Source organism: Halodesulfovibrio sp. MK-HDV, from assembly GCF_009914765.1.
GTDB lineage: Bacteria > Desulfobacterota > Desulfovibrionia > Desulfovibrionales > Desulfovibrionaceae > Halodesulfovibrio.
The window spans coordinates 114,148-171,818 of the sequence record NZ_WYDS01000007.1; the positions used below are offsets into that span (position 1 = coordinate 114,148).

A 57,671-nucleotide genomic window follows, 5' to 3' on the forward strand; every position below is an offset into this window, starting at 1 on the left:
AAAAGGACTCCGCACGCGTAGTATTAACCTACCGAACACATATCCGGCGCGCCCAATCAAAGGGATGCTTATTTCAGGCTTTGTCGCGGATGAACTGTCACAAGCGGTTTACCCAAAATTTTTGCTCAACATGCTCGGCTCAGATTTTTTGCTCGAAGCAGACACAACAACAGGTGCTACTGACCCAGCGTTCCTGCTTGATCAACTACGCAAAACACTCACAGCAAGAAAACACGCCTTTTCTCTACTATGGAAAGACGGCGCATGGGATCTTTTCATATTTGTGCTCACAGAAACAGACCGCCTCTTCCATTTTCTCTACGATGCAGTGGAAGAAGCAGATCACCCGTGGCACAAAGAGTGCCTAGGCTTACTGGAAGAATGGGATGCTCTGATTGGTGAATTTCTCGATGCCTACGACACACTGCCAGAGCCAAAACGGCTCATGTCACTAGCAGACCACGGCTTTACGCGGCTCATCACAGAAGTTGACGTTAACGCCTTACTGCGACAAATGGAGCTATTCAAAACGCATTTGCCACCAGAGGCATGCAGCGAGCTTGATCCTCAACAGATATCTGCGCACTGCAAAGCTTTTGCACTTGACCCGGGGCGTATTTACATCCACGCTGCCAGTCGATTTGCGAACGGCAGTGTTGCGGATTCAGACGTTTTTGCGCTAGAACAACACATCACAGAACGTCTCATGTCCGTGACCTACAACGGTCAGCCTGTGTTCAAGAAAATTCACAAAGGGCGCGAGCTCTATACCGGTAAAATGGCACAGTTTGCGCCTAACCTCGTATGTGAGTCCGTCGCTGGATTTGATCTCAAAGCCAAATTCAACAGACGCGAACCATTTGGATTTTTTGGACGTACCGGAACGCACACAGTGCAAGACACCTTCTTTTATGATAGCCAAAACGCACAGCCTCAACGCGTGCGAGATGTTGGCACTGAAATTTTACGACATTTTCAGCTTACTGAAAGGTAACAACTTTGATGCTTCTTTTGTTTTTGTGAGATGCTGAGCAGCTAGATGCCTTCGGCGAACCTACGGTGTTTGCCTCCGGCGGCTTAAGAACCCTGTTACACTGTCGCTATCTGTAATCTCTTATTCTTCGAGAACAGCTACCGCTTTGAAAAAGGGCTTCTTAAGAATCTCCTAAAACTTTTATCTGCGAGATTCGCCCGTTTTTTATGCAGCCTCGCGGCTTTTGCACCACCACCTTTTAGTTAACAAAAACATATTGTTATCAAACCTTCAGCCTCTCTAGTCTACAAGTTAGATTTTTAAGAAGGGGGCTGAAGGAGCTTCCCGTTACAACACTTCTGCCGTTCTTGAACAATACAAGTAGCGTGCAAAGGCGATTGAACAACGGAGTCTCATAATCGGCAAAGCCAAAAAAATTTTCATACGCTCTCGGCGCCCTTACCTTTTTCAGGAGGGGGAGTGCAGAGGGGGAACCTCGTTTTTTTGAAAAACGGGGTTCCCCCTCTGCCCGCCGGAGGCATAAAAAAAAGACCATCATGATCGATTACAAAAATGAATTGAACCCTGCCCAGTACGATGCGGCAACCACACTTGAAGGCCCTATGCTTGTTATTGCGGGCGCCGGTTCCGGCAAAACCCGTACGCTTGTGTACCGTCTTGCAAACATGATCGAGCAAGGCGTATCGCCTCACGAGATCTTACTGCTCACCTTTACCCGCAAAGCCTCGCAAGAGATGCTGCATCGCGCCACAGAATTGCTTGGACACTCTGTCGGCAACATTACCGGCGGCACTTTCCATGCTTTCGCGTACTCTGTTCTGCGTCAGAATCCTCCGGCAGAATATCAGGGATCGCTTTCCATTATGGATTCTGCGGACGCTAGTGGTGCGCTTAAATACTGCAAAGATATGCTTGCAGTAGGCAAAGGCGACAAGTCATTCCCTAAGATCAAGACTGTTATGGGAATGCTCTCCAAGAGCCGTAACAAGGAAATTGAACTACACGACATCCTGCGCCGTGAAGCATTTCACCTTGCTGCATACCGTGACGACATTGCCAGCATTGGCTCAGAGTACGAACAGTACAAGTCACAGCATGGTCTACTCGATTATGATGATCTGCTTTTCAAACTTGAACAGCTTCTTACCGTGAATAAAGATGTCCGCGAATACTACCAGAAGCGCTTCAAGTACATAATGGTAGACGAATATCAGGATACCAACCTCGTTCAGGCACGCATTGTTCGCCTCCTCGCAGGCGGTCACGGTAACATTATGGCTGTTGGCGATGATGCGCAGTCTATTTATGCATTCCGTGGCGCAAACGTGCAGAACATCCTTGATTTTCCAAAGCTGTTCAAAGGCTGCAACATGGTTAAGCTGGAAGAAAACTACCGTTCCATCCAGCCTATTCTCGATTTAACCAACGCCATTCTTGCAGATGCACCGCAGGCATTCCAAAAAAATCTGTTCTCAAACAAAAAAGATGGAAGAAAGCCGGAAGTGCTTATTCCTCTTTCTGACCTGACACAGGCTAAAATGGTTGTGGATAAAATCGGCAAGCTTCGCAAGAAGTACCAGAACAAGGAAATTGCAGTCTTGTTCCGCGCTGGCTACCAGTCCTACCATGTGGAAGTTCAGCTCAATAAACTAGGCTTGAAATTCCGTAAATTCGGTGGACTAAAATACTCCGATGCTGCGCACGTTAAGGACATCATGAGCTACGTACGTCTGCTCATGAACCCTCTCGACTTACCAGCATTCCAGCGCCTTACTGCCAACATCAAGGGCGTAGGCCCAAAGACTTCTATTCGAATTTATGAAGCTACACAGGCTGAAGATCCGAGCAAACTGAAAAAAGCGCTCGTACGCTACCCCGATCTACGCGAAGACCTCGACCTGATCGATTCCTTACGCCGTCAACGCCTTGAGCCTGTTGAGCTACTTGAAGAAGTGCTTGAACATTACAAGCCGAAGCTCAAGCTTATCTATCCAGATGACTATCCACGTCGTGAACATGGTCTTGAACAGCTTGTGCAGATTGCGTCCGGCTATTCAGACATCGACCTCTTCTTATCCGATATGTCTCTGGAAGATCCGACACAGAAGAAGGAAGACGAGGATCAAGATATCATCACCCTGTCCACAATCCATTCAGCAAAAGGTTTGGAATGGGACGCAGTACTCATTATCGATTTGGTAGAAGATCGCTTCCCATCTCGTCATGCGGTACAAAAAGCCGACGAGTTCGAAGAAGAACGTCGCCTCATGTACGTTGCATGTACCCGCGCACGTAAATATCTCGGGCTGTTTGTTCCTTCTTCACTCTACGCACGTGGAACAGGTGGTAACGAGCCTGCAATCCCAAGTCCGTTTGTACGTGACATCCCAGCGTCCCTCTACGAAGAATGGCGCGAAAACTACGCAGGTACCGTAACGCAAACAGCACGCCCAACAAGTGCTGCGCCTCACCGTTCCCCACAAAAAAGTGGCTCAAGTGCACCAAAGCCATCGGCTGGCACTGCATCAAGCAGCGGACTCGGCGGCATTAAATTAGGGTACTGCGCACACAAAATATTCGGTCGTGGCAAAATTATTCAGCATGTGCCACCGGACAAGTTCCGTGTAAACTTCCCCGGCTTCGGACTTAAGGTCATTATGGAAGCTTATTTAGTTATGGAAGACTAATCCAATATCCATGACGAAATCTGACAAACACGCTATCTTTACGGTCTGCGAGACTTTGTCAGGCGCCAACACTCAGGAGCTTTTCCATGACGCATAAAAAACTATCTTCCGAAGTTGCTTTTCTAGATTGCATTGACCGACATTTTCCAAACAGCCATGCGCACCTCATCATAGGACGCGGTGACGACTGCGCTGTTCTTTCATGCCCTGAACGCATTTGTTTATCTTCAGACCTGTTTCTTGAAGATATCCATTTCCGTGAGCAATATTTTTCCCCCGCCGACATCGGCTATAAAGCGCTCGCGGTCAGCCTTAGTGATATTGCTGCATCCGGCGCAACACCGCTTGGGTTCTCTCTCGATCTTATGATTCCCGAAGGTCGGAACCAGATTTACTGGGATGAATTCTTCGGCGGTATGGCAAGTCTTGCCAAACAGCACAATGTGCCCCTCGCGGGTGGCGACCTGTCAAAATCGCCTATTTTAGGAACATCCGTAACCATCTGGGGCGCACCAACTCGCACCGCAGGCGGAACTCCGGTATTCCTCAACCGCACAGGCTGTTCAGAAGGAGACATCATTTTCCTCATCGGACCACTCGGACTTGCTCGAACAGGGTTATCCGCGCTTGAGGCCATCGGTCGTAATGCCGTGGATGAATACCCCACAGCTACCAACGCACATCTGCGACCAATACCGCAAATTGAAACCGGACAAATTCTGTCTGCCTACAGCGGTGTAACGCTCATGGATTTATCCGACGGGCTCGCACGCGATATTCCGCGGCTCCTCGGAGAAAAGACCAAAGCATCAGCAGACAAACCGTCAGCGAAAGGTGCCAGCATCAATATTACAACCGACATGCTGCACGCAGAACAAATATCCTACGCGCTGGAAAAAGATATCAATCCAATCTTCGAAGCATTTAAAGGTGGCGAAGATTATGCGCTGCTTGGAACATGCCCTGCTTCCATATTTGCAAAACTAGGTGTAAAACTTCCTCAAATACAAAAACTTGGTGCCGTAACCAACAATGGAAAAATTGTTCTGAATGGACAAGAGGTCACTGAGCATGGGTTTGATCATTTCGCGTAGCGATTTTCTTTTGACGGTTTGTGCCTTTGGCAGGTCTGCGACGCTTTTTTATTGAGTGTTTATGCCTCAGGGATAGCCCCTCCACCCCACAAGAGGTACGACCTCTTGACTGCGTATATGTGCAGGAGAGACGTTGTCCGTAGACGATGCTCACTCTATTTAGCGCGAAATCTGGAACCGGATGCCTAATTATTTCGTTTGATAGGAAAGTACCATGACAGCTGAAGTTCAATTTATCGGTAGAGTTCGTACTCAATTTGATGACCTGAAAGAGTGTCCGAAACAGGGCAATGAAGGCGGTAAAGAAGCGTGGGTTGAAGTATCGCCGGAATTTGCTGAAGGCTTAGCCAATCTATGTGTTGGGCAAAGCATTGATCTGCTCACATGGTTTCATAAGGCGAAAAGAGACACTATGGCGGTTCATCCTCGTGGGGACAGATCCCGTCCTAAACGTGGTGTCTTTGCGACGCGTTCACCTTCCCGTCCGAATCCTATCGGCGTTCACACCGTAACAATTCTTGAAATTGCAGAGAATAAATTACGAGTTGAGCCGCTTGAAGCGTTGGACAAAACTCCGCTTATCGACATCAAAAAGACACCTACGCCCGATAATTTAATTACACCCGTCGGTATTCGATACGCAGACATCACCGAAATCACAAAAGTTTGCCACAGAGCATGGACTCGTCGACTTTTTTCAGGATTCAACGGTAATGCGTCAATTCGCCTTGGTGATGCTTGTCTAATGACAGCAACAGGCTCCGCCAAAGGATGCCTTGAACCAAAAGATTTTGTTCTTGTAGAAATTTCCAGCGGTAAAATTCTGGCAGGCAGCAAACCTTCATCCGAAGGCGAAATGCATCTTGAGATTTATCGCAATCAGCCTAAGGCGCGTGCAATTTTACATACACATCCACCAAAAATTCTTGGACTGGGTGTGCTTGTTGAACCCGCTAACATGCTGAAGCTTCCGATTTTTGAAACAGACTTGATTGGCTCCCGTATGACAACGGCACCTGCGTTTGAACCGGGTACCGTAGAGCTTGCAAAAGCAACGGGAAAAGCCGCCATGACACACGATGCTGTGTACATGGAAAAACACGGACTTGTTTGCTGGGCAGACACACTAGGCCATGCTCTTTCCCTCAGCGAAGAGCTGGAACACCTTGCCTCTATCCACGTGGACGTAGTCCGCTAACTACATATAAATTTTACCTGATTATCTTGTCCGTTTGCAGAGATATTCACATACTGCATGCTTCAAAAAAGCTTAGTTATCACCCAAAATAAACATAACGCCTAAAAATTATATTTATCCGCCCCAAAAAATACCCCACTAAAAGGGTCAAGGGGGCGACCCCCTTGCGGGTGCAGGGCAGAGCCCTTGCCCGTCGGAGGCCCGCCGGAGGCAAAAACTTAGAAAAAGCGTCGCAGACTCGCCAAAGGCACCCCACTGATAAGTGCCGCCGGAGGCTCATCGAAGCGTAACGCTGGCTCAAAACATAAAAAAAAGCGGCGCAGCCCGCATGTTTTGTACCCTCTGGGTGTTGCCACCCGTTAAATTATTAGTTAGGCATACAATTTACAAATTTGGAAATCTTTCTCGAAACATTATAACTAAGACTACCAAAGGGATTTAAATGACAGACTTTACCCCTGACTTTGCGAAAACAGGTGGTCTTGTTCCCGCTATCGCTCAAGACACAGCGACTGGCGAAGTGCTCATGATGGCCTATATGAATGAAGAAGCTTGGAACAAGACTCTTGAGACGGGCGAAGCCCATTACTTTAGCCGAAGCCGCAGTGCGCTTTGGCATAAAGGCAAAACGTCAGGACATACCCAGCATATCAAGGCCGTGCGCCTTGACTGCGACAGCGATACAATTCTGCTGATCGTAGAGCAAAAAGGCGGCGCGGCCTGCCATAAAGGGTATAAAAGCTGTTTTTATCGTGAACGTAACAAAGAAGGCGACATTACAATCTGCTCGCCGTTAGTTTTCGACCCTAAGGAGGTCTACTCATAATGTCTTCTACCAATCCGATTATCAAACTTGGTCTGCCTAAAGGCTCTCTTGAAAAACCAACCCTCAGCCTCTTCGAGCGTTCCGGTTGGAAAATTCACCAGCACAACAGAAACTACTTTCCAGAGATCAATGATCCGGAAATCACCGCGCGTCTTTGCCGTGTACAGGAAATCCCTTCATACATTGAAGACGGCATCCTTGATGTCGGCCTTACAGGTAAAGATTGGCTGCTGGAAACTGGTGCTGAAGTAAAAGTTGTATCAGACCTTATCTACTCCAAAGTTTCCAACCGTCCTGCCCGCTGGGTTCTGGCTGTTGCTGGTGACTCTCCGTACAAACGCCCGGAAGATCTTGCTGGCAAACGCATTGCAACCGAGCTGCTTGGCGTGACTAAGAAATATTTTGAAGATGCTAACATCGACGTTGATGTTCAGTACTCATGGGGTGCAACAGAAGCTAAAGTTGTTGAAGGACTTGCTGATGCGATTGTGGAAGTAACCGAAACAGGTACTACCATTCGCGCTCACGGCCTGCGTATTATCGCAGAAGTTCTCGTAACTAACACCCAGCTTGTTACAAGCGAAGCTGCATGGGCTGATCCTGAAAAACGCCGCAAAATCGAACAGATTGATCTGCTGCTTCAGGGCGCACTTCGTGCAGAGTCCCTCGTTGGTCTTAAAATGAACGTACCAAGCGATAGACTTCCTGAAATCCTCAACGAAATTCCATCGTTGAACTCTCCTACTATTGCAGAGCTCACAGATACTACATGGCACTCCGTTGAGATTGTTGTAAACCAGAGCATTGTTCGTGACCTTATTCCGCGTCTGAAAGCAGAAGGCGCAGAAGGTATTATCGAATACGCACTGAACAAAGTTATCTAGTTTTTGTTGAGCTGGCTGGCCTCAGGCTGAAGTCTTTAGTTTCTGGCTGACAATTTGGTTTCTGATCCAATTGTCCAGTACTACGAACTAATTTCTTTGAATCCTGACCGTCGCTACCTCAATCTGAAGAATTAGAAGAGCACGCAAAAAGGGTGAGTTGATTACAATCAACTCACCCTTTTTTATTTGCATCCTATTTTCGCAACAGCGAAAATTATTTGCTCTCTATATTTAAATAGAGCTGGGTAGGCACGTTTTTATCAGTCAACGGCGTCTGCACACCACGACGACTTTTTCTGTTTACCAGAATCGGGCCTGTAAGGTTTAAAGCTGTATTTTCTGGTCTTCCATGCGGAATGGTCACTGTTACCAACACGGCGACATCGGAGGGATCTTCAACCTGTAAGGTTTCTTCATCCACCGAATTAATGATGACAGGGTAGTCATCAATAAAGCTGTATGGGTCCGCCACAAGAAAACCCAGACTCGGAGCATCCATACTTTGCAGAACAAGAAATGGAGAGGCATCGCGAAGCTGAAGCAACGTAAAGTTGTGATGATCCTCGAAACCCAACAGTCCACGTGGGAACTCAATGACTTTATCTATTGAGACACTCTGTGTACCTATTCGGGTTTCGATTACTATTTCTTTTTGCTTTTCCATAATTCTGTAGCCATTAAAAAGTCTGTGTCGAGCGTTTCACTTGCCTGACGGTTCTGTTCTTTAATTCGCAGGTAAACTTCTTCGCGGTATACTGGCATCCCATCCGGTATATCCAACCCAATTTTTACCTGCTTTCCTTGTACACTGAGGACTGTGACCTTTATGTTGTCCCCTATGCACAAGCTCTCCCCCGCGCGTCGGGTCAGGATAAGCATAGGCGTCACTACTCTTGCTGAGGTTTATGACAAAAACCTGCTGTCGCAGGAACAACTGCGACAAGCGGCATCCGCCATTTCACAGTGTTTTTCTGTTAATTCGGCATACCCGCGATAACCTGCATCATGTCTTCCGCAGATGTAATAAGCTTCGCTGCCGCCTTGTATGAATGCTGGAATTTCGTCATTTCGGAAATATCAGCATCAAAGTTGTTGCCATGTATTGTGGCATTCTGACGAGAAAGGTCAAGTAGCAGTGCTTCATTAAATTGCGTTTTGTATAATGCTTTTGTTGCATCGTCTTTTGCCTGTGCACTCAAAGTGGAGTAATAGTCCCGTACACTCACGGTTTTAGTTGCTTCACCCGGAGTGTTGAAAGAAAACGATGTGTCTTTCAATGCAGCAATAGATTTTGCAGTATCGCCACTTTCAGTTGCAACAGAGCCAGCATTGTTTACTACCCCTGCGTTAATAGCGACGGCGTTTTCACTGACGCGTTCGTGCACGTTCATATCGTTTGCTGAGGTTCCAGCAAAAAATGTGTTCATACCTAACGCAGAAAACAAACCGGAACTATCTTCACCAAAAGAAAGTGTATGGTCCTCAGCAGCGGTTATTTGCAGTGCATTGTTTTCAATGCTTGCAGTACCAAACTGTCCAAGGGAACTATTGATAGCATCACGCACGTTGTTCAAAGAATGAACTGCCGGATTAAAATCACGAACGTACGGCGCAACGCCGGAAAAATCGACAATACCGTAGGCTGTAGTTGGCGCAGGTTTGCCTGTTTCTGCATTAGAAGCAAACAGCGTCATTTTACCGGTAGATACTGTGTCGCCTGTAGCGAGACCGGAGCCATTGCTTGAAAGCGGAGCATCCGGATTTACCACTGCGTTTGTGGCAGAAATTTCTGTCTGAGGAACAACAGACGCGCCCTGCGCGTGCAGTTTGTTCACTTCAGTAATGATGGTAGAGGCAAGACCATCAAGCTTCTCTGTGTAGTTTCCAAGCTTATTGTCACGCAGCTGCATGAGGCCGGCAATTTGCCCGCCGGTAATACGCAGTTCGTTGTCACTACCGTCAAAGAAGCTCTGCGGTGTAAGGTTTACACGTCCGTGCGGCGTAAAACCTGTCACATGCTGCTTAGGAATAATGGAGAAAGTGTCTCCTGATGCAAGCATCCCTGAATTAGAGTTAAAACGAACATCCAGATTCTGTACGGAAGGCGCTGTTCCATTGGACGCTACCGCGAATTGAATATCGTTTCCTTCCGCATCGGAAAGCCATGAGCGTTTGCCATCTAAAGAAGCCCTGAAGCGCACTTCGCCTGTCCCTACAGCGCCACCTTGAGTTACTTCCAGAATAACCTCACGTGAGGAATTTCCGGAAAAACTTACGGTACCGTCAAAGGTGGAAGCCGGAGTAAGGCGCGGCGTCAAAGAAGGTTCACTCAGCTGCAATGTATATGCTGAAGTAGAGTCCACCAATGTGAAGCCGGAGCGGGTTGAAACCTGCATCTGCTCACGGGTGTTTACGCTGGTTTCTATATCCAGCTTTTCAGAAATGGCATGTACAATTGCATTACGTTCATGAATCAAATCACTACGGGCACCAACACCTTCCGGTGCGGCGAGCCGTGCATTCACATCCACCAACGCTTGTAATTTATCGTTCAGTTCAACCAGAGACTCATGAGTAGCTTCTGAAAGTGCTTTTGATGTAGAATCAAGCATATTACGCTGTTCGCGAAGCATCTGAGACATTGAGTCTGCACTGGCGAGAACTTCCTGTCTGGCTGCTTCGTCCTGCGGGTTCTGGCTTAATGTTTTCCAGTTATCAAAGAAGCGGCTGATATTGTCCTGAGACCCGAGTGCATCTTCTGTGGCAAACATAGAATCAACAGTAAGCAGCATATCCCGCTGACTGTCCCAGCGTGCAAAATCTGAGGTACGGGCAACAGTTTGCTGCTCTACCTGTTCCACAAACCGAGATACTACCTCGTTACCAGTCGTACTGATATTCATAAGACCCGGTAAGTAATAAATACCGGAGGTCTTGCCAGACTGGTCTGGAGGCACAACTGTTCCTGAATTGCGTACAGGAATGTTGCTATCAGTAGTATTGAGTTCCTTAGGAGGAGTATAGACGGAATTACCGCCTAAATTGAGTAACGAGGTTATAGCCATTTACAGTCTCCCGTGTATCAGTACGGCCTCCGGACGACTTTGCGTGTATGCACCGGTTCTTCCGTAGGTAGCGTTGTTGCGAGGTTGAATTTGACTTTGCAAATGATTGAGCAGAGCCTGACTCTGATCATGCAGCGCAAGTGCCAGTTCTGCGTTCATAGAAGCCTGACGGGAACAACGTTTTTCTAAAACATCTATGCGGCCAAGCAATCCATTGAGTTCTGCCTGTTCTTCTTCTGCAAGGATCTGGAGTACGTCAGCAAGACGTTGTCCGCCTAAAGAAGCTTTCAAATCTGTCCGTTCATTTGCAATTTGGCGCATGAGTTCATGAATTGAGAACTCTATTCCGGTAATTGATTCCGGTTTGCGCTCGCGTAACTCGGCAAACTCTTCCGTAAGTAATGTCTCAAGCACCTCAAGTGCTTTTTCTTGACGATGTAAATTCTGGTAGGTTTCTGTATACATGGTATGTCCTTTACGTTACCCGACCGATGGGAAGCCCCGCCATTAGGCGAGATCTGATCTGTTGAGGGTTCCATGCAAGTTCGCCTTGTCGCACTTCAAAGTGCAAATGCGGCCCTGTGGAGCGCCCTGTACTACCTACTTCAGCAATTTTCCTGCCAGCCGCGATCTTTTCGCCAACTTCAACGTTCAAATTACTGTTGTGACCGTAGTAGCTTCGCCATCCGTTAGGGTGTTCCAGAACTACCAATTTGCCGTATCCTTTCTTTTCACCGGAATAGATGACTTTGCCATCCCATGCTGCGGCAACAGAATCACCAGTTTTACCAGCGATATCAACGCCACTGTGCCATGCTTTTTTCCCGGTAAACGGATCTTTTCTCCATCCAAAGTTGGAAGAAATAGGTCCGGGAAGCGGCCAATTAATTGTCGCCATATCCGGGGAAGGCTCAAGCGGCCCGCCCATTCCCATAACTTGTGACACTGCGTTTGAAGCATCAAGAGTCGTCGGGTTTGTTAATTCTTCTTCAACGGCAAGCTGTTGCGCCGCTGGCGTTGCCATTGCCTGATTTACAGGCTCAGTTTCCGGAGGATCTGCCAGAATCCGATCCGGATCAGAGATGTAATCCATCACAAGCTGGCGTTCCAGCTCATCCACGTTCTCCACAACATCTTTGTCAGTCATAGCCTGCAAATTCGTGTTGATTACGCGGGTAACCGTGGTGTCCGTTTCCATTTCCTGTTCTCCCATCGGGGAATACAGATCTTCTGGAGTTTGAACGGCTGCCAACTTTGCAGACGAAGAAAGGTCTTTTACTTTAGTGAACACATCTGTTGAAGAAAGATCACGGACTGCAGCAACACTGCCGCCCTTGCTGTTGGTGTCGCGGCTGGCGTCGCCAAGTTTGTCTGAAAGCTGCTTATAGAGCATGTCAGATAACCCAATGCCGCCGGATTTGGACATCTTCACAGACAATTCCTGATCAAACATCCCCTGCCACACCTTCTCCTCACGACTCTTGAACATACCGCTTTTCGGAATCGTGTTTCGCATCTGCTGCCACATTTTTTGAATAAAAATGGCTTCAAATCCTTCCACAGCTTCACGCAGCTTTGCATCACCAGCTTCGCCGCCCTTTTGCAGGGCGGTAAGCTGTTTTGTTTGTGCTTTAAGCTTTTGCGCCCCAAGTGAGGCATTCAGCAATTCAGAATCTACAGGAGCTACCATCTTAGATTACCTCCAGTTCCGCATGCAGCGCACCGGCTGCTTTCAGAGCATTGAGGATAGAGATGAGGTCACGCGGTGTTGCGCCTATGGCGTTCAAACCTTCAGTCAGTTCCTGCAAGGTCGCGCCTTCAATCAGTACCAGACGTTTGTTTTCTTCTTTCACTTTCACATCGGTCTGCGGAGTTGTTACGGTTTCACCTTCAGAGAATGGATTAGGCTGTGAAACCTTTTCGTCTTCTTTAATAACAATCTGCAAGGAGCCGTGTGCAATCGCCACTGGTGAGAGACGAACATTACTACCGACAACAACGGTACCTGTGTTCTCATCAACAACAACGCGTGCTTTCTGATCAGGTGTCACTTCAATGTTCTCAATGGCTGCCATCAACGGTACGATGTTATTTCTGTACTGTGGAGGGACATCCAGAGAGATAGTGGAAATATCTCTGGCAAAGGCGAAGTTTCCGCCAATTGCTCTATTCAAACTTTGTACAACTTCATTCGTTGTGGAAAAATCGCCATTGTGCATGTTCAGCGTCAGAGTGTCCTGACTGTTGAACTCAAACGGCACTGCGCGTTCCACGTTCATACCGTTTGGAATACGTCCCACGGTGGTAATGTTTTTCTGTACCTTGGCTGCTTTGCCCTCTGCGGAATAACCGCCGATGGCAACTGCACCCTGTGCAAGGCCGTATACCTGTCCGTCGATACCTTTAAGAGGTGTCATAAGAAGCACGCCGCCAAGCAGACTTTTTGCATCACCGAGACTGGAAACAGTTACGTCGATTCTTGAACCCGGCTTTGAGGAAACAGGAAGTTTTGCTGTTACCATTACGGCTGCGACGTTCTTGGATTTAATGTCGCGCGGGCTAACGCTTACGCCCATTTTTTCCAACATGTTCACAACTGCACGTACCGTGAACGTTGAGGAAGTGCTGTCACCAGTACCGCCCAAACCGGAAATAAGGCCATAGCCTACAAGTTGGTTATCCCGGACGCCGCCAAAGTCAGCTATGTCTTTGATACGCGCTGCACTGGCAGACTGCGGAAGAGCAACAGCCACTACGAATGCGAAGATCAAAAATGCTGTGATGTGTTGAATACGTTTCATACTATTTTCTTCCTATCCTAGAACGGCCACACGGTATCCATAAGGCGTGTAACCCAGCCTGGCTTCTGCTTGTCAGCAATAACGCCTTCGCCGAAATATTTAATACGGGCATTCGCAACCTGACTTGAGATAATGCTGTTGTTATCTGCAATGTCACGGGCACGGATAAGGCCGGTAATCATCAAGTACTGCGTTTCGTCGTTTACCTGTGTTTCGCGTACACCTTCAATCTGAAGAAGACCGCCGTGGCTCACTTTCAACACACGGCAAGCAACAGTTGCGGTAAACTTGTTCTCACGCGTCGTTTCGCCTTCACCCGAGAACTTAGTCGTTCCGCTTGCCTTCAACATAGGGTTGGCTACTGAGCCCAACAGAGGAATTGATGACTGGCCAAAGAAGGCATCTACACCGAGGTTGATTGAAGAATCTTTATCGCTTGTGGTGTCTGCCTTGTTTTTAGCACTGGCATTTTCCACAATGTTCACCATAACGATGTCACCAACACGACGGGCGCGGTTGTCTGCAAACAAAAAATCTGCATTTGTAGGCTGGAAGAGTGAACCGGGGTTAGCCCGAGCCATTTGAGGCGTAAGCATTTCCGGCGGTATCGCAACCGGCATTGATGGAACCGGCTTTTCATGTGCAGCCTGACACCCTGTCAGCATAAGTGCTGCCAGAATGATGACAGTGGAAAAACGAACATTCATGGAATACCTCGTACTCAAAAACTTTGTTATATCGGCTAAGATCAAGGGTCTTAGCGATTTCTTTCTATAATCACCGTACTGTCATCCAGCACAGTTGCGTAAACTTGTCTTTTACTTTGCAAATTGCGAACCGGAATTACTTCTCCGATGCGTCCATCCTCCATTGCCTTAGCAACTACGGACAAACGAACCGCGGCTCCCCTGTATATAAGATCAATACGTGAGCCTTTTGCCACCACAGGAACGGCTTCTATATCGCCTTCAAAAATTGGTGTTCCAGCTCCGAGGGTTCGCATTGCACGGTATGGACCGCCTCTGCCATCCCACGCTTCACCGCGCAGATACGCCAAGTTTTTGCGTTCGTAGGTGATCTTATCCGGTGTCAAAATCTCGTTTCTGTTCACAGGGGCGGCAGCGCATGGCACTGTTACCCATAAATCCAGAAACGCTCCACCGGTCACACGGCGAACAACTTGTCCGTTAGGATCAAGTTCTCTGAAACGAATCCCGATACGTCCTGCCTGCACAGTCGTTAACGGTTCAATATCGAGTCTATTTTTTGCATCGCGAAGAAAGATAAAATTCGGAATTGTTGTGTCGCGCAGAATGGCTTCACCATCCAGCTGTTGCGTTGCGTTACTGATAGTGCGCGTTACCATTTGCGAGAGCATATTTTTCTGCACAACCTTGCCGCCACGCTGAATCGCGATAGAGCCTGGAAGAATTGCCTTGCTTGCCATGCCTCCCAAATACCGCTGCAACACATTGCGAAGCTTAGCTCGGGTGATAGCCATCGGACGCCCGTAATTACGAGGAGAAGGCCACAGCTTTACTTTTGCAAACTTTTCCCATGACTGGGACGGGATATCACCTGAAGGCGTTGCAATCTCGCCCAACAAAACAATATCGCCCGTCACTACAGCGGCAGGAAGAACCGTAAAATGCCACTCTGTTTCCGCGGCAACAGCACTGCTTGCTACTGCGAGCAGAAACACTGTCATGCAGCATATGGCTGCCCGCTGCATGGAGATAACGAATAAATTACGCATACGCATATTCCGAAGGTTATACGTTAGCTTTTGAGCTGTGCTGCGAGTTGCAACATAGAGTCAGAAGTCTGAATTGCTTTTGAGTTCATTTCGTAAGCACGCTGGCCAACAATCATGTTTACCATCTCGTCTACGATCTCAACGTTAGACATCTCAAGGAAACCCTGAGCAATAGTACCGGTGCCATCTTCGCCCGGAACACCTTCTACTGGTTCGCCTGAAGCTTCTGTTGTGGAGTAGATGTTACGACCGAGTGGATCGAGACCCGCCGGGTTGATGAATGAGTACAAAGGAACATCTGCACCTGCTAATTCGTTACCCTGCGCATCTATTGCTGCAAGACGACCGTTAGCGGAAAGTGTGATGCTTTTTGTATTCTCCGGAACAATAAACTCCGGCTGAAGCTTGTACCCGTTTGAGGTAACAACAGTTCCGTCTTTATCGAGCTTGAAGGCACCTGCGCGGGTGTAGCGAAGCTCGCCATTCACTTCTACCTGAAAGAAGCCGTCGCCTTCGATGGCGAAATCAAGCGGGTTGCTAGTGTTCTGAAAATCACCCTGAGAGAAAAACTTATGTGCACTGGCAGGGCGAACACCCATACCAACCTGAACAGGAGTCGGAACCTGTCCACCATCAGAGTTCGGAGAACCAGCGATTTTCATGGACTGGTACATAAGGTCTTCAAATTCTGCGCGGCTTTTCTTAAAGCCAATGGTGTTTACGTTTGCAAGGTTGTTGGAAATGGTATCAATATTCAGCTGCTGGGCGTACATGCCGGATGCAGAAGTCCAAAGGGAACGCATCATAATTACTATCCTCCACAGGACTAAGCGCTGGCTTTACCCAGGCGTTGCGTTGAGTTTTTATCCAGTTCACTACTGGTTTTCATTATCTTGGTGTAGGCTTCAAACTGGCGGTGAGCTTCAATCATGTTCACCATTTCAGAAACAACCTCTACGTTTGCAGACTCCAATGCACCCTGCTGAACAGTTGCCTGAGCTGCGGGTTGTTCTGCAATGTCGGAACCCTCACGGACTCTGAACATGTTCTGTCCGAGCTTTTCCAACCCACGCAGATCGTCAAATGTAACCACTTGAAGCTTTGCTACCTGCACGTTGTTTGCGAGCAGCTCTCCCTGATCTCCAATCACAATATTTGAATTACGTGGAAGCGTAATCGGGCCGCCTTCTCCCAGTACGGGGTAGCCTCTGTCTGTAACCAGCGTCCCGTCAGTGCTTTGACGGAATTTTCCGTTACGTGTCACAAAGTCACCGTCAGGAGTTTGGACTTTAAAGAAGCCCTCCCCGTGGATAGCCACGTCCAGCGGGTCTCCCGTGAGCTTTACAGCCCCCGCAGTGAAGTCTGTCTGGGCGACCGCAATACGTGGTTTTGCCATGAGTTTTGGATCTGGAAAGAGCTTTTCTGAACGAACATTTGCTACAGGTTCCATGATCTGATCATGGGCAAACTTGACAAAGGTATCCTTAAAAGCAAGGGCGTCACGCTTGTAGCCTGTTGTGTTTATGTTAGCCAGATTGTTACTGATATTGTTAAGACGATGTTCATTTGTAAGAGCACCAAATAGGGCACTATACACACTGCTTTGCATGACTGTTCCTCCCAAGTGGAATTTCTGTCAGGATGACAATTGCAAAACGTGCGCCAAAAAATAACAAGAATCACAGCAACAAACAGTGAAATAAAGAAAAAGAGGAGAACACCGCCACTCCCAGAGGTTCTGGAAGCGGAGGTGTTCTCCTCTTTTTTATGCAATATGGAAAAATAGAAGAAATCTATGAAGACAAAAAAAGTAAATGAGCTCTAAGTATTAAGGGACATGACCAACTTTTTGGCTGCCTGTTCTACCTGAAGAATCGAAGCATCATTCTTTTTAATTCCGCCAGCATCAAATGTGTTCAGAACAACAACCTCTTCTACAATTTCGAAGCCTAGCGCCTCTAAAGGCATCCGCATGGCTTGCAGAGTAACACCCACATCCGCAATGCTTTCCTGTTCTGCTATCGTACCGATAACGGCCTTTCTGCCTTGCCCTGCTAATCTGCTGGACCAGCCACGGGGACGGGTATTCGTAAAATCATAATAACAGTAGAGTCGGTCAATGAAACTCTTCATCCATGCAGTCACATTGTAGTTATGCACCGGTGAAATAAGTACCAGTCCTTTGGATTCCTGAATTCGGGGATACAGAAGTGACATGCCATCATGAAACTTTGTACAGATTTTATCTTTTCTGCATCGTTCGCATCCCACACACGGCTCGTATCGATAATCACGCAGACTTGCCTCAAAAAAAGGCATTGATTCCTGAGAACAAACAGTTGAAAACATCTTCAGCATTGCCTGCGAATTACCACCTCTGCGCGGACTTCCTTCTACTCCCAAGATCATGAATAGCTCCCGACGTTATAGTACGACAGCATGCGAGATCGCATGACATCTCAATTATAGATTTATCAACAGTACACAACGTATACACGAAATAACGTTTTCTCTGTTTCAAGCCACACTATACTAAGTGAATAGCAAATTACAATCATAGTAAATCACCGTACTGGTGTTTCCATACAGCATCTGGTATTCGAGGCTTCTCGAGAAAACTATGAGCATTACATTAGACAACATATCCAAATTTTACGGTGGCACCGAAATCATCCCCCAGTTCTCACTGGACATTGCGGATGGTACGCGCCTTTGCGTCTGCGGCGCAAACGGGTGCGGTAAATCAACACTTCTTAAAATGGTAGCCGGTATTGTGTCCGTTGATTCGGGACGCGTGCTGCTGCCTAAAGGCTGTCGCCTTGGCTTTGTTCAGCAGGAGCTGGACGAGTCACTTCTTGATATGCCCCTATTAACATGGGTGCTGGAAGTTCTCCCTGACTGGAATGATTTCTGGGCAGAATGGGAAGCTGCATGTCAAGCACAGGACGAACAAGCCATCAAGCGCCTCGGCATCCGTCAGGCAGAGCTTGAACAAATATATGGGCACAACCCAGAACACAGAGCAAAGACCGTACTGACAGGTCTTGGCTTCAGTGAAGACAAATGGTTAAAAACCATGCGTGAACTTTCCGGCGGCTGGCGTGAACGCGCAAAGCTTGCCCGGGTACTTACCGCTGGTGCAGACGTTCTTCTTCTCGATGAACCGACTAACCACCTTGATCTTGACGCTGTTGAATGGCTTGAAAACTTCCTGCTTGATTATCAGGGTGTTCTAATCTTCGTTGCGCACGATAGAATCTTTATGGATAAGGTTGGCAGCCACGTGCTCTACCTTGCCGGCAACAAGCCGACATTCCGTAAAGGCAATTTCACACAGTTCCTCGTAATTCAGGACGAAATTGAAACACAGAAAGGCCGTGAAGCAGTTAAGCTGCAGGAAGATATAGCTCGCAACATGGACTTTGTTCGCCGCTTTAAAGCAAAAGCGTCCAAAGCAAAGCAGGCCAACTCCAAACAGAAAATGGCGGAGCGCATGCAAAAAGAGCTTGAGACCATCAAGTTTGAAACCAAGCGCAAAAACCTTTCCTTTGCTTGGCCGAAACCTGCTCCTGCGGAAAAAGTCATCCTCAGCGTATCTGAATTACGATTCACCTATCCTGATGGTGTCACTCTTTGGTCAGATTTAGAATTTCAACTATTTCGTGGTCAAAAGATTGCCCTTGTAGGCCCTAACGGCTGCGGTAAATCTACGTTACTCAAGCTTATTGCCGGACGTCTGGAAAAGAACAATGGTTCCATTACCACTGCATCTAAAGCAAAAATGGGCTATTTTTCTCAGCATCAGCTTGATACTCTCAATGCACAGAACTCTGTTATCAGTGAAATCCGTCGTCTGTCTGATCCAAAGACTACTGAAGAAGAGCTTATGTCTGTTCTTGGTCTTTTCATGCTCGGGCAACGCTATTTTGACCGCATTGTCGGAGACTTGTCCGGTGGTGAAAAAAGCCGCCTGATGATGGCGATTCTTTTCCTGTCACGCTGTAACTTCCTCGTGCTTGATGAACCGACTAACCATCTTGACCTTGAATCACGCGAAGCTCTCATTGAAGCTCTCGCGTCGTTTGAAGGAACCATTTTGATGGTAGCGCATGACCGCTATCTGTTAAAAGAAGTGGCAGACCAGCTTTGGAGTCTTTCTCCGGAAGGTCTTATCGTGCACGAAAGCGGCTTTGAAGAGTACGACAAGTACCGCAGAGCGCAGAATGTCATTGCCAGCGGCAAAGTTAAAGAAGCCACCACTGGTGGCGGTCTTAGCCGTGAAGAGCAAAAGCGCCTCAAGCGTGAACAGGCAGAACTGCGTAACCGCATCTACAAAGAGCTGAAGCCGAAGCAGAAGACGTATGAGAAGATGGAAGAAAATCTCATGACCCTGCTGGAAGAACAAAGCGAACTGGAAACCAAAATGGCGGATTCAGAATTCTTTGCAAATTCCAAAAAAAATGCAGGAAGCGCTTAAACAATTTGNACAACTCCAGAATGACAGCGAAGTCTCATAGAAAAAATGGGTGCGCTGGAAATGGAAATTAACGAATTGAAAGAACAGCGCGAGTCGCTGGCAGGCTAGGCATGAAAAAAGCCATTACAGTTGTTGCCGGTATAGTATGGGACGGTGAGCGCTATCTCGCCGCCCGACGTCCGGCTAACGCGCCATTTGGCGGTTTTTGGGAGTTCCCCGGCGGCAAAATTGAGCCGGGGGAAACACCGGAAGCCGCACTTGTGCGTGAATTTCAGGAAGAACTGGATATTACGCCGACGGAATGGAAGTACTGGCAAACACTCACCCATGAATACGAAGAGCTTATTGTTACGCTTCTCTTCTTCCACATAACCGCATTTGAAGGTACACTGATTCCTCAAGAAGGACATACTGTACAGTGGGTTATGCCTCATGAAGCCTGTGAGCTTGATTTTCTTAAAGCAGACATCCCCATAGTGCAGGCGTTAACTACGCTAGCATAGCGCGACCTGAATAATCGAAATTTCGCATACGATTGGTGCGCCTCCCGTCTGCGAAGCTGACACGATTCATGTGTTGCGCTGAAGGGGTGAATCTATGCACATCACACTACTTTTTCTCGCACTCATTGTCGGCACGTTTATGCCCCTGCAAATGGGTCTTAATGCCATAATCACCCAACAATGGAGCCAAAGTGCGCCCATTGCCTCACTTGTTTCTTTCTTCGTCGGCACCATATCTTTGACTCTATTTGTCGTCGCAACACGAATCCCCATTCCTGCGCTCACAACATCCACCGTTCCATGGTACGCATGGTTCGGCGGTATTCTCGGTGCTGTCGGTGTCACAACACTCACCTACCTCGCACCACGCATTGGCGCCATTGCAATGCTCTCGCTTCTCATCTGCGGACAATTTATCAGTTCAATAGTTTTTGACCACTTCGGACTCCTCGGATACCCGCTTCGCCCCGTTACACTCATGCGTGTATGCGGAATAGTGCTGCTGATTAGTGGCGCATACCTTGTAAATCGCTATTAATACCACTACTCTATATTACTGATTGAATTACTAGCATTGTTGTCCTATTGTCTCGCCGTGAAAGTATATTGATAAGGAACACCTAGCCCTTTCCACAAGGGATGCTATTCAGGAGATATGCATGGCGACATTCGAATGGAACTCTTCAATGAACACCGGCATTGCTGAAATTGACAAGCAACACGCCGAACTGACGCAGATTATTAACACTCTGTACTATGCATATATGAACGGAGAAGAAGACTCTGTTTTAAGCCCCCTCATTCATAAAGTGAATGACTATGCTCACATGCATTTTGCTACAGAAGTAGATTTGATGAGTGCGTACAGAGATGAAATTCCGGACTTTGAATCGCACATGGAGCAACATAGAGAATTTTTTTCCAATGCAATTGGATTCCTGCTGGATTATCTTAATAACAAAGCAGACATTACTCCTGAGCTCTTAGACTACCTAACTGACTGGTGGTTTAATCATATCAACGGAATAGATCGGAAGATGGCTGAGTTTTTAATAAATAAAGGCGCTGCATAAACAGAAATGGCGGTTTCTGTTATATAGTACGCCGACTGTTACCAAATTTCTATGTGCTCAAGGAGAGTTGAAATGAGTAAAGATCGTTTAGTGGTTGCCGTTGTCGGTGCCACAGGTGCTGTAGGGCGGGAAATGCTTTCCGTATTGGAAGGCCGTGATTTTCCAGCTACCGAGGTAATTGCCCTCGCATCTTCACGATCCGCAGGCACCACAGTACCGTATGCGGGTGGTGAACTTACAGTCAAAGAACTGACTGAAGACTCTTTTGAAGGCGTTGATATTGCGCTCTTTTCCGCCGGTGGCTCCACGTCTGAAAAATTTGCACCAATCGCAGCTAAAGCTGGCTGTGTTGTTGTAGATAACTCCAGCGCATGGCGCATGGATGACCGCTGTCCATTGGTTGTTCCGGAAGTTAACCCGGATGCACTGGAAGAGCACAACGGCATTATTGCTAACCCTAACTGTTCCACTATCCAGATGATGGTTGCGCTTAAGCCGCTGCACGACAACGCTCAGATCAAACGTATCGTTGTTTCCACCTATCAGGCAGTGTCCGGTTCCGGTCAGAAAGCAATTACCGAGCTCGAAACACAGATTCGTCAACTTTTCAACATGCAGACACCGGATGCAGAAGTGTACCCGCACCAGATTGCGTTCAACGCTCTCCCGCAGATCGATGTTTTCATGGACAATGACTACACCAAAGAAGAAATGAAGATGGTTCACGAAACCGTTAAAATCTTCAACGATCCTTCTGTTAAAGTAACTGCTACATGTGTACGTATTCCTGTTTTCTATGGTCACAGCGAATCTGTGAACATTGAGACTGAACAGAAAATTACTCCGGCAGAAGCACGCGTTATTCTTACTCAGGCACCGGGTGTAACCGTACTTGATAACCCAGGTGAAAAAATCTACCCGATGGCAATTGATGCTGCAGGTCAAGATGACACCTACGTTGGACGTATCCGCGAAGATGAAACCATTGAAAATGGTCTCAACATGTGGATCGTTTCTGACAACATCCGCAAAGGTGCTGCTCTTAACACAGTACAGATTGCGGAAGAATTGATTAAACGCGACCTTCTTGGTGTGAAAGACACAACCGTATTCGACTAGGAGAAAGCAACCGTGGCGACAGTATGTGATACAGAGGAATACATTTCCAAGATTCTGAATAGCCGTCGAGCCGGTGAGCGCGACGTGCTTGCCTTTTACGAGCACCGTATCGGATGTATTTGTAAGAACCCGAAATTGATGCTGCTGCCTATGGACGACCATCTCGCCCACAGGGGTGATGGCGTTTTTGAAAGCATTAAATGGGTAAACGGAAAACTGTATCAACTTGATGCGCACATAGAGCGTATGAAGAATTCCGTAAAAGGACTCCACCTGTCGCCACCCTGCACCTGGGAAAAGCTTGCAGAGCTTGCTGTTGATGTAGCAAAAGCTGCGGAAACGCAAAACGGACTGCTGCGCATCATTATTGGTCGCGGCCCGGGCGGCTTCGGCATCGACCCGAAAGAATGTCCGGTAAGCAGCCTGTACATTGTCGCGTATACGTTCAAACAAAAACCGGAAGAGTGGTTCGAAAAAGGCGCAACAGCCTTCCGTTCCTCCATTCCGGCAAAGCCTCCGCACATGGCGCGGGTTAAGAGCGCGAATTACATCCCTAACGTGCTTATGAAGCGCGAAGCGGTTGAACGCGGCTACGACTTCCCGTTCAGCTTTGATGCTGATGACTTTATCGCTGAAGGTGCAACAGAAAACGTTGCTCTTGTTAATCAGCAAGGAACGCTTCTTGTCCCTGAATTCTCCAACGCACTGGTGGGAACAACCATTATGCGCGCTGTTGAACTGATGAAAGACAAGATTAAAATTGAATTTGGCGCAGTGCGTGAAGATGACCTTTTCCGAGCAAAAGAAGTCTTAATCTTCGGCACAACGTCCGACTGTATCTCCATTGTTCGCTTTGAAGGTCAGCCAATCAGCGATGTTCGTCCGGGGCCTGTTGCCAAAGAAATTAGACGTGTTCTCAAAGAAGACCTTGAAGTAAACGGACTGCCACTTTAGTCAGCTTTCTGTGACTACCGCCGATACTCCCGCCATCGGGATACGAACAACAATCGTTATCGGCGCAGGCTCTGTTTACATGTTTGATACAATAGAGCCGGTGCTGTTTTTGACGGCACCGGCTTTTTAACAGTTTGAAAACTATGCCGATGAGTACAATACCGCAAGGATCAATAGTCCGCGCCAGTTTACTGGCGCAGGTTCGAAAAACACAGGTTCTCACATACTTTCACATGTGTTTTGAACTAAACTTTTTCTCGCATTGATACCTTTTGTACTTCATAACGTTAAGACACTCGCGAACTACTCAGAAGATCGTACGGCGCATAGTTACCTCGCTATACAAAAGAAGATTCTTAGCAGTCTTCTCATCTCATTAGAATTAACAACATCACAGTGCGGACACTCAGGGGAACGGAGCTCGCATTGGATATTCAGGAAAATATGTATGCACATTTTGTTGCTTGACCTCGGAAAAGAAATGCGTGGTGGACAATGGCAAGTGTTCTACCTGGCGCGTGCATTAGCCCGCTCTCAGGAGTTCACAGTCACATTGGCAGCGCCTGCCAACACTCCATTACTCACACACGCAGCAGAAGTAGAAGGAATTACCCTTCTGCCCCTTTCCGGTGCCCGAGACTGGGGCATATGCAACATCTATAAACTTCGCCGCGCCGTCACAAAACATGGCGCACAGGTGATTCACACCAACTGTGCAAAAAGCGCATCGCTTGGCGGCATTATCAAAAAGATGTGTAGCAATGCCTTCCGTCTCATTCACACCCGCCGTGTGTCCTATCCTCTTAAAAAAGGATGGAGCGGCAAAAAATATTTACTTGCAGATGCCGTTGTAGGTGTCAGTCAGGAAATTTCTGACATCATGATGGAGTCTGCACCGCTGCTTGATCGCAGCAAAGTTTCCACCATTCATTCAGGAATTGATGCTTCCCGTTACAAGCCTAAAAAAGATCGCAACGATAATCGCATTGTCATCGGCATGATCGGCGCATTAACAGAACAAAAAGGACATGTAGTCCTTGTTAATGCACTTGGAGAGCTTGCTAAATACAAAAATCTTCCCACATGGGAAGCACGCTTTGTAGGCGACGGGCCATTATTCGGTGAAATTAAAGACTTGGCAGAAGAGCTTGAAATCAGCAGCCATCTCGCTTTGCTCGGACGTCAGGACGCCCGTGAACAGCTCCCGTATTTTGATCTGCTGGCTGTGCCGTCTGTTAACGGTGAAGGCTCTTCCGGTGTGATCAAAGAAGGCTGGGTAGGCCAGCTTCCGGTCGTGGCGTCTGACCTTCCATCCAACTTGGAGCTGGTAGAAGACCAGAAAAATGGACTGACATTCCCTAACCACGATCATGAAAAGCTCGCGAAGCTTCTTCGCACACTCATGCTGGATGAACAACTGCGTGCTCGCCTTGTAGAAGGCGGTAACAGACGCGTTCAGAAATTTACCGACATGAAGATGGCAACATCATACATGGAGCTGTACAAACAAAGCTGGTAACACTGTGCCCATAACCAAGATTCTTTTATACTCATGCTGCCTGTTGATTCTGGCGCTTCCGTACATTGCGTATATGCTGCGCGGAAGTATTTCCAGCTACTTTGCGGTATTGGTGTTTTTGCTTACAGCAATATGGGGACTCTTGCGAATGCGCAAACCAAAAGAAGAAACTGTGCAGCTCAGTAAGCCACTGAAAACAATGTCTCCCCTTCCACCACGGTCGCAGCAACTTGCCAACGACATCATGACCACCTTCATCGGATCGATGTATGACAAGGCACGTTTTCTACCAGATTTTGATGCGAAAAAGGAACAGGAGAACATGGTCTCCCACGTCACATCTACCCTTAGGCAACATGATTTAACGTTGGAAGACGAGGCAGTTGAGCAACTGCGCACCAAGTTTGCAGAGGCAGTTCAACGAGGACTTGAAGACAGAAAAAAGGCGTAGAAACTAGAAAACGCCGCATACTTCTGTGACAGAAAATATACAGCGCGCTGACTCGATCTCGGGAATGTGGCGCTCAGAGTAAGGCAAATTCGTGCAGTGCAAATGCCATGTACGGATTTGCCTTACTCTGAGAAGAAGGGGGAGCCGGCCAGGTTCCCCCTTTTCCATTCAGTCCTCCATTGCAAAGCATACAAGGAGGACAGAAACACTAAGGTATATGGTTTATGCCCTAATGTTTCCGGAAAAAATCTATCCTACAGTCTATCACCTTTCGCAATTTTCTATTCAACGCACAGCACGTCTACTGTAACACGCTGATTTTTAAGAACACTGCTACTCAGCTTTCTAAAAAGGCAGGACGATAAGAAACATCGCCGCAAGGCATAACACTCACAACGTAAAGTGCCAAGACATACTCTTGGGGTCTTCCTGATAAAAATATGTGAATATGTACCCTGCGCCTAAAACAGCGTTAAAGCTCAGGCGATCACAGGAAAATGCAATTTATTCCTTTTAAAAGTAAACGGTGTTCACTTTTTTTCAAAAAAAAAGCCTGCAATCTATTACGACTGCAGGCCTTAATTACTTAATCTTCGTTTACGCGTTGAATCCGCGCACCCACAGGGATAAGCTTCTCTTCAATGTGTTCGTATCCACGATCTAAATGGTAAATACGCTGCACATGTGTTTCCCCTTCTGCTGCAAGCCCTGCAAGAACAAGGGATGCACTTGCGCGAAGGTCGGACGCCATAACTGGCGCGCCGCGCAAAACAGAACCGCCTTTAATACGGGCTGTTCTGCCAACAGGGCGGATATCCGCTCCCATGCGTGCAAGTTCCGGTGCATGCATAAAACGGTTCTCAAAAATGGTTTCTTCCACCATTGAGGTACCGTCCACATAACACATAAGCGCCATAAACTGCGCCTGCATATCTGTAGGGAAGCCAGGGTATGGCTGAGTAGTGATTTCCACAGGAGAAAGAGGCTCTACGTATGTTACGCGAGTTCCGTTTTCTTCCTGAGTCACACGTACGCCCATTTCTTCAATTTTACTGATTACAGCATCGAGTGCATCGTTCGGGCAATCTTCAAGGAACAGATCACCTTTTGTAATTGCAGCTGCAATCATAAAGGTACCTGCTTCAATGCGGTCTGGCATAATAGAGTATTCACACCCTTTAAGGTGTTCAACACCCTGAATGCGAATAACACCTGAGCCGTGCCCTTCAATCTTAGCACCACACGCGATAAGGAAGTTTGCAAGATCTACAATTTCCGGTTCGCGGGCTGCGTTTTCAAGAATAGTTTCGCCTTCTGCAAGGCTGGCTGCCATAAGCAGGTTTTCTGTTCCGCCTACGGTTACTTTTTCAAAAACAATATGCGCGCCTTTCAATCGTCCGTCACATCTCCCCATGATGTAACCGGAGTCTACTTCAAAGACTGCGCCCATTTTTTCAAGTGCAGAGAGGTGCAAATCAACAGGTCGTGCGCCAATTGCGCAGCCACCCGGATATGCAACTTTAGCTTCGCCAAGGCGGGCAAGCAGAGGGCCAAGACATAACACAGAGGCACGCATGGTTTTTACAAGATCATACGGTGCTTCTGGTTTCGGATCACAACCTTCTGTTTCAACAACCCCGTCAGTAAACCGACCCGGGCATCCAAGAATGTCCAGAAGACTGATGATTGTGCGAATATCTCGCAAGTTAGGCACGTTAGTAAAACGTGCAGGCTCTGCAAGTAGAATTGAGCCCATCAGAATCGGTAATGCAGCATTTTTTGCGCCGCTGACACGAATTGTTCCGTTTAACGGAACGCCACCTTGAATAACTAATTTTTCCATATGTCTCCCTTGAATGGGTCTCGAATATCGAAGCATGTGTTCCTAAATTAAAGTTACAGTGTGTAGACCGTCCATTGTAAGACACATGGCAGAAACAGGACATGAGAAGCATACAAATACATGTATGATTATCTCAGGAATTGCTACAACGTGGTATCTTGGTTGACCAATCGTACACACAGGATTAGAATTTAGAAGGGCATGCTAGGTTATACAGCGAATATCAGTCCCTCTCATGTAAAGTCGTATAAGCTGACTTAGATCAGGAAGCAATAAATTTAAAAAAAATGAAATTTATGCTTGACCCAAAAGACCGAAGTCTATAGTACACATTCCTGCTTGTGGCGGATGTAGCTCAGTTGGTAGAGCACACGGTTGTGGCCCGTGTTGTCGAGAGTTCAATCCTCTTCATTCGCCCCATCCAAGTAAGAACGCCCCGTACTATGTACGGGGCTTTTTCTTTATCTTGTCTTTAAGCTCCAGCCTACAGGCCTAGCAAACGCTCCATCGACAGGCAGGCTGTCTTCAATGCTTCTTCGAATGCGTCAATGTCCGCAACATCCACATGTCCGGCTCTGGCTTTTTTTTCTATCTTCTCCGCACACGCAAAAACATCTTTTGCAGAAATATTACCACTGGCACCTGCAAGTGTATGTGCCTTGCCTGCCAGCCCGACCAAGTCCTGTGCATCAAATAGTGCACGAATATCTTCGGCTACATCCGCGTATGTTTCGTAGAACGTCTTCACCACTAATATATATATGTGGCTTTTCCCGCTTAATCTTTCCACGCCTTCCGACACGACCAAACCCGGTAAATTTTCTAAAAGCGCCGGATTCTCTTCTGAATCAACGTGCGGAGCCTTGGATAACGTATTCTTCGGTGGGATACATTCGGAGGGTTCTTTTTCAGTCGAAAATACGGCCTTTTGTTCTCTCAAATCATATTCTTTCAACAACTTCACCAAGGCATCCAGCTCAACAGGCTTTGTTAAATAGCCGTTCATACCTGCTCGAGCCGCCCTGTCCCTGTCTTCCTGCAAAGTATGTGCTGTCATGGCTATCACGGGTAAATCTGACAATTCCAGCTCTTCACGCAGCCGGATAGTTGTTGTGAATCCATCCATACCCGGCAACTGAATATCCATCAGCACCAAATCGTATGTGCAAATTGAAAGTAGCTCTATGGCTGAATTGCCATCCTTTGCAATTGTGACCTTCACACCGAGATATTCTAAAATTTCCCGCATCACCTGTTGGTTAATGGGATTATCTTCAACAACCAGAACAGCCAGCCCTTCAAGACTTCCTGCTTCTGAAGCCAGTTCAGACTGAACACCCTTGTCAGAATCAAGCGCACGTAAAATACTTAGCTTGAGCTGCGCAAAAGTTACCGGACGTCGTAAAAATGCGGTCAGCGTAAAATCACACTCGCGCTTAGGTAGTGTTTCATCTCCAAGCCTTGCAGCCAGAAGAATTTTTAATTCTGGATGCTGGCACAGGTAGTTCACAAGCCCCCCTGTCATATCCAGCAACTCTTTACTACCAAGCACTATGAGATCAAACTCTGTGCCTTGCGTCTGGTGCTCAAGCTGCAACAGCATTTGCCGCTCTGTACCAAGCACAACAACAAGCATGTCCAGCTCTGCAAACAAATTTCGCCACATGGCACGCGCGGCAATAGATGGCTCAAGAACAAGCACACGCCAGCCTGTAAATACAGGAAGAATGTAACTACGTTCATCTTCCGCCACAGCAAACGGCAGCACTATGGTGAAGGTACTGCCCCGCCCTACGGTACTTTCTACAGTAATGGAGCCCTTCATCAAGGAAACAAGCTCTGCCACAATGGAAAGCCCCAAACCAGTGCCTCCGTATTGACGGGAAGTTGAACCGTCAGCCTGCACAAAGGTATCAAACAATTTGGTTTGCGCTTCTTTGGCAATGCCGATGCCCTTATCCTTTACAGAAAAGGCGAGCTGAACCACTTCATCATTTTCACGGGCGTGTGGAATCTGAATAGGCTTTGCAACAGTACCGTTCATTCCCACTCGTAATTCAATTACGCCGCGGTCTGTAAACTTAAATGCGTTGCCCACAAGGTTCAAAAGAATCTGCTTTAAGCGGAACGAATCACCACGCATGACAGGCGGTACGCCCTCATCCACAATCACCACCAAATCCATTTCTTTTACAGCAACTTTTTCGGTGAAGATAATCGAGAGTTCATCCAGCACATCACGCAGAATGAAATTTGTTTCTTCTATTTCCAGCTTCTTCGCTTCCAATTTAGAAAGATCAAGCACACCGTTAATCAGATGCAACAGGCTTTGCGATGATGCGGCAATAATCTCTGCATACTCACGCTGTTTATTGGTCAGCACTGTGGTTTGAAGCATGTTTGTCATGCCGAGGATAGCATTCATCGGCGTGCGTAGTTCATGGCTTACACTGGCGATAAACTCGCTTTTTGCGCTATTTGCCGTTTCTGCCTCTTTCGTGGCCTTCTCGAGCTCCAGCGTACGTTCCAGCACTTCTATCTCAAGATTACGACTTTCCGAATGCAGGAACATGTCGTGCGCTTCAATATGATCAAGCATACTGTTGAATGAATCCGTAAGTTCTGCCAGCTCGCCCATTCCTTCGCGCTTTGCACGCAATGAATACGTCTGCTCCTCCCGAACTCTACGGGCAGTATCAGAAAGCTCACGCAGCGGACGCAGCAATGTCTTAACAATGAGCAAAATGATCATGAGCACAACCATTGAACTTGCAACTATATTGGCAAAAACGGAGGGGATAAAAAGACTAAGAAAATGTTGATGCGACGGGGTAAATGTCACTATTGAAACAAGCTTACCAACGTGGGAATCGGCATGATAGATTGGCAATTCGATAATATACTCTGATGAATCAAGAGGCGGAACCACCTCATGATCTTCATTCTTATAGCAACCACAGATGAGTGCGCCGTCTGCGTCGTACAAAAAGAGCCCTGATGTGCTTTTATGCGATAGCTCTTCATGAATGAACTTGTCTGCCCGCTCCAATCGCCCTTCTTTTAAAGGAGTCGCTAAGTGAGTCGAAAGTATCTGCGCATGTTCTGTATGATTCTGAATAAAATTTTGTATACGCTGATCAATAGCAAACAAGTAGTACAACATATTAAAAACAATAAGAAATATTGCTGTTAAAAGAATGCTGACTGCAATAAAATTTTTGGTGTAGCTGTCTGGAAAAAACTGCAGCTTGATTATCCGCTTCAGCATTGCACTACCGCCTGATCATGGAGCTTCTAAACATATAGAAAAACAACGTTAACACTATTTTCAAAATAGCGTAGCCAGACTTTCTAAGCAATCTATAAATTAATCATTTCTAATGCTTGCGACCTGTTTTCTTCACCAATGAAAAAAGAAGCTGAGCATCAGGGCTACGTCCAACATACAAACATCCGACATACCCCAAAGCCACAACGGGAATGCAAAGCAAACTGGCAATTCCAAACGGTACCGCCCACCAGCAAGCAATGCCCACAAAAACACTCATCAAGGCGTATACCAAATTCCATCTGCCCGGTTGAGCCAGACAAACACCCTCACGTCGCAACAGGACATACAACAAAATACAGTTGACCCAACCACCGCATGATACCGCCAACGCAAGCCCTGCTCCGCCCCACATTTGCATGAAGAGTGCGCCTGACACCACAGTCACCGCCAGATTACATCCCCCCGCTAATAAGGGAATACGGCTGTTTTGCTTTGCGTAATACCCGCTAAGCAAAGGACGCGTGATGGCAAAAGCTGGAAGCCCCAAAGAAAACGCCTGTAGCATGGCAGAAGCCGCAGCAGCATCTAAGGCTGAAAACGCCCCGCGCTCAAAGAAAAATTGAAGAACAGGATGTGCCAGAACATACAATCCGACAGCAGCAGGAAGAGACAAAAACAATGTAAATTGCACAGCAGAGGCCAACACCTCGCCATATTTCTGCCTGTCGTTAGAAACAGCAAGAGAAGATAGTGCCGGAAGAACCGCAACGCCAATGGCTACACCAATTAAACCCAAAGGAAACTGTACAAGCCTGTCCGCAAAATAGAGCTTTGCAATGGTGCCTTTTGCCTGAAACGAAGCAAGCATCGTCACTAACACGACACTGAGCTGAAATACCGCCCCGCTTAATATTGTGGGCACGAGAGTTTTTCCCAGTGAACGGGCATGCGCATCACGCAATGTCCAAGCGCCACGCCAAAATACTTCACCACGAAGAAACATGAGCTGTAAAAGAACCTGCAGCACGCCGCCGATGACCAACGACACACACAGGGTTTCCGCAACGGGTAAGGAACAAATCCACGCGATGCTTGCACCAAGCACGAGTGTGCAATTCAGTACCAGCGGCGCGAGTGCAGGTGCATAAAAATGTTTACGGCTATGCAGTACACCAGATAAAAACGCTACCAGACCAATGCACACAAGATACGGCAACGTCATAGTCAGCAGAGTATTCGCATGATCAAAAACATCCGGAGACATAGACAACCCCGGTGCCAGTACCGCTGCAAGTATCTTGCTTCCGTATTCTGCCAGCACCAGCAATAATGAAAAAATTCCGACAGTCCACAAAAGACAAGTACGGATAAGTGATGCCGCCCTTGCTTCACCTTCCACTTCACGAACATGGGTGACCGTTGCCGTGACAGCGGAAGAGAGTGAACCTTCTGCAAATAATTTTCTAAAAAGATTAGGAATACGGAACGCCACAATCAGCGCATCCGCCAATGGGCCTGCACCAAGCAACGACGCGATCATGACATCGCGCAACAAGCCAACGATACGCGAAAGCAAACTACCCGCAGAAACGACTGCGGCAGCAAGAGAAATGCTCGTCCATGAATTCGATTGAGATTCCATATGGCCCTATATGTTTGATGTAAAACTATTTGATATGATATAGTATTTGCTGAGATTATCTTCAAATTGTACGTTGGCCGCGATTCCTGTAACGTGCAGATATAGTATTCATATGATCTACAGCAATGGAACCTCATGCCTAACCAGTCTATATTTTTGAATTTACGCTATTTATCACCATTACTCATTCCTTTTTTCCTCTTTTTTGTCGGAGGAATAGTACTGGCTGTTCTTCAATCTCTAGGAATGGGGTTACCGTTTCCCTATGAAGGCGGTCTACTAGACAGCTACAAAGCGTTGCTCACACCCTATATGCTGCGTTCGTTTCTTCTGTCCATAAAAGTCGGCGCACTGGCTGCGCTGTTTTCTGTGGCCATCGGTACCGTTCTGGCGGTTGGATTATGGAGAATGCCGTCTGTTTTGCAGCAGGCGGGTGTTATTTACAAAATCCCCCTCATTCTGCCGCACCTTGCAGTAGGATTTATCGTTTTCTTTTTCTGGGCAAAATCAGGACTGGTTTCGTCTGCCATGTTCCATGCGGGAGTCACCGCCACACCGCAGGATTTTCCATCTATATTATTCGGCGGAGACGGTTGGGGCATGATCATCGCCTACACCTACAAGCAAATTCCGTTTGCGTTGCTCATGGTCTATGCGTCACTCAAACGACTGGATATGCGTCTGCTGGAAACAGCTTACATGCTGGGAGCAGGACATTTCCGAACATTTCGTACCGTCACGTATCCTCACATCTGCGGCGCCCTGCATTCAACATTTTGCATTCTTTTCCTATTCGGATTCGGTGCATTTGAGATTCCGTTTTTACTCGGCGGCTCACAGCCTGCTATGCTCAGCATTGAAGCATACAACATGTATTTTAGAAAAGAGCTGTACCATCGCCCGCAAGCCATGGCGATTCTCATCAGCATATTTCTATTCTCCATTGTCTTTCTCACCTTCTATCTGCGATCAGTAGCAAAGACACGTCCGGAGGAAATACATGGCTAGAACCACCCTGCGCCACAAATTATTGTTCCTGTTTTTCATACTCTTTTTCGTCGGCCCTACCGCGGTGCTCGTCATTTCTTTGTTCGCCCCCGGCTGGACATGGCCGGATATTATTCCAACACAATATTCCACCAAAGCGTTGCAATCTGTATGGCAACATAGCAACCCTATCCTGCTGCATCTTAGTGTTTCAGTGCTGTACTCACTGGCGACGACATTCTGCACGCTTATACTCTGCCTGTTACCTGCTTACCATTTTGCACGAGTTCATTTTGCAGGTAAAAATGTACTGCAAGGAATTTTACTTACGCCTGCGCTCGTTCCAGCCATGACGTTCTCTATGGGGATTCACCACGTCTTTATCAAATTTTCTCTGGCAGATACCTTTGCAGGGGTTGTGCTCATCTTGACTATTTTCAGCTACCCGTTCATGCTTCGCGCCCTTATTTCAGGCTTTGAGGCATACAGCGAAGAATATGAACTCTGCGCAAAAAACTTGGGTGCATCGTTATGGATGCAGCTACGTTATGTAACATTTCCACTACTGCTTCCAAGCATTATCGCGGGTGGTTCTGTGGTCTTTTTAGTGGCATTTTCAGATTACTATCTCGTATTCCTCATCGGCGGCGGCGTTGTGCCTTCCTTCACCGGCTACCTGTTCCCGTTTATCACAGGGGCGGATAGAGCCATGGCAAGCGCGCTCACGCTCATATTCCTGATTGTTCCGGTTGTACTGTTCGTTCTGGTAGAACTCTCCGTACGCCGCTTCTATCAACGGGCAGGACTGTACTAAAAAACACTCTCCGCCTTCAGCCTTCTATACGATACAGACATCATGCTAACCAAACACTCTTCACTTCTTCCGCAACTCTCGCTTTGCGCTGCCATGACACTGTGGGCAAGCTCTTTTGTTGCGATGAAGTTCGCCATTGTCGCATTTTCGCCAATGCTTGTGGTCTTCTGCCGTATGGCTATTGCCTCGCTTGTCCTGCTTACTCAATGGCGCCGAATTGAAATTAAAAAAATCCCTCGCGAACACTGGAAAACTTTTGCTTTTTTAGTGCTCTGTGAGCCGTGTCTTCTTTTCATCTTTGAAGCACATGCGCTGAAATACACATCCGCATCACAAGCAGGAATGATCTGCTCCATTGTTCCTATCTTTGTGGCTGTGGGGTCATATCTACTCTATCGAGAAAAGCAGCCAAAAATAGTCTGGGCTGGATTTATTACAGCCATTGGCGGCGTGGCGCTTCTCTCCATGAAAAGCATTGCCACTGATTCGGCTCCAAATCCCCTTTTAGGGAACTTTTTTGAAATGATGGCCATGTTGTCAGCTACGGGATACATCTTGACTGCAAAGCGCCTTTGCGCCTCTTATTCGGCATTCACACTAACGGCACTACAGGCATGGATAGGAACGATCTTCTTTTTCCCCATTCTCCTGCTTTCCGGAGAAACCATTCCTGCTAACGTTCAACCCGATGCTGTTTTGGCAATCCTGTATCTGGGAACCGCTGTAAGCTTTGGTGCATACCTCTTCTACAACTACGGACTGCGTCATGTTCCTGCGGCTCAAGCTTCAGCGTACGGCAACCTTATACCGGTCATTGCCATCGGGCTTGGTCATGTGGTTCTTTCCGAATCCCTCACCCTCTTGCAGTACGCAGCCTGCATTCTTGTTCTTGCCGGAGTCTGGATGAGCCAGCGCCGAAGCAGCAGAGAAATATTTGAAAATTCTTCAGTTGAAACACCACTAATCCCCGCGCATGAAGAACAATAAAAATCAGCTACTAATCTGATTTACAACACTGAAGAAAGTGACTACTGACATGGTGTCTAACTTGTAGTAGTTCTTTAGACAGCTACTATTTTTCCTTTCCAGAGGCTGTGTCGGGTGAATAAAAAAGCAGTACTCCATAAGGACTACCGCTCTATTTTTTCCTTCTCCCGACTGCGACTAGCTGTGCTTTGATCATCTATCATTCGTCATCCATTGTTCGTTGATCAGTAGCAGTTCCTTTCAGATTCTATTTTCAGGATTTCAAAACAATGCTTACTAAAGACCACCTTCTTCCTACCTTGTCACTTTTCAGTGCTATGGTTCTGTGGGCGAGTTCATTCATCGCAATGAAGATTGCTGTAACAGGCTTTTCGCCTATTGCTGTTGTATTTGGACGCATGATCATCGCATCCATACTCTTTCTTGTACTCTGGAAGAATTTTCGTGGTCTTAAAGTCCGACGAGAGGACTGGAAGCAACTTATTTTCATGGCAGTATGCGAACCCGGCCTGTACTTTCTTTTCGAGGCATACGCGCTCAAATATACATCCGCCACACAGGCAGGGATGATTGTTGCGACACTCCCAGTGTTTGTAGCCATTGCCGCGTTCTTTGTTCTTAAAGAAAAACTGGCTCTACGCGTATGGGCAGGATTCATTCTTGCTGCATTCGGCGTCGCAATGCTCTCATGGGGAGCAACGGCAACCGAAAACGCGCCTAACCCGATGCTCGGCAACACGCTTGAAACGCTCGCTATGGTATCTGCGACGGGCTACATGATCACGGCAAAAAATCTTTCCAACCGCTATTCACCGCTGTTTATTACGGCGCTGCAAGCATGGGTTGGAGCTATATTTTTTCTGCCGCTCCTTATGTTCACCCCTGATGCCTTCCCGACGGAATACCCGCAGGACGCAACCATTGCCGTTCTCTATCTTGCAAGCGTTGTAACAATGGGTGCATACGGTATGTACAACTACGGATTAAGCAAAGTACCGGCAGGACAAGCATCTGGTTTTACCAACCTTATTCCTGTATTTACAATGCTCATGGGCTTTTTGTTTCTTGGAGATCGACTCTCTACAGCACAGTTTGTGGCATCCGGCCTTGTGCTTGGCGGCGTAATCCTTACGCAGATTTCACCAGCTAAGAAATTAAAAGTAACAACAAGTCAGTAACAACATATTCAAACAAAACGACATACCGCTTTTGGTTCTGTTGTACTAATTCGCACCCTGTTTCTCATGTAAAAGTCAGGCTGTCCGCGGATTACATCTTACAAAAAAAGTCGCTTGCTCATTGCTCAACAACAATATGCAGCGACACCTCACAGACAAAAGACCATAAAAAAAGGCTGCCCAAACGGGCAGCCTTTCTTATTTCTATAGCTAGGAGTCTTATCGACGGGAAGCAGGTTCAACGAACAATTTGTTGCCGCGAATCTGGTTGCCGTTCATTACGTTAAGAACTTCCTGTGCGTAGTCTTCTGGAACTTCAACGAAGGTGAAGCGATCGTAAATATCGATTGCACCAATCATTTTACCAGGAAGACCGGATTCACCAGCGATTGCACCTACGATGTCACGTGCGCCGATACGGCTTTTGCGACCAACGTTGATGAACAGACGAACCATGCCTGCCTGTGCGCCAGTGTCGCCGAAGGATTTTTTCTCTTCCGGCATTGCGTCACCGAGTTCACGATGCATGAGAATTTTAAGCAGCGCTGCTGCCATCTCAGTAGTAGTGAGGTCGCCATCAAATTCGTTCTGAATGAAGTCATTAACGATGGTGAGGTAACGATCAAGTTCGTGTTTGTTGATGTTGTCGCGAATTTCGTCGAGCAGTTTGCTTGATTTCGCATTTTCAACGTCAGCAATGGTAGGAACCTGGTGCTGTACGATACGTGCTTTAGTGTAGCGTTTGATATCGCGAAGCTTCCAGAATTCTTTACCGGAAACAAAAGTAAACGCACGACCCATACGACCTGCACGACCTGTACGGCCGATACGGTGAACGTAGTATTCTACGTCGTTAGGGATATCGTAGTTAACTACTGCTTCAACGTCGTCTACGTCGATACCACGAGCTGCTACGTCAGTTGCAACGAGCACTTCGATGTTACCTTTACGGAAACGGTTCATAACGCGGTCACGCTGAGTCTGGTTCAAGTTACCGTGCAGACCGTCTGCCTGGTAGCCATGACCCTGAAGATTCGCAGTAAGTTCGTCTACGCCACGTTTAGTGGAGCAGAATACGATTGTGAGCTTAGGGTTGTATACGTCGAGTACACGACAAAGAGCATCCATTTTCTGGAAAGGACGAACTTCGTAGTAAATCTGTTCAATGTTAGGAACAGTAAGAACCTTCTGAGTAACTTTAAGGAACTCAGGTTCTTTAAGGAAGCGTTTAGCAAGTCCAAGAATCTCGTCACGCATGGTAGCGGAGAAGAATACTGTCTGGCTTTTTTCCGGAACCTGTTCAAGGATGAACTCGATGTCATCACGGAAGCCCATGTCGAGCATTTCGTCCGCTTCATCAAGAACAGCCATGCTGATTTCCTGAAGGGAAATAGTACCACGTTTCATGTGGTCCATTACACGACCAGGAGTACCTACGATAACCTGAACACCACGACGCAGAGCTTTAATCTGACGATCGATTGGCTGGCCACCGTAAATAGGAAGTACAAACACGCCACGTTTACGCTTAGCGAGTTCAGTAATCTCTGTAGCAACCTGAATAGCAAGTTCACGAGTAGGGCAAAGAATGATTGCCTGTGGAGATTTTTGACGCACGTCGACTTTTTCCAAAGCTGGAATACCGAACGCTGCGGTTTTACCCGTACCTGTCTGAGCCTGACCAATTACGTCCTTACCTTCGAGAAGGGGCGGGATGGCCAAAGCCTGAATTGGAGATGCTTCTTCAAATCCCATGTCTTCAACTGCTTTCAATAACTCCGGAGACAACGGGAGATCAGAAAAAATACATCTTTCCATAATAAAATTCCTTATGCACTAACTGGCATCTTGTGACTGCGCTGCAGAAGAAGCGAACTCTCTGACGCACCTGTTCAGAGTTTCTACTTTCTTGCCGGAGGGCTGTCTTTTTATGTTACATTCTATCTTAGAAGCTGTGCTCCGATCCGGAACAAAGGCGCTGGCAATCAGGGAAACTGGGCGTCTGGAGCGTGTATATCTTGCTCCTTTACCCGAGTTATGTTCGCCAAGGCGTCTGTCCATATCGGTTGTTATGCCGCAGTAGAGCGAACCGTCTGCACATCGCACAAGATAGACTACCCAACTTGTTTTTTTCGACATCGTTTTGTCTTGCCCGATACCAGTCCATGCAATTCACTGACTTCTGCTAACATTTACAGTCAGCAGCCGTTGTGTTTTCAAGCTTCAAAGTATCACCTGGTTTTAAATCGTACAGGCGACAATCCGGAGCATAATTCTTCAACTGGTAAGCAAAATCTTTTGTGTTCTGTTCAAGGACGGGGAAGGTGCCCCAATGCATCGGCATCACGCTTTTGCATTTAAGCAGACTGCATGCGAGCGCCGCCTGTTTTGCATCCATAGTAAACACGCCACCTATCGGCAGCAGGGCGAGATCGATGTCATACAATCGCCCCCATAATTCCATTCCTGAGAAAATTCCTGTGTCACCGGCATGATATACGGTGTATCCGTCGTCCAGTCGGAAAATATACCCGACAGGAGCACCGGATTCTGTGGAATGGTAGGCTTGTGTCATGGTCACACTCACACCTTCCACCACAATGGTACCACCAATATTAAAACCGATGCCATTAATAACCTGTTCCTGCGGAATGCCTGCCGCTACTAACTTATCAGTTGTACCGACAATCGCACCAAGCTTAGCACCTGTGGATTTACAAATTTCGACTGTTGAACCGGTATGGTCATCGTGATCGTGGGTCACAAACACAGCATCCGGTTTCGATGCATTCTGCCATGTGCTGGCGGCAGAAGGGTTTCCTTCAAAAAACGGATCAATTAATATTGTCGCTGAAGGAGTTTTCAGTTGAAAATTCGCGTGTCCATTCCATTGCAATTCCTGCATGTGCTGTCCTCCGGCTAAAGTTGAAGCGGCTAAATACCGTTCCAGCGTTTAACTAAAGCATGCTCGATGCCTAAATGATCAAGCATTCTACCTACCAGATGAGTACAAATATCTTCTATCGTCTCAGGCTTTGAATAAAAGCCCGGAGTAGGTGGCATAATAAGCGCACCTGCTTCATCGGCCGCGAGCATGTTCTGCAAGTGTATACGATTCAGCGGTGTCTCGCGAGGAACAAGAATAAGCTTTCTACGTTCTTTCAAAGTTACATCAGCAGCTCTATGTATAAGGTTAGAACCGATACCGTTGGCGATTGCGCCAAGAGAGGCCATAGAGCACGGACAAATAATCATACCGTCGTGCAACCAGGAACCACTTGCCGGTGCTGCCCCAAATTCATGTTGTGAGTAAACAGAGTGTGCATAGGAGGTGAGATGATCGAGAGTAAGCCCTGACTCAAGCTCGAGGACTGTCTTAGCTGCATCAGATACAATAAGATGTACTTCAGCCTGAGAAGTGGCGGCGAGTTCTTTGAGCAGCGTAACTGACAGTGGCATGCCACTGGCGCCTGTCACGGCTACAACAATCTTTTTCATGACTCTCACTTACTATCGGAGCATCTCTGTTCCGGTGTAACGTTAAAAAAACGCAGACAAGACAAACTAACAGCAAAGACCATTTGCTTTGCATTATTGTCTTGCAAGCGGCTTTACCAAACTAATTATGCGAGTGCTAGAAAAATAATCTCTAAAAAGGTTTTTTCTCTCATTTTGCACAATTTTGTCAAATTTGATTTCTTTTTTTGTTATTTGTTGTAACAAGTTCAAAATATTTGTGCCTCGAACAGTCTCAAATAACAAATATGTGACTTTTTGCTTTTTCATGATGCAAATCGAGACAAATCGAGACACAATTGAGCGCCTGTAAACAGACCTATCATGGCACAAAGGCCTCATGTCCCGCTGACATTCTCGCTTTATTACTTTACATCATTTTATGCTGACAGGGCATGGCAACACGTTATATAACTTGACATCATAGACTCTCAAGTCTACTTAATCGCCCACGGGCTATTAGCTCAGCTGGATAGAGCGCTGCCCTCCGGAGGCAGAGGCCACAGGTTCGACTCCTGTATAGCCCACCACTTTGTGAGACATCACAAAGAAAAGTCCCCTTGCAATTTTGTAAGGGGATTTTTTATTATCTATGCCCTGCTGCACAGTTCTGTGCACAATTCTTTCTCTACAACTACGCGAGTGTAACAGATGTTACATTTACATCAAGCTTTCATTTCACCCTATCTATATTTTTTTCTACAAACACGGTTCAATACCGACAGCCATCTCTTCCTTACGCAAATTCTACATATCTGACTATCCAAACATAATTGAATAGTTGCCACACCTAACGGGTCGTCAAATCTACGCCAAGCGCCATTTAATAGAAGTTCTTCAAAAAATCTAACACAACTGTCTCGTTAGACGGCCTTCGACCTTCCTGCTCACATAAATTGCACAAAGCAGGCTTGAGGGAAGTAGTAGGAAAAACATATACCTCATGAATGATACAAACAAAGCACTTCCTTGTAACACACCACCACTAAAGAAGACTTCTCGATAATACGGAAACGACGCGTCAGCAATAAATAGAATATTTCCCCCCAGAAATATTGTGGCAAAAAAATGAAAAATGAAAAAAACACCGAAATGAAATCTTTTCTGCCAAAAAGCTCGCTAACACTCCAGACCAAACAACCACGCATGGATAAAACATAAAGTATCTATAGCCATAGGTAAGGCTCAAGTAATGCCGACAATCACCATTAAAGTAACGTCGCAAAAAATATCGATCCACATCACCTTGATCTACGAAAATACTGCCGACAAACAGTGTTAATAAAAAAAATTCCGATAGATAGCCAGAAAGCCTTAAAACATCTCCATCTTCTGGTGTGCCTGCTTTGCAAAAAATAAATACTCAAGCTCGCCAAAAGCAAAGCAATCCAAAAAGCTATTGCGAGAGAAATGAAGGCTAAACGACAACCTTCACATTCGGTAGGCCAGATAGGAAGTAAATGCAGCAGGGATTGTACCGCCATAAAAAATCCGAACCAGAGCCCACACCAAATACCAACGTGCTGCATGGCTTTTCGTGCAAACAACTGCCGTAAAAAAAACCTACGCATCCAATTACTACTCATGATCGAAACACTGGGAATGATCGCTCTCGGGAGCTTCAATCACTTCGACAGGGATATCCAAACTCTCGGAGATTGCCTGCAAAAGAGCTTTCTTATCTAATTCCATCCCATAACACCCTTGCACCATATATTGTGGCCTCAACTCATACCACAAAGTGGTTATCTGCATTTCCCGTAAAGGGGGTATCGGGCAAACATCCTGCCCCCATCCATTACTAACATGTTCACTTCCACTCCCTAAGTGCGCACTACCAATATTTTGACCTAGCCGCACATGCTCTTTGTTTACATAGACAGCTACAGAGATAGAGTTCCCTTTTGTGGATTGGTATATATCCCACACAGCACTCACGGCTGTATCTATAATCTGCTCAGAAGTTACTGTCGAATATGCTTCGAGTGAAAGCCCCAGCGTAATTGAATAGGTATGGAACCAAAGCCCGCCAATTTCCTCTTTTTCAGAAGCTAACACTGAATATGGAAGAGCATGAGGTGTGGCAGGTTTAACAAGAGCTGCAAAGCATTGTGTGGCTAACAGCAAGAAGAGAAGCGAAAGAAGAAAAACACGTTGGAGCATGGGGTATCTCTTATGCGGTAAGGGGGAGAGAATGGACAGGAAACCAACGAAGGTTGCATAACCCAAGTTAGACAAATCACGCCGGTCGGCTATTTTAGAAAAAATTACCCTTTGCATTGAACAAACAACTGGTTACAGCAATTTTAATCCAAAATTAATTCCGAAAAAAAGAACAACACCAACTGCAAAAATTTTAAAAAAAAATATCAAAACCTATTACGGAACAAAGAACTATTTTAGGCAACAAACCTTTCGGATAAAATGTTCCATTACGATAAGGTTTCTTTTTCGCACGAATTAAGCCCAACAAAGCTGTATTGTTAGCCTGGTTAGTAAAGGGATCGTATTCGTTTTTCTCCTCATAGGTTCTCTTTGTAAAATTCTGGATAATAAACTTTTTTCCGAAATGACGAGGCAATACCAAAGCAAACACAACAATCATAAATAAAATAACAAATTGCCCGTAAAAAAAAGCTGCTGCACATATGTCATTAATAAAAGTCTGTGGAAATGAATTAACAATACCCATTACCCACTCTATATATTTATAGAAAACAATTCCAAAAATTGCAGTGAATACTATCAGAGTTGTTATAGCTGAGCCCCACATAAGAACATGCAAGCCAAACGATTTAGGAACATTCAATTCCCCAAAAAGATATTTAAATCCATATGAGAAATACCGTGCTCGCTGTGAGTGCCAATCATCAAAACTAGGGTCAATATCTACACCTAACGATCTATCTAAACGACACAATCCACCCAACAACATCATATACACAACTAGGGCTATTGAAATCGCACTCGCTACACAGACCACCAAAATAGATTTTTCCATAACAGATTTTAGTAAAAGCAAAAATTCTTGTTCCATGTGTCTTCCTAATAACTATTAATTATGGTTATTCAAACACGTTATCCCACAAACGTCCCAATTCTCCATCATACACGACTTCCGCCAAATCGTGTGACCATCCACTGCCATAGGTGGCACCTACTCCTCCTGCTACCAAAAGAAGAGGAACAGTAACAATTGAGCTTGAAACCCCTAAGGCCGTCAAAGCACTTGCAGCGGCAATTTCAAAACCCAATCCTACATAATAGCCACCTGTAACCCTCGCAGCTTCTGCGGTAACAACCCTTCCCACATCTCCTCCTTCAGTGGTTGCAGCAGTATAGACCTTCGGAGCTGACAGCGCGATATCCAAATATAAAAAAGTCCTACCTGAGACTTTCACTTTCTTTGCACTTTTAGCAATAACCTCTGTCCGTCTGCCAAGAGATCTCACTTCACCGCTTTCAAGCAATGCATCTGCATTGTGGATTATTGATTTAGTAGACAAGCCGAGAGTATGTTTAACCTTAGGGTATACTTTTATCCCAGAAGCCTTCAAAGCTAATTTATCTAGTGGTCTCTGTAACTTTTGAAAAGTTTCGGCCCTTACCATCTTAAGGGACTCTGGCAACTTTTTACTTTCCACAATTTCTGGTGCTGCTTTTTTATACGCACTATCCAAAGTATCAATTGAATTTTGAAGTTCTTTAAACACGTTATCAACTCTATTATTTAAGGCACCTCCCCATGTTTGTATTTTTCCTGCACTATCCGAGAGTGTTCCTTCAGATTCCTTTTTATTTGCTGCACTATGATCAAAACCATAAAAGTGGTTGTTTAAAGCATCACTAGTTTCCTCAGGCAAAGAGTGTATCCCCCTGTGTGCGGCTGTTGCTTCAACCTTTACCTCTTTCAGCTTATTAACATCCTCCTGTACTACAGGATCTGTAGTTGGAATTACAACAATCTCACCTTTACGTACGTAATCATCTAGGTGCTCATTATGCTTAGTTAAAAAAGCTCTTTTGTCAGCTTGTTCCTTAGCTGGAAGCAGCTCTTTTAATATCTCTTCTTTTTGCTGTCCGTTTTCAACAAGCATCCATCCTAAACAAAATTCTGTTCTAGGGTTCTCTTCGCAATTAACCGTATCAGGAACAACAGGTTCTGGAGAATACTCAGCAACAACATTTTCACTCTCATCTGCAAGCCCAAATCCATATTTTGGACGGACTTTACCCTGAGTCCGAACATGCTGTATTTTAGAACGGAAAGAACTATTGAGAAACGAAGACTCCATGCCATTACTATCTAAAATTCCGTGAAACGCTTTTCCGTCTTCTAATATAACAACATTACCACTCGAAATATCTTGCAGTAATTTGTTCTTGCCCATATCGCCATTACAAAATGGTGACAAAAAGTTCTTAAGCCCAAAAATTTTTGCACCAGCAATATTAAGCTCTGAACTAACTATTCGCACTGCTGTATCTGGATGCACTACTTGCGACAATTCATCAGTATATAAATCACAATATTTCTTTGCTTTCATCATTCAAAAAAACCCACATTATTGGTAAAAACATAAAATTAATATAAACACATTCATTCGCATAACTTGTTTCGTTTACTCATTATTGCATTTTCAATCTATAGTTTTTTCTATACAAGACCACAAAAAAAAGGCCGTAACATAATGTTACGCCCCTTTTTCATGTGTACTGCATTAAACAAAGCAGCCTGTAAGCAATGCGTACTGTCATATCGCCGTACAGTGCGCTGGAGTACGGGCGTCCCTTCCCGTTGCCTTCGGCTGCTCCGATTTATTGTTGTACTAAAGTATGCAACTGAGAATAGGATTCCTCGATAGTACAAGGATCTTCTACCCGTTGCTGCAAAAATTCGTTTACTTTCGGCACCATTGCGATGGCTTTATCCACCACAGGGTTTGAGCCATGGGAATATGCGCCGATGTTTACCATATCTTCCACTTTCTTATAGGCAGCCAGCAACTTGGTTACAGACTGTCCTTCCTCGATAACGTCGCGGGTACAAATATCACCACGAAGACGGGAGACAGAACGCAAAACGTCGATTGCTGGATAATGTCCGTTATCCGCAAGATCACGCGTCAAAACGATATGCCCGTCGAGGATTGAACGAACAGCATCAGCGATTGGCTCGTTGAAATCATCACCATCAACAAGAACGGTATAGATTCCGGTAATACTGCCTTTATCACTGTTGCCTGCGCGTTCCAAAAGTTTTGGAAGCTGAGTAAATACTGTCGGGGTGTAGCCCTTGGTTGTTGGCGGTTCACCCGTTGCAAGACCAACTTCACGAGCTGCCATTGCGAATCGGGTTACTGAGTCCATCATGAGCAGAACGTTTTTGCCCTGATCACGATAAAATTCTGCCACTGCGGTTGCAGCATAAGCGGCACGCATACGTACAAGGGGTGATTGGTCGGAAGTTGCCACGAGAAGTACTGAGCGCTTCATGCCTTCAGGACCTAAATCCTTTTCCATGAATTCCAGAACTTCACGCCCACGTTCGCCAATCAGCGCAATGACGTTAATGTCTGCTTCAGTGTATCGAGCCATCATACCCATAAGGGTAGATTTACCAACACCGGAACCCGCCATAATACCAACACGCTGTCCTTTGCCCAATGTGATGAGACTGTTGATGGAGCGTACTCCAACGTCCAGCGGCTCTACAATGCGCGCACGGGAAAGCGGGTTAGGTGGTGATGCATACAACGGCTTGTAGCCTTCAGCGGTATGCATCGGCATTTCTGATCCAAGCTCATTGCCAAACGCATCAAACGCTTTACCGAGCATGTCATTACCCACAGGAAAAGTCGGCGGCAGGCTTGAATTTCGGATAAGTGACCCCGGCTTAATGCCGCGCATGTCACCGTACGGCATGAACAGAATGTTGCCGTCACGAAAGCCTACGACCTCTGCCGGAATCTGCTTTGCACCATCTTCAGGAATAAGTTGGCACACGGCTCCCAGAGGAGCTTTGATTCCACACCCTTCTACAATGAGACCTACAACTTTATTTACCTTACCAAAAGACTGGTTCGGTTCTAAATTTGTCAGCAACTCAAGGGCACCACGCGGGTCGATCATATCTGATCCTCAGGAATCACAAGCTGATCTAAAATTTCGTTTACTGCCTGTTTGCGACTGACGATGGTGTTATCCACCATGCCATCACGGCTTTCCACAAGAATGCCACCGGCAACAATTGTGGGATCAGACTTTACGCTCCATGCTTCCAGACCGCTGTAGTGGTTCTGAGCATTTTGAATAATGCCGGTGATCATCTTTTCGTCATCCGGATGCACAGTAATAATCAGCTGTCTGCGCTCGTCCAGAACCTGCACAGCTTCTGCAAAAAGCTTTTCCAAAGATGCCTGTCGGTTTTCTGACATCTCTACAGCGCAAGTCCGTTCAACAGCAGAACGAACAATCGTTACAAGCTCGCTGCGCCAGTTATTGAAGATGTTGGAGCACTGTCCCTGAATGGCACCAAGAACACCGGATACGGAATCCGCATGTTGCTGCTGCAATGCTGCAAGCTCTTCCTGAGCCTGCTGACAGCCATGCTCGTAGCCTTCCTGATGTGCTTTTTCTTTAATCCATGCTGCTTCTTCACGCGCTTTAGCAAGAATGCTTGAAGCACGTTCGGCTGCACGCTCACGAACCCGCTGCATGTAGGCAGCTTCTGTGGCGTCATCCCACTGCTGGGAACGTGAACCTTCCACGCCTTCCAGAGTGTGCTCGTTAGAAGCACCGGGACCGGTGAAAATGGTACCCCACGCAGCCACACCTTTCGGTGCAGCTGTGTCGGATAAAATATTGCCAGAGATAATGTTAGATGAAGACATCGTTGCCTCCGCGTCCGATGGCTATGCGTCCTTCCATTTCGAGGCGGCGTACAATCTTTACAATTGTCTGCTGTGAACCCTCTACGTCGGAAAGCTTTGTAGGTCCCATGATCTCCAAATCTTCCCGTATCATGGTTGCCGCACGCTCGGACATGTTGCTGAAGAATACGTCCTGCATATCGTCGGAAGCACCTTTGAGCGCCATAGTCATATCCTCGTTGGATACTTCTTTCAGCAGCTCGCGGATACCACGACCGTCCAGTGTTGCCACGTCTTCGAATACGAACATGAGGTTTCGAATGTCTTCTGCCATCTGTACAGATTCTTCTTCGATCTCTGCGAGTACTTCTTCTTCGGTAGCACGATCCACTGCGTTGAGGATTTCCGCAACAGCAGCAACGCCGCCCACTTTCTTGCCTTCTTTGCCACCCATTGCAATGAGCTGGCTCTGCAACACTTTGTCTACTGCCATAAGCATATCTTCCGGTACTGCTTCAAGACGGGCAAGACGCATAAGCACTTCTGGTCTGATTCCGGCAGGGAGCATCTGAATAAGTTCTGCTGCCTGATCTGAATGCAGGTGACCAAGAATAAGTGCCAATGTCTGCGGGTGTTCGTTACGCAGGATCTGAGCAAGAATACGAGGACTTACGTTTTCAAGTTCACGGAACGGTGCCGGACCATTATCCAGCTCCAGTGTATCCATAATGTATTTGGCGGTTTCACTATCAAGGTTTTTCAGGAGCATACGACGGGTGGCTTCTTCACCACCGGAAATCATCTCTTTGCCCGCGATCATTGAATGGTGAAACTCACGTAAAATGTCTTCAACATCTTCTTTAGGAACTGTGTCCAGTTCCATCATGGCTTTTGAAATTTGAGCAATGTCTGCACGGTCGAGACGTTTAAACGTCTCGGCGGTGAACTTGTCTCCCATCGCCAGGAGTAATACGGCGGTTTTTTCCGCGCCTTTAAGCTGAGTGGCCAACTTTCTGCCCTCCGGTATCTTTAAGCCAAGACTTCAAGATGCCTACAGCCTGTTCCATGTTCTGTTCGGAAATCTGTAATGCATGCGCCTTAATGTCTTCAATCTTCTTCAGTGCATCCAATGCATCAATCTCTTCTTCACCTTCAATAAGCGCTATGCGCTCTTCGCCCATTGGAAGTCCTTCAAGACCTTCCATAACCTCGCCTGCTTCAACCTTAGGTCGAATAAGTGCGAGAATAACCGGACGAACAATAAGGAGGAGGAAGAGGAAAACGAGTACTGCGTTAAGAATCGGCTTACCCATGCGCATTGCATAGTCACCGATTACTTCTGCAAGACTGCGTTCGCGTTCTACATTCAGTTCACCGAAAGCGATACAGGAAACTTCGATGGCGTCACCACGAGCTGTTTCAAAACCTACCGCGTTGGAAACCAACTCTTTGATGCGAGTCATTTCTTCTTCGGTGCGCGGTGTAAATACCATCTCACCAGTTTCTGCATTTGCTGCGTACATACCGTCAACTACAACCGCAATACTGAGACGATCCACCTGACCCACAGGGGTTATGATGTTCTGCTCTTCTTTGTTGATTTCGTAGTTGAGCGTAGATGTTTCACGAGTAGAATCCTGCTGGCTTATACTACCGCCAACGCCGTCACCCCTGAAATTTGCATCGGGAGTTCCCGCTTCAAGGTTAGCGGTACCGCGAGTTGTTTCTTCGCTTTTCTGCTCGGAACGGATAACGGCACTGTCTGGATCGTATAATTCTTTACGGATAGTACGCTGATTGAAATCAAGGTCTGCGTTAACTTTCGCAATAACCTTACCTGCGCCGATGATAGGATACAAAAGTTCCTGAATGCGCATTTCCAGATTTCGCTGGATGGTCTGTTTATGGTCGAACTGTGTTGATGTCATACCCTCGATGGAAGTTTCATCTTCAGGGTGATACAGCACAGTGCCCTTTGTATCCGCGATGGATACGCGACCTTTTTCCAGACCTTCAACAGACATGGTCATGAGGTTAACGATTGCCGTAACATCTTTATTTGACATTTTTTGCCCCTCTGCGAGGGTCAAAACAACAGAAGCAGACGGTGGCAGCTCTTCCTCAATGAACAAGCTTTTCTGAGGGATCACCAGATGCACACGGGCTGATTCTACCGCAGGAAATTCCGTAATGGTACGGCTCAATTCACCCTGAAGTGCGCGCTGGTAGTTAATTTTCTGTACAAATTCTGTCTGCCCGACTTTTACTTCATCAAAGACTTCGAAGCCAATGCCCTGTCCAGTTAAACCACCTTCACCGGCGATCTTAATACGCATGTCGTATACTTTATCTGCTGACACAAGAATGGTGGAGCCGTTGTTTTCCAGACTGTAAGGAACTTTTTCAGCCTGCAAAACTTTAACGATTCTATTCGCATCCTCAAGAGCAAGATTAGAGTACAGCAACTGCATGTCCGGCTTATTCAGCCAGAACAACAACGCGAAAAACACGCCGAGTACAGTAAGCGCAAGACCACCGATAAATACCCGTTGCGAGAGGGTAATACTCGACCAGAAATTTTTTGTGCGATCGACAGCATCGTTTAACATGGGGGACATTATTTACTCCGAAAAATACAGTTAATAAATGGCGATATAACAGTATGAATTAGAACTGCATTTTGCTGATTTCGTTGTAAGCATTAAGAACCTTGTTACGTACGGCGGACGTAAGGTTCATAGCTACACTTGCTTTTTGCAACGTAATCATAAGTTCGTGCACGTTTTGCTGCTCACCTGAGGCAAAAGATTCGACCATGACAGATTTTTCCTGCTGCATGTCGTTTACTTTTTTCACAGATGCTTCAACCGTATCTATAAAAGAGGTGGTTGTTTTTTCTTCAGATGCAGTGGACTGCTGCACCTTTTTATTACCAGCTGCAAAACTGTTTAAGGCTTCTGAGTACGCCTTCATTCCTATATTCTGAATAGACATGGATTACTCTCCTAACATTGCCCGCCTAACTGCGGCCAAGCTCCAATGCTTTGTTGTACATAGTTTTTACGGCATCCATTGAGGAAATGTTTGCCTCGTAACTGCGCTGTACAGTCATGAGATTAGCCATCTCTTCCACCACGTTGATGTCAGGATAAAAAACATATCCTTCTTCGTTTGCATCAGGATGCCCAGGTTCATAAACCTGTTTAAGCGGGCGTGAATCCTGTGCGACCTGACTGACTCGTACACCGCGCAAGTCTCTATCCATTGCAGTCTTCATCTGCTTGCTGAATGGATGGTCAACTTCAGTTGCCTGCAACACAACGGTTTTACGTCGGTACGGGCCGCCTTCCGCTGTTCGGGTGGTTTTTGCGTTTGCAAGGTTCATTGAAATAACGTTCATGCTTGTACGCTCTGTACTGAGCGCAGAAGCTCCGATATCGAGTGCTGTCATGAAATCCATTATTTAGCTCCGCTTGCGATGATGCTTTTCATACCTTCAAAATTGCTTTTAACTACTGTTGCCAGTGTGTTGTAGCGCATGGTATTTTTAGCCATCACAGCCATTTCTTTATCCATATCAACACGGTCTTCACCGTGAACAACGCGCAGTGGCATCGCTTTTTCCCATTCCGGTCCGAAATTCTTCGGATCAAAGGAAGCAGGAACATGTTTGCCGGAAGTGCGTGTCATCTTTCCACGACCATCAATATTCAGCGCTTTCTGCAAATCTTCCTCAAAATTAACCCTGCGGGCGAGATATCCCGGAGTTTTGAGGTTTGCCATGTTACTCATGACAACATTCTGACGCTGTAACTGCATGTCCATAACCTTCGCACTCAGCAAAGTATGGCTTGGAAATAAACCTTTCATGCAGAACCCTCCTTTTCACTAGTTTCCCGCTGTCTCCCTTGCTCCGGGAGCCAACGGTACTCAATATAAAGCAAAAGGCGTTCCACACTTGCAACTCGTTAGTTTTGTTATATCTTTTATAAATCTGTCATTTTTATTCTACAAAAAAAGAAACGGAGTGACAGAGAATTGTCACTCCTAAGAATGGAGACGCATATAGATTTTGGCATGGTAGTTGCTGAATATCCTGCAGAAACACAAAAGCTGAACTATTTTTCCTACACGCCTAATCGTATGAATTTGTGGGGATGTAGCTAAACTCAATAAGGATACCCGTATGAGCGACTACCAGACATTAAAAGTACTTGGCGAATACCATCTCGCGTTAGGCGACACTCTTAAAGCTATTGAATGTTTTGAAGGTGCTATGGAGCTTAATAACGAATCTTCTGAGCCGCTTCTTGGCCTTGCCGCAGTCAGCATCTTTGCTGGTGACCACGACGGCGCGTTATCGCTCTATATGAAAGCTGCCGCTATGGAAAAAAGTGCCCGCGCACATGCCGGTATCGGTCTTGTTCTTGCGGAACAGGGTAAGCACGATGAAAGTTTTACCCATTTCCTTACAGCTCTCTCCATTAATCCAGTTGATAAGGTAGCTCTTAACTGCCTTCTCCAGCAGGGTTACAGCACCGAGCGCGTTGAAGAAATTCTTCCTGCTTTTGCACGCGCTTTGGAAGAAGACGAAACTGACACTGCAGTGCGCTTCTCCTATGCAACTTGTCTTTTTTCAACAAACCGTAAAGACGAGTCTATTGCAGAATTCAACAAAATTTTACGCCTTGATCCTGAACATAAGGCAACTAAAGAAGTACTCACGCACATCGCTGCGTAGTTACCCCCTCCACAAAGTTGTAAGGCACCCTGTGCTGAGTTTAGACTCAGAACAGGGTGCCTTATTTTTTAATCAGTTTCCTCGTTATACATTTTTGTGTAAGTAGATTAAAGAATATTACACATCACACTTGTTCTTTTTTATTCCGTGTACTAGCGTAATTTAATATAACATTTGTATGTTTTATTAGTCTGTTAGACGGGATTCATCCTGCTCAATCTAAATACAACAGGGAGTTAGATATGGCAGGAGCTACGGTTCCAACAAGTACTGAGGCAGAGCACGTAGACAACGCACAGCGCACCCGACCTATCTTCTACGCCAATGACTCCGCCCGCGACATGGTACTCCATTCACCGCTGTGGGAATTCTGGTATTCCGCTGATGGAGCACTGGAAGTCGTTTCCCACGCCTGCGAAATATGCTGCGGATACGAAGCAAAGCACTTTTACCGTAACTCTCGATTCATGGAAGCCATCCTCCTTGAAGAACACCTTCCGCTATGGCACGGACTATGGCGCAAGATGGATGAGGGGGAAAACTATGCATGTGCAGAATTCCAAATCCGCTTGCCGGACAGCAAAAAACGCTGGATGAAATTTGAAGCAAGCCGCGCCTTAGATGCCGACGGCTGCGATTGCGGTATTCGAGCTTTTTGCCACGACATCACAGCACACCGCAGTGTTGTGCAGCAACTCACCCACTTCACATGGCATGACAGCCTTACAAAACTCCCTAACCGTTGTAAGTGCATAGAAAAAATAAAAAAAGCCATCACTCGTGCCAAAGCTACCAATCATTGGAACTTTTCCGTCATCTATATAGACATCGACCGTTTCAAGAACATTAACGATTCTCTTGGTCATGCCGCCGGTGACGCTATTCTTTGCAAACTTGCAGACCGCCTCCGCTCTTCTACATACGGCTTTGAAACTGTCTTCAGAATTGGCGGTGACGAATTTGTGCTTATGTATGAGGACACCACTGATCATCAATCCGTCCACCGCTCCATCGAAACTCTCATCAAGCGTATCAAGCGCCCTATTCTATGGAACGGCAAACAGATTCATATGTCTGCCAGTTTTGGCGTCATGCACGGCGATTCAGAAGTAGACACAGCAGAACGTTACCTGCAAAACGCACATGTAGCGCTCAACCACGGACGCTCCAACGGAACAGATGGAGTTGCTGTCTACGACTCACAAATTTTCTCCAATGCACTCAAGCTGATCAGCATGGAACTCGATCTCCACAACGCTCTTATTAATGACGAGTTCTTTCTCGTATACCAGCCTGTTGTAGATACCGTAACGCGCGCCATGACAGGCTTTGAAGCGCTTGTTCGCTGGAAAAACAGTCAGGGCAACATCATTTCTCCAACAAAATTTATTCCGTTGGCAGAAGAAACAGGTCTGATCCTGCAGCTTGGCGAATGGGTATTGCATGAAGCATGTTCAACACTTGCAGGATGGCGCAAGAGCAATCCACTATTCAAAAATTTAAAAGTAAACGTTAACCTCTCTGCACGCCAGCTTTCCGACTTGGAGCTAACGGACATTGTTTCCAATATTCTTGAAAAAACCAATCTACCACCAGACTGTCTTCGTCTGGAGGTAACCGAAACCATGCTTATGGAAAATCCAGACTATGCAGACATTACCCTACGCAGACTCAGAGCATTAGGCGTGGGATTATGCATTGATGATTTCGGAACCGGCTACTCTTCACTCATGTACCTGCAACAATTTCCTATCAGCAATTTAAAAATCGACAGAAGCTTTGTTGCAGACATGGAGAAAAACCCCGCTAACTATGAAATAGTAAAAGCGGTAATTGCTCTTGCACACGCATTAGGCTTAACCGTTGTCGCTGAAGGGGTAGAAGAAGAGGAACAGCGAATAATGCTGCTAGAGGCAGGATGTGACTTTTCTCAGGGATATTTATTCTCGCGCCCAATCCCTCCGCAGGAACTTCCAAGCCTTCTCAGCTCCATGCAAGCCCCCCAGAAATGCCTCCCGCAGGCAGGATAACACCTTTCTTTATAGCTACGTGTAACATGAAAAGAATTCGACAGAGGACGATTACGATAGTACCCTGCTGAGATGTCAAAAACTCGCTCTACTAAAGAATCCTTCCTCACCGGCGCAAGCACCATCATCCCAGTAATGCCGGGCATTGTTCCCTTCGGTATGCTTACTGGGGTCGTTACAATTGCCGCCGGAATTTCTCCGCTCAAAGCCATTTTCATGACAATTTTCATGTTCGCCGGAGCCGCACAGGTTTCCGTTGCCCAACTTATGACAGAGAACAGTTCAGCCATCATTATCGTGGCTACAGCCATCATGATCAATTTGCGCTTTGTCATGTACAGTGCGTCAATTACGCCGCACCTCGGTCCATTAAGTCCTTGGCAGCGCTATATCTCTCGTACACTTTGTCAGATCAAGCGTACGCGGTTTCCATTGTGGAATTCACACAGAAGAGCAGCAAACATCACAAGCTCCCCTTCTTCGCCGGTGCGTGTACATCTCTCTATGTAACGTGGATGATTTCGACAATCAGCGGCATTTTTTTCGGCTCACTTATCCCTCCGGAATGGTCTTTTGACTTCGCAGTACCGCTCACCTTTTTAGCGCTGCTCGTGCCTAACATTGTTGATCGCCCGTCCGCTCTTGCCGCAGTCGTCGCCGCAATTGTTGCCATCCTTACGGTTTCGCTTCCGTACAATATGGGACTCATGATCGGGGCATTCTCTGGTATCTTTACCGGATATTTTGTCAGTAAAAGAAAAGGAGCATGCCATGAGTAATAGCACGTTCTGGATTGTTATTTCCGTCATCGGTGTCGCTACCATTATTATGCGCGGTTCTTTTATCCTTACGGCAGATCGATTCAAGCTTAGTGACAAGTTTACAGATATTCTCAAGTTCATTCCAGCGTCAGTGCTTGCGGCACTTGTCGCACCAGCAATTTTCTACCATGAAGGCATGGTTGACGCTTTACAGGGTAAAGAACGCCTGCTCGCCGGAATTATTGCCTTACTTGTTGCATACAAAACGCGAAATATTTTTTTCACCATTCTTACCGGAATGGGAACATTGTATTTGATGCAGTACTTGTTCTAGCAGCCTGCACTTGGGGTCTAAAAAACTTTTACCCACAATTGCATCTTTAGATTGCGCAAAAACAAAAAAGCCTCCAAGCTGAAACTGTAAAACATTGCCGCTCTTCGTAACGACAAAAAATTGGAGCCAATCTCGCTCCCACGGTAAACTGAGTTCTTCTTTTACCATCGAACTCTTTTACCACATATAACAACTGGAGGACTCTTGGTAGTTGCACTTGCATTTATTCTTTCAGCATCATTATTGATAGCTAAGCTCGCCAACAAAAAAAGCCCACAATTAGTACGAATCAATAAAAAAGTAAAAAAAAATCCCCTGTTACGAAGATACGTAACAGGGGATTTTTGTATTCTTAACCGCACATTATCTACAGTTATTCAATGCTTCAGCAGCAATACGCATGTGCTGCTTTTCTGACTGACAAAGTGAGAGAAAATGCTTTTCCATCACAGAGTCTTTATACAAGTGTGCCATGTTCCGGTACAAATCATATGCAGAAAATTCTATGGCCATAGCCATTTCAACAACATTCTGACATTCAGTACCTTCTTGCATCAGCTTCTCTGCAAGCTCATCAAAGTCGAGTCCACCTTCAAGGATATCTCCCGGAAGAGAGGCATACACAGATTCAAAAGACGGCGGGTTGTCCTGAGATTTTTCCCAAAACTTGTAAATCATATGGGCATGTGCTTCTTCAGCTTTAACAAGCGTCTCCATTACTGGAGTAAAAGGAGCATTCGGGAACTGTTCCAAAACAAGTTCATAGAATTTATGAGCACCTTTTTCCAAGTTCATTGCCTGATACAACAAATCTGCATCAGAGCCTTCCATATCGAAAACTTTCAAGTTAGGCATATCCTCGATGTAATGTCCGTCCCACTCGAGATAGCCACCGAGCATATTGTAAACTTTTCCTTCAAACTCTGGATGCGTTCCAATAAAAACAGACGCAGCAACGGAACGTTTGCCTGACAGGCAGTAAACAATGGTCTCTTTAGTTGAAGAAAGTTCTGAAATGCGTTCTTCAATTTCACCAACCGGAATCAGAATTGCTCCGGCGATATGGTCTTCTTCGTATTCATCGAGAAAACGAACATCCACCAACTGGTATTGTTCCTCTCTGGTGTTACCCATAAAGCCTCTTACCTCGTCGACGGTAAGATCTTGGTATTCTTTTTCCATTTCCGGTCCTTCTTCTGCCCACTAGGGAGTAATTATATTCACAAACCTGCCTGAAATCTTGGCTAAGAGCAGGCACACTAGCCCCTTCACACGATAACAAGCTAGTATCAATCACAAAAAAACAACTAACAATCTGAAAAGAATAAGTTTAATCTTGCAAAGAATGTCGCAACGCGATAACCACAAGATAGACTATTTAATAGTAATAGTAATTAAATCTATTAATAACTTTTTTCTTAGAATTTTTAGTATCTCATTTCAAGTGGAAATAGATAAGGGGTCAAAAAATGAACGATATCAAACTTGCAAAAGGTATTTACTGGGTCGGCGCTGTTGATCGGGACATCCCACCTTCAAGCGGCTATGCAGGTACAAGTTATAACGCATATTTGATCATTGATGATAAAGTGACTCTGGTTGATGGAGTAAAAAAATCTCACCGTGACCAGTTCTGGGCTCGCATACGCAACATTATCGATCCTGCAAAAATCGATTACATGATTGTGAACCATGTTGAACCGGACCACTCCAGCAACTTCCCTGAGATCATCAGCACAATTAAGCCTGAGAAAATTTTCTGTTCTGCGCCGGGGAAAGAAGCAATTATTGCCCATTTCCATGATGCGAGCTGGCCGTTCGAAGTAGTTAAAAGCGGAAACGAAATTTCACTGGGTGAAAGAACTGTTCAGTTCATTATGACCCGCATGCTTCACTGGCCGGACTCAATGTTCTCCTACCTCAAAGAAGACGGCATTTTGTTCTCTAATGATGCCTTTGGTCAACACATTGCGTCAGATGACCGTTTTGATGACGAGGTAGATATTGCAGAACCGCTTAAAGGTGCAAAATTCTTCTATGCCAACAACCTCAACCTGCTTTCACCGCTTATCAAAAAGACATTACGTGCTTTGGATACGATGGATTTAGGTCTGCGCATGATCGCACCGGATCATGGATACATCTGGCGTAGCCATCCTGATAAAATTCTTGAAGCGTACGCAGAGTGGAGTTGTCAGAAGCATTCTAAAAAAGCGCTTGTTGTGTATGACACTAAGTGGAAGTCCACTGAAATTATGGCACATGCCATTGCACAGGGAATCGAAGAGAAAAATGTTCCGGTTCAGCTTTGCAGTTTAAAAACATGGCATCGCGGTGCAATTATGGAAGAGTTCCTCACTGCCAGCACCATAGTCATGGGAAGCCCAACCATCAACAACGGTGTAATCCCAAGTATGGCGGCATTTCTGCACTACATAACAGGTCTCAAGCCTAAGAATAAAATTGGTGCATCTTTTGGCTCCTATGGTTGGGGTGGCGAAGGTGTGCGTCAGATCAACAGTACGCTTGATGATTTGAAAATCACACGAGTGGACGATGGCTTACGCATCAAATTTGTACCAGACGAAGCACAGCTTAAAGACTGTGTCGAATATGGACACAAAATTGCGGAAGCAACACTAGCGTTCAATCCAGGTTGTGCAAAAGATTAAGTTCAGTACGGATTAGATATAATAAATTGTAGCCGGTTATCTCAGGATAACCGGCTTTTTTTATTCACTGCACATAATGCATACAATGATTCATCTTGATAACTTATGTTCTGTATAATCAAACCGTAACGTTCATATTGCCGGACACAATAGAAATTGAAAAAAATGAAAGGGTACATAAAAGAGTGCAACAGAATCAGATAATCTACGTAGTCCAATTTTATAGAAGCCTCCTCAATTTTTTGGGATGAATTTTAAACAAATAGCGAATGTTCAGAGAAGAATAGGACTGCTATTTATACCCTAACAAAACGAAAAAAGTGAGGTCCTTATGAATACCGTAGTTAAACAATTTTTTCTCGCTCTTCTCTGCGTCTCTTTTTTTGCATTATCAGCTCAAGCTGAAACAACCACCCCAACTAAAACAATCGGGCATGGCTCATATTCAGTGACCATCCAGTCTGATTTTCAGGATGTAGGTCAGCTTTCAGTTTCTGTTCCATTAAATTCAGAAGTAAGCGGCCGGTTCCCCCACAGCTCAATGCACTCAAAAGTATATACCGACGGCGAAACTATTCTATTTGTCCAGCGTATGTCTGCGCCAGTGTCAAACAACTACTTC

At 46.2% G+C, this 57,671-nt stretch carries 53 protein-coding genes, 2 tRNA genes and 1 pseudogene (2 of these 56 only partly in view); 27 read left to right on the forward strand and 29 right to left on the reverse strand.

Annotated features, from left to right (window positions below; all coding sequences use genetic code 11):
- The 6 genes from MKHDV_RS07425 to hisG all read left to right on the forward strand — a co-directional run.
- Positions 1-994, forward strand: the 3' portion of a protein-coding gene (locus MKHDV_RS07425; RefSeq protein WP_160713819.1) for an alkaline phosphatase family protein. The gene continues 320 nt to the left of window position 1, outside the view; only the last 994 of its 1,314 coding nucleotides appear in the window; its start codon lies beyond the left edge, outside the window; the stop codon is at positions 992-994.
- Between the two features lie 536 nt (positions 995-1,530).
- Positions 1,531-3,681, forward strand: coding sequence for an ATP-dependent helicase (locus MKHDV_RS07430; protein WP_160713820.1), 2,151 nt, complete (start codon positions 1,531-1,533; stop codon positions 3,679-3,681).
- An 86-nt stretch (positions 3,682-3,767) separates the two neighbouring features.
- Positions 3,768-4,775 (forward strand): thiamine-phosphate kinase, encoded by a 1,008-nt coding sequence (thiL, locus tag MKHDV_RS07435; protein WP_160713821.1) that lies wholly within the window; start codon positions 3,768-3,770, stop codon positions 4,773-4,775.
- A gap of 214 nt (positions 4,776-4,989) precedes the next feature.
- Complete coding sequence (tsaA, locus tag MKHDV_RS07440; protein ID WP_160713823.1) at positions 4,990-5,973, forward strand: tRNA (N6-threonylcarbamoyladenosine(37)-N6)-methyltransferase TrmO; 984 nt, start codon at positions 4,990-4,992, stop codon at positions 5,971-5,973.
- 442 nt (positions 5,974-6,415) lie between these two features.
- Positions 6,416-6,799: a phosphoribosyl-AMP cyclohydrolase gene (gene hisI / locus MKHDV_RS07445; RefSeq protein ID WP_160713825.1), complete on the forward strand. Its 384-nt coding sequence runs from the start codon at positions 6,416-6,418 to the stop codon at positions 6,797-6,799.
- The gene (gene hisG / locus MKHDV_RS07450) at positions 6,799-7,683 is read left to right on the forward strand and encodes an ATP phosphoribosyltransferase (protein ID WP_160713827.1); all 885 of its coding nucleotides are present in this window, start codon (positions 6,799-6,801) and stop codon (positions 7,681-7,683) included. The genes hisI and hisG overlap by 1 nt, the downstream gene beginning before the upstream one ends.
- Positions 7,684-7,897: 214 nt before the next feature.
- Here hisG and fliW read toward each other — a convergent pair whose 3' ends face one another.
- From fliW to MKHDV_RS07505, 11 genes are all read right to left on the reverse strand, one after another.
- Positions 7,898-8,347 carry a flagellar assembly protein FliW gene (gene fliW / locus MKHDV_RS07455; RefSeq protein ID WP_160713829.1) on the reverse strand — a complete coding sequence of 150 codons (450 nt, stop codon included), beginning with the start codon at positions 8,345-8,347 and terminating at the stop codon, positions 7,898-7,900.
- Positions 8,326-8,562, reverse strand: coding sequence for a carbon storage regulator CsrA (gene csrA, locus MKHDV_RS07460; protein ID WP_066854570.1), 237 nt, complete (start codon positions 8,560-8,562; stop codon positions 8,326-8,328). Before csrA ends, fliW begins: the two co-directional genes overlap by 22 nt.
- Before the next feature lie 95 nt (positions 8,563-8,657).
- Positions 8,658-10,748, reverse strand: a complete 2,091-nt coding sequence (locus MKHDV_RS07465; protein ID WP_160713831.1) for a hypothetical protein — start codon at positions 10,746-10,748, stop codon at positions 8,658-8,660.
- Positions 10,749-11,213, reverse strand: coding sequence for a flagellar protein FlgN (locus tag MKHDV_RS07470; protein WP_160713833.1), 465 nt, complete (start codon positions 11,211-11,213; stop codon positions 10,749-10,751).
- Positions 11,214-11,223: 10 nt separating this feature from the next.
- Positions 11,224-12,438, reverse strand: coding sequence for a peptidoglycan DD-metalloendopeptidase family protein (locus MKHDV_RS07475; protein WP_254060428.1), 1,215 nt, complete (start codon positions 12,436-12,438; stop codon positions 11,224-11,226).
- 1 nt (position 12,439) lies between these two features.
- The gene (locus MKHDV_RS07480) at positions 12,440-13,549 is read right to left on the reverse strand and encodes a flagellar basal body P-ring protein FlgI (RefSeq protein ID WP_160713835.1); all 1,110 of its coding nucleotides are present in this window, start codon (positions 13,547-13,549) and stop codon (positions 12,440-12,442) included.
- A 17-nt stretch (positions 13,550-13,566) separates the two neighbouring features.
- The gene (locus MKHDV_RS07485; protein WP_160713837.1) at positions 13,567-14,256 is read right to left on the reverse strand and encodes a flagellar basal body L-ring protein FlgH; all 690 of its coding nucleotides are present in this window, start codon (positions 14,254-14,256) and stop codon (positions 13,567-13,569) included.
- Positions 14,257-14,306: 50 nt separating this feature from the next.
- A complete protein-coding gene (gene flgA, locus MKHDV_RS07490) occupies positions 14,307-15,305 on the reverse strand; it encodes a flagellar basal body P-ring formation chaperone FlgA (protein ID WP_160713839.1) in 999 nt (332 codons plus the stop codon).
- Between the two features lie 23 nt (positions 15,306-15,328).
- Positions 15,329-16,111 carry a flagellar basal-body rod protein FlgG gene (flgG, locus tag MKHDV_RS07495; RefSeq protein ID WP_160713841.1) on the reverse strand — a complete coding sequence of 261 codons (783 nt, stop codon included), beginning with the start codon at positions 16,109-16,111 and terminating at the stop codon, positions 15,329-15,331.
- 20 nt (positions 16,112-16,131) lie between these two features.
- Positions 16,132-16,914 (reverse strand): flagellar basal-body rod protein FlgF, encoded by a 783-nt coding sequence (gene flgF, locus MKHDV_RS07500; protein WP_160713843.1) that lies wholly within the window; start codon positions 16,912-16,914, stop codon positions 16,132-16,134.
- Between the two features lie 212 nt (positions 16,915-17,126).
- On the reverse strand, positions 17,127-17,714 hold the full coding sequence (locus MKHDV_RS07505; protein ID WP_160713845.1) for a flavodoxin family protein: 588 nt from the start codon (positions 17,712-17,714) through the stop codon (positions 17,127-17,129).
- Between the two features lie 211 nt (positions 17,715-17,925).
- Between MKHDV_RS07505 and MKHDV_RS07510 the strand changes: the two are divergent.
- The 8 genes and pseudogenes from MKHDV_RS07510 to MKHDV_RS07545 form a co-directional block, all read left to right on the forward strand.
- A pseudogene (locus MKHDV_RS07510) lies at positions 17,926-19,790 on the forward strand (ABC-F family ATP-binding cassette domain-containing protein); the annotation flags it as partial.
- 102 nt (positions 19,791-19,892) lie between these two features.
- Positions 19,893-20,285, forward strand: a complete 393-nt coding sequence (locus tag MKHDV_RS07515) for a (deoxy)nucleoside triphosphate pyrophosphohydrolase (RefSeq protein WP_160713847.1) — start codon at positions 19,893-19,895, stop codon at positions 20,283-20,285.
- Between the two features lie 94 nt (positions 20,286-20,379).
- Positions 20,380-20,823, forward strand: coding sequence for a DMT family transporter (locus MKHDV_RS07520; protein WP_160713849.1), 444 nt, complete (start codon positions 20,380-20,382; stop codon positions 20,821-20,823).
- A gap of 121 nt (positions 20,824-20,944) precedes the next feature.
- Entirely contained in the window at positions 20,945-21,358 is a 414-nt protein-coding gene (locus MKHDV_RS07525; RefSeq protein WP_160713877.1) for a bacteriohemerythrin, read from the forward strand.
- A 72-nt stretch (positions 21,359-21,430) separates the two neighbouring features.
- A complete protein-coding gene (locus MKHDV_RS07530; protein ID WP_160713887.1) occupies positions 21,431-22,477 on the forward strand; it encodes an aspartate-semialdehyde dehydrogenase in 1,047 nt (348 codons plus the stop codon).
- 12 nt (positions 22,478-22,489) lie between these two features.
- Positions 22,490-23,431, forward strand: coding sequence for an aminotransferase class IV (locus MKHDV_RS07535; RefSeq protein WP_160713889.1), 942 nt, complete (start codon positions 22,490-22,492; stop codon positions 23,429-23,431).
- Between the two features lie 448 nt (positions 23,432-23,879).
- Positions 23,880-24,950 carry a glycosyltransferase family 4 protein gene (locus MKHDV_RS07540; RefSeq protein ID WP_160713891.1) on the forward strand — a complete coding sequence of 357 codons (1,071 nt, stop codon included), beginning with the start codon at positions 23,880-23,882 and terminating at the stop codon, positions 24,948-24,950.
- Between the two features lie 4 nt (positions 24,951-24,954).
- The gene (locus MKHDV_RS07545; RefSeq protein WP_160713893.1) at positions 24,955-25,401 is read left to right on the forward strand and encodes a hypothetical protein; all 447 of its coding nucleotides are present in this window, start codon (positions 24,955-24,957) and stop codon (positions 25,399-25,401) included.
- 586 nt (positions 25,402-25,987) lie between these two features.
- Here the strand turns inward: MKHDV_RS07545 and murA are convergent.
- Positions 25,988-27,244 carry a UDP-N-acetylglucosamine 1-carboxyvinyltransferase gene (gene murA / locus MKHDV_RS07550; protein WP_160713895.1) on the reverse strand — a complete coding sequence of 419 codons (1,257 nt, stop codon included), beginning with the start codon at positions 27,242-27,244 and terminating at the stop codon, positions 25,988-25,990.
- 344 nt (positions 27,245-27,588) lie between these two features.
- On the opposite strand from murA, the gene MKHDV_RS07555 reads away from it, so the two are divergent.
- Positions 27,589-27,664 (forward strand) — tRNA-His (locus MKHDV_RS07555).
- Between the two features lie 64 nt (positions 27,665-27,728).
- On the opposite strand, the gene MKHDV_RS07560 is transcribed toward MKHDV_RS07555, so the two are convergent.
- Together MKHDV_RS07560 and murJ are read right to left on the reverse strand one after the other, a co-directional pair.
- A complete protein-coding gene (locus tag MKHDV_RS07560) occupies positions 27,729-30,512 on the reverse strand; it encodes a hybrid sensor histidine kinase/response regulator (RefSeq protein ID WP_160713897.1) in 2,784 nt (927 codons plus the stop codon).
- 109 nt (positions 30,513-30,621) lie between these two features.
- On the reverse strand, positions 30,622-32,157 hold the full coding sequence (murJ, locus tag MKHDV_RS07565) for a murein biosynthesis integral membrane protein MurJ (RefSeq protein ID WP_160713899.1): 1,536 nt from the start codon (positions 32,155-32,157) through the stop codon (positions 30,622-30,624).
- Between the two features lie 135 nt (positions 32,158-32,292).
- Between murJ and MKHDV_RS07570 the strand changes: the two genes are divergently transcribed.
- The 4 genes from MKHDV_RS07570 (at position 32,293) to MKHDV_RS07585 (ending at position 36,123) form a co-directional block, all read left to right on the forward strand.
- Positions 32,293-33,165: an ABC transporter permease gene (locus tag MKHDV_RS07570; RefSeq protein ID WP_254060429.1), complete on the forward strand. Its 873-nt coding sequence runs from the start codon at positions 32,293-32,295 to the stop codon at positions 33,163-33,165.
- Positions 33,158-33,958: an ABC transporter permease gene (locus tag MKHDV_RS07575; RefSeq protein ID WP_160713901.1), complete on the forward strand. Its 801-nt coding sequence runs from the start codon at positions 33,158-33,160 to the stop codon at positions 33,956-33,958. Before MKHDV_RS07570 ends, MKHDV_RS07575 begins: the two co-directional genes overlap by 8 nt.
- 42 nt (positions 33,959-34,000) lie before the next feature.
- Positions 34,001-34,945, forward strand: coding sequence for a DMT family transporter (locus tag MKHDV_RS07580; RefSeq protein ID WP_160713903.1), 945 nt, complete (start codon positions 34,001-34,003; stop codon positions 34,943-34,945).
- Positions 34,946-35,214: 269 nt separating this feature from the next.
- The gene (locus MKHDV_RS07585; RefSeq protein WP_160713905.1) at positions 35,215-36,123 is read left to right on the forward strand and encodes a DMT family transporter; all 909 of its coding nucleotides are present in this window, start codon (positions 35,215-35,217) and stop codon (positions 36,121-36,123) included.
- 219 nt (positions 36,124-36,342) lie between these two features.
- Here MKHDV_RS07585 and MKHDV_RS07590 read toward each other — a convergent pair whose 3' ends face one another.
- The 4 genes from MKHDV_RS07590 to MKHDV_RS07605 are packed head-to-tail and all read right to left on the reverse strand — an operon-like array spanning position 36,343 to position 39,621.
- The gene (locus MKHDV_RS07590) at positions 36,343-37,941 is read right to left on the reverse strand and encodes a DEAD/DEAH box helicase (protein ID WP_160713907.1); all 1,599 of its coding nucleotides are present in this window, start codon (positions 37,939-37,941) and stop codon (positions 36,343-36,345) included.
- Between the two features lie 18 nt (positions 37,942-37,959).
- Positions 37,960-38,262 carry a GIY-YIG nuclease family protein gene (locus tag MKHDV_RS07595; RefSeq protein WP_160713909.1) on the reverse strand — a complete coding sequence of 101 codons (303 nt, stop codon included), beginning with the start codon at positions 38,260-38,262 and terminating at the stop codon, positions 37,960-37,962.
- Positions 38,263-38,308: 46 nt separating this feature from the next.
- On the reverse strand, positions 38,309-39,028 hold the full coding sequence (locus tag MKHDV_RS07600) for a metal-dependent hydrolase (RefSeq protein WP_160713911.1): 720 nt from the start codon (positions 39,026-39,028) through the stop codon (positions 38,309-38,311).
- Positions 39,029-39,057: 29 nt separating this feature from the next.
- Positions 39,058-39,621 carry a UbiX family flavin prenyltransferase gene (locus MKHDV_RS07605; protein ID WP_160713913.1) on the reverse strand — a complete coding sequence of 188 codons (564 nt, stop codon included), beginning with the start codon at positions 39,619-39,621 and terminating at the stop codon, positions 39,058-39,060.
- Positions 39,622-40,092: 471 nt separating this feature from the next.
- Between MKHDV_RS07605 and MKHDV_RS07610 the strand changes: the two genes are divergently transcribed.
- Positions 40,093-40,169 (forward strand) — tRNA-Arg (locus MKHDV_RS07610).
- A gap of 1,048 nt (positions 40,170-41,217) precedes the next feature.
- Here the strand turns inward: MKHDV_RS07610 and MKHDV_RS07615 are convergent.
- The 10 genes from MKHDV_RS07615 to flgB all read right to left on the reverse strand — a co-directional run bounded on the left by MKHDV_RS07615 (position 41,218) and on the right by flgB (position 50,381).
- A complete protein-coding gene (locus MKHDV_RS07615; protein ID WP_216846885.1) occupies positions 41,218-41,802 on the reverse strand; it encodes a hypothetical protein in 585 nt (194 codons plus the stop codon).
- Between the two features lie 193 nt (positions 41,803-41,995).
- Positions 41,996-42,676, reverse strand: coding sequence for a hypothetical protein (locus MKHDV_RS07620; protein ID WP_160713917.1), 681 nt, complete (start codon positions 42,674-42,676; stop codon positions 41,996-41,998).
- Positions 42,677-42,704: 28 nt separating this feature from the next.
- Positions 42,705-44,189 (reverse strand): hypothetical protein, encoded by a 1,485-nt coding sequence (locus tag MKHDV_RS07625; protein WP_160713919.1) that lies wholly within the window; start codon positions 44,187-44,189, stop codon positions 42,705-42,707.
- Positions 44,190-44,457: 268 nt separating this feature from the next.
- A complete protein-coding gene (locus MKHDV_RS07630) occupies positions 44,458-45,771 on the reverse strand; it encodes a FliI/YscN family ATPase (RefSeq protein ID WP_160713921.1) in 1,314 nt (437 codons plus the stop codon).
- A complete protein-coding gene (locus MKHDV_RS07635; RefSeq protein ID WP_160713923.1) occupies positions 45,768-46,532 on the reverse strand; it encodes a FliH/SctL family protein in 765 nt (254 codons plus the stop codon). Before MKHDV_RS07635 ends, MKHDV_RS07630 begins: the two co-directional genes overlap by 4 nt.
- Positions 46,519-47,469: a flagellar motor switch protein FliG gene (gene fliG, locus MKHDV_RS07640; protein ID WP_371416021.1), complete on the reverse strand. Its 951-nt coding sequence runs from the start codon at positions 47,467-47,469 to the stop codon at positions 46,519-46,521. The genes MKHDV_RS07635 and fliG overlap by 14 nt, the downstream gene beginning before the upstream one ends.
- 34 nt (positions 47,470-47,503) lie before the next feature.
- A complete protein-coding gene (fliF, locus tag MKHDV_RS07645; protein ID WP_160713925.1) occupies positions 47,504-49,129 on the reverse strand; it encodes a flagellar basal-body MS-ring/collar protein FliF in 1,626 nt (541 codons plus the stop codon).
- A gap of 49 nt (positions 49,130-49,178) precedes the next feature.
- Entirely contained in the window at positions 49,179-49,505 is a 327-nt protein-coding gene (gene fliE, locus MKHDV_RS07650; protein ID WP_160713927.1) for a flagellar hook-basal body complex protein FliE, read from the reverse strand.
- A 25-nt stretch (positions 49,506-49,530) separates the two neighbouring features.
- Positions 49,531-49,971 (reverse strand): flagellar basal body rod protein FlgC, encoded by a 441-nt coding sequence (gene flgC, locus MKHDV_RS07655; RefSeq protein ID WP_160713929.1) that lies wholly within the window; start codon positions 49,969-49,971, stop codon positions 49,531-49,533.
- The gene (flgB, locus tag MKHDV_RS07660; RefSeq protein ID WP_160713931.1) at positions 49,971-50,381 is read right to left on the reverse strand and encodes a flagellar basal body rod protein FlgB; all 411 of its coding nucleotides are present in this window, start codon (positions 50,379-50,381) and stop codon (positions 49,971-49,973) included. The genes flgC and flgB overlap by 1 nt, the downstream gene beginning before the upstream one ends.
- 316 nt (positions 50,382-50,697) lie before the next feature.
- Between flgB and MKHDV_RS07665 the strand changes: the two genes are divergently transcribed.
- From MKHDV_RS07665 to MKHDV_RS07685, 5 genes are all read left to right on the forward strand, one after another.
- Complete coding sequence (locus MKHDV_RS07665) at positions 50,698-51,252, forward strand: tetratricopeptide repeat protein (RefSeq protein WP_160713933.1); 555 nt, start codon at positions 50,698-50,700, stop codon at positions 51,250-51,252.
- Positions 51,253-51,494: 242 nt separating this feature from the next.
- A complete protein-coding gene (locus MKHDV_RS07670) occupies positions 51,495-53,282 on the forward strand; it encodes a bifunctional diguanylate cyclase/phosphodiesterase (protein ID WP_160713935.1) in 1,788 nt (595 codons plus the stop codon).
- Positions 53,283-53,354: 72 nt separating this feature from the next.
- The gene (locus MKHDV_RS07675) at positions 53,355-53,792 is read left to right on the forward strand and encodes an AzlC family ABC transporter permease (RefSeq protein WP_160713937.1); all 438 of its coding nucleotides are present in this window, start codon (positions 53,355-53,357) and stop codon (positions 53,790-53,792) included.
- Positions 53,717-54,061: a hypothetical protein gene (locus MKHDV_RS07680; protein WP_371416020.1), complete on the forward strand. Its 345-nt coding sequence runs from the start codon at positions 53,717-53,719 to the stop codon at positions 54,059-54,061. Before MKHDV_RS07675 ends, MKHDV_RS07680 begins: the two co-directional genes overlap by 76 nt.
- Positions 54,054-54,377 (forward strand): AzlD domain-containing protein, encoded by a 324-nt coding sequence (locus tag MKHDV_RS07685; protein ID WP_160713941.1) that lies wholly within the window; start codon positions 54,054-54,056, stop codon positions 54,375-54,377. Before MKHDV_RS07680 ends, MKHDV_RS07685 begins: the two co-directional genes overlap by 8 nt.
- A gap of 363 nt (positions 54,378-54,740) precedes the next feature.
- Here MKHDV_RS07685 and MKHDV_RS07690 read toward each other — a convergent pair whose 3' ends face one another.
- Positions 54,741-55,559, reverse strand: coding sequence for a rhodanese-like domain-containing protein (locus tag MKHDV_RS07690; RefSeq protein WP_160713943.1), 819 nt, complete (start codon positions 55,557-55,559; stop codon positions 54,741-54,743).
- A gap of 287 nt (positions 55,560-55,846) precedes the next feature.
- On the opposite strand from MKHDV_RS07690, the gene MKHDV_RS07695 reads away from it, so the two are divergent.
- Both MKHDV_RS07695 and MKHDV_RS07700 read left to right on the forward strand, forming a co-directional pair.
- Positions 55,847-57,049: an FprA family A-type flavoprotein gene (locus tag MKHDV_RS07695; protein WP_160713945.1), complete on the forward strand. Its 1,203-nt coding sequence runs from the start codon at positions 55,847-55,849 to the stop codon at positions 57,047-57,049.
- A gap of 331 nt (positions 57,050-57,380) precedes the next feature.
- A protein-coding gene (locus MKHDV_RS07700) for a hypothetical protein (RefSeq protein ID WP_160713947.1) crosses the window boundary here: on the forward strand, positions 57,381-57,671 show its 5' portion. The gene runs 282 nt beyond the window's last position; only the first 291 of its 573 coding nucleotides appear in the window; the start codon lies at positions 57,381-57,383; its stop codon lies beyond the right edge, outside the window.

Coding starts and splice junctions, on each gene's coding strand:
- MKHDV_RS07430 (WP_160713820.1), top strand. CDS start 1,531: ATGATCGATTACAAAAATGAATTGAACCCTGCCCAGTACGATGCGGCA.
- thiL (WP_160713821.1), top strand. CDS start 3,768: ATGACGCATAAAAAACTATCTTCCGAAGTTGCTTTTCTAGATTGCATT.
- tsaA (WP_160713823.1), top strand. CDS start 4,990: ATGACAGCTGAAGTTCAATTTATCGGTAGAGTTCGTACTCAATTTGAT.
- hisI (WP_160713825.1), top strand. CDS start 6,416: ATGACAGACTTTACCCCTGACTTTGCGAAAACAGGTGGTCTTGTTCCC.
- hisG (WP_160713827.1), top strand. CDS start 6,799: ATGTCTTCTACCAATCCGATTATCAAACTTGGTCTGCCTAAAGGCTCT.
- fliW (WP_160713829.1), bottom strand. CDS start 8,347: ATGGAAAAGCAAAAAGAAATAGTAATCGAAACCCGAATAGGTACACAG.
- csrA (WP_066854570.1), bottom strand. CDS start 8,562: ATGCTTATCCTGACCCGACGCGCGGGGGAGAGCTTGTGCATAGGGGAC.
- MKHDV_RS07465 (WP_160713831.1), bottom strand. CDS start 10,748: ATGGCTATAACCTCGTTACTCAATTTAGGCGGTAATTCCGTCTATACT.
- MKHDV_RS07470 (WP_160713833.1), bottom strand. CDS start 11,213: ATGTATACAGAAACCTACCAGAATTTACATCGTCAAGAAAAAGCACTT.
- MKHDV_RS07475 (WP_254060428.1), bottom strand. CDS start 12,438: ATGGTAGCTCCTGTAGATTCTGAATTGCTGAATGCCTCACTTGGGGCG.
- MKHDV_RS07480 (WP_160713835.1), bottom strand. CDS start 13,549: ATGAAACGTATTCAACACATCACAGCATTTTTGATCTTCGCATTCGTA.
- MKHDV_RS07485 (WP_160713837.1), bottom strand. CDS start 14,256: ATGAATGTTCGTTTTTCCACTGTCATCATTCTGGCAGCACTTATGCTG.
- flgA (WP_160713839.1), bottom strand. CDS start 15,305: ATGCGTAATTTATTCGTTATCTCCATGCAGCGGGCAGCCATATGCTGC.
- flgG (WP_160713841.1), bottom strand. CDS start 16,111: ATGATGCGTTCCCTTTGGACTTCTGCATCCGGCATGTACGCCCAGCAG.
- flgF (WP_160713843.1), bottom strand. CDS start 16,914: ATGCAAAGCAGTGTGTATAGTGCCCTATTTGGTGCTCTTACAAATGAA.
- MKHDV_RS07505 (WP_160713845.1), bottom strand. CDS start 17,714: ATGATCTTGGGAGTAGAAGGAAGTCCGCGCAGAGGTGGTAATTCGCAG.
- MKHDV_RS07515 (WP_160713847.1), top strand. CDS start 19,893: ATGAAAAAAGCCATTACAGTTGTTGCCGGTATAGTATGGGACGGTGAG.
- MKHDV_RS07520 (WP_160713849.1), top strand. CDS start 20,380: ATGCACATCACACTACTTTTTCTCGCACTCATTGTCGGCACGTTTATG.
- MKHDV_RS07525 (WP_160713877.1), top strand. CDS start 20,945: ATGGCGACATTCGAATGGAACTCTTCAATGAACACCGGCATTGCTGAA.
- MKHDV_RS07530 (WP_160713887.1), top strand. CDS start 21,431: ATGAGTAAAGATCGTTTAGTGGTTGCCGTTGTCGGTGCCACAGGTGCT.
- MKHDV_RS07540 (WP_160713891.1), top strand. CDS start 23,880: ATGCACATTTTGTTGCTTGACCTCGGAAAAGAAATGCGTGGTGGACAA.
- murA (WP_160713895.1), bottom strand. CDS start 27,244: ATGGAAAAATTAGTTATTCAAGGTGGCGTTCCGTTAAACGGAACAATT.
- MKHDV_RS07560 (WP_160713897.1), bottom strand. CDS start 30,512: ATGCTGAAGCGGATAATCAAGCTGCAGTTTTTTCCAGACAGCTACACC.
- murJ (WP_160713899.1), bottom strand. CDS start 32,157: ATGGAATCTCAATCGAATTCATGGACGAGCATTTCTCTTGCTGCCGCA.
- MKHDV_RS07570 (WP_254060429.1), top strand. CDS start 32,293: ATGCCTAACCAGTCTATATTTTTGAATTTACGCTATTTATCACCATTA.
- MKHDV_RS07575 (WP_160713901.1), top strand. CDS start 33,158: ATGGCTAGAACCACCCTGCGCCACAAATTATTGTTCCTGTTTTTCATA.
- MKHDV_RS07580 (WP_160713903.1), top strand. CDS start 34,001: ATGCTAACCAAACACTCTTCACTTCTTCCGCAACTCTCGCTTTGCGCT.
- MKHDV_RS07585 (WP_160713905.1), top strand. CDS start 35,215: ATGCTTACTAAAGACCACCTTCTTCCTACCTTGTCACTTTTCAGTGCT.
- MKHDV_RS07590 (WP_160713907.1), bottom strand. CDS start 37,941: ATGGAAAGATGTATTTTTTCTGATCTCCCGTTGTCTCCGGAGTTATTG.
- MKHDV_RS07595 (WP_160713909.1), bottom strand. CDS start 38,262: ATGTCGAAAAAAACAAGTTGGGTAGTCTATCTTGTGCGATGTGCAGAC.
- MKHDV_RS07600 (WP_160713911.1), bottom strand. CDS start 39,028: ATGCAGGAATTGCAATGGAATGGACACGCGAATTTTCAACTGAAAACT.
- MKHDV_RS07605 (WP_160713913.1), bottom strand. CDS start 39,621: ATGAAAAAGATTGTTGTAGCCGTGACAGGCGCCAGTGGCATGCCACTG.
- MKHDV_RS07615 (WP_216846885.1), bottom strand. CDS start 41,802: ATGCTCCAACGTGTTTTTCTTCTTTCGCTTCTCTTCTTGCTGTTAGCC.
- MKHDV_RS07620 (WP_160713917.1), bottom strand. CDS start 42,676: ATGGAACAAGAATTTTTGCTTTTACTAAAATCTGTTATGGAAAAATCT.
- MKHDV_RS07625 (WP_160713919.1), bottom strand. CDS start 44,189: ATGATGAAAGCAAAGAAATATTGTGATTTATATACTGATGAATTGTCG.
- MKHDV_RS07630 (WP_160713921.1), bottom strand. CDS start 45,771: ATGATCGACCCGCGTGGTGCCCTTGAGTTGCTGACAAATTTAGAACCG.
- MKHDV_RS07635 (WP_160713923.1), bottom strand. CDS start 46,532: ATGTCTTCATCTAACATTATCTCTGGCAATATTTTATCCGACACAGCT.
- fliG (WP_371416021.1), bottom strand. CDS start 47,469: ATGGGAGACAAGTTCACCGCCGAGACGTTTAAACGTCTCGACCGTGCA.
- fliF (WP_160713925.1), bottom strand. CDS start 49,129: ATGTCCCCCATGTTAAACGATGCTGTCGATCGCACAAAAAATTTCTGG.
- fliE (WP_160713927.1), bottom strand. CDS start 49,505: ATGTCTATTCAGAATATAGGAATGAAGGCGTACTCAGAAGCCTTAAAC.
- flgC (WP_160713929.1), bottom strand. CDS start 49,971: ATGGATTTCATGACAGCACTCGATATCGGAGCTTCTGCGCTCAGTACA.
- flgB (WP_160713931.1), bottom strand. CDS start 50,381: ATGAAAGGTTTATTTCCAAGCCATACTTTGCTGAGTGCGAAGGTTATG.
- MKHDV_RS07665 (WP_160713933.1), top strand. CDS start 50,698: ATGAGCGACTACCAGACATTAAAAGTACTTGGCGAATACCATCTCGCG.
- MKHDV_RS07670 (WP_160713935.1), top strand. CDS start 51,495: ATGGCAGGAGCTACGGTTCCAACAAGTACTGAGGCAGAGCACGTAGAC.
- MKHDV_RS07675 (WP_160713937.1), top strand. CDS start 53,355: ATGTCAAAAACTCGCTCTACTAAAGAATCCTTCCTCACCGGCGCAAGC.
- MKHDV_RS07685 (WP_160713941.1), top strand. CDS start 54,054: ATGAGTAATAGCACGTTCTGGATTGTTATTTCCGTCATCGGTGTCGCT.
- MKHDV_RS07690 (WP_160713943.1), bottom strand. CDS start 55,559: ATGGAAAAAGAATACCAAGATCTTACCGTCGACGAGGTAAGAGGCTTT.
- MKHDV_RS07695 (WP_160713945.1), top strand. CDS start 55,847: ATGAACGATATCAAACTTGCAAAAGGTATTTACTGGGTCGGCGCTGTT.